Annotated in this window: 52 protein-coding genes (1 of these 52 running past the window's edge); 25 read left to right on the top strand and 27 right to left on the bottom strand. The window is 69.1% G+C overall.

Annotation, left to right across the window (positions count from 1 at the left end):
- Positions 1–101: 101 nt before the first annotated feature.
- The 4 genes from ACFXIV_RS36270 to ACFXIV_RS36255 all read right to left on the bottom strand — a co-directional run bounded on the left by ACFXIV_RS36270 (position 102) and on the right by ACFXIV_RS36255 (position 5,233).
- Positions 102–1,739, bottom strand: coding sequence for an acyl-CoA carboxylase subunit beta (locus ACFXIV_RS36270; RefSeq protein ID WP_379394913.1), 1,638 nt, complete (start codon positions 1,737–1,739; stop codon positions 102–104).
- 246 nt (positions 1,740–1,985) lie between these two features.
- Positions 1,986–3,164 (bottom strand): beta-propeller fold lactonase family protein, encoded by a 1,179-nt coding sequence (locus ACFXIV_RS36265; RefSeq protein ID WP_379394911.1) that lies wholly within the window; start codon positions 3,162–3,164, stop codon positions 1,986–1,988.
- A 174-nt stretch (positions 3,165–3,338) separates the two neighbouring features.
- Positions 3,339–4,679, bottom strand: a complete 1,341-nt coding sequence (gene lat, locus ACFXIV_RS36260; protein WP_379394909.1) for an L-lysine 6-transaminase — start codon at positions 4,677–4,679, stop codon at positions 3,339–3,341.
- 101 nt (positions 4,680–4,780) lie between these two features.
- A complete protein-coding gene (locus tag ACFXIV_RS36255) occupies positions 4,781–5,233 on the bottom strand; it encodes an Lrp/AsnC family transcriptional regulator (protein ID WP_040855781.1) in 453 nt (150 codons plus the stop codon).
- A 58-nt stretch (positions 5,234–5,291) separates the two neighbouring features.
- On the opposite strand from ACFXIV_RS36255, the gene ACFXIV_RS36250 reads away from it, so the two are divergent.
- On the top strand, positions 5,292–6,821 hold the full coding sequence (locus ACFXIV_RS36250) for an aldehyde dehydrogenase family protein (RefSeq protein WP_379394907.1): 1,530 nt from the start codon (positions 5,292–5,294) through the stop codon (positions 6,819–6,821).
- A 28-nt stretch (positions 6,822–6,849) separates the two neighbouring features.
- Here the strand turns inward: ACFXIV_RS36250 and ACFXIV_RS36245 are convergent, their stop codons facing one another.
- Positions 6,850–7,710: an SDR family oxidoreductase gene (locus ACFXIV_RS36245; RefSeq protein ID WP_379394905.1), complete on the bottom strand. Its 861-nt coding sequence runs from the start codon at positions 7,708–7,710 to the stop codon at positions 6,850–6,852.
- On the bottom strand, positions 7,707–8,666 hold the full coding sequence (locus ACFXIV_RS36240; protein WP_379394903.1) for a patatin-like phospholipase family protein: 960 nt from the start codon (positions 8,664–8,666) through the stop codon (positions 7,707–7,709). The genes ACFXIV_RS36245 and ACFXIV_RS36240 overlap by 4 nt, the downstream gene beginning before the upstream one ends.
- A 69-nt stretch (positions 8,667–8,735) precedes the next feature.
- Between ACFXIV_RS36240 and ACFXIV_RS36235 the strand changes: the two genes are divergently transcribed.
- Entirely contained in the window at positions 8,736–9,344 is a 609-nt protein-coding gene (locus ACFXIV_RS36235; protein ID WP_379394901.1) for a TetR/AcrR family transcriptional regulator, read from the top strand.
- 4 nt (positions 9,345–9,348) lie between these two features.
- Here the strand turns inward: ACFXIV_RS36235 and ACFXIV_RS36230 are convergent, their stop codons facing one another.
- Entirely contained in the window at positions 9,349–9,894 is a 546-nt protein-coding gene (locus ACFXIV_RS36230; RefSeq protein WP_379394899.1) for a histidine phosphatase family protein, read from the bottom strand.
- A gap of 109 nt (positions 9,895–10,003) precedes the next feature.
- Between ACFXIV_RS36230 and ACFXIV_RS36225 the strand changes: the two genes are divergently transcribed.
- The 3 genes from ACFXIV_RS36225 to ACFXIV_RS36215 all read left to right on the top strand — a co-directional run bounded on the left by ACFXIV_RS36225 (position 10,004) and on the right by ACFXIV_RS36215 (position 16,368).
- Positions 10,004–14,851, top strand: coding sequence for an ATP-dependent helicase (locus ACFXIV_RS36225; protein ID WP_379394897.1), 4,848 nt, complete (start codon positions 10,004–10,006; stop codon positions 14,849–14,851).
- A gap of 6 nt (positions 14,852–14,857) precedes the next feature.
- Positions 14,858–15,625 carry an Fpg/Nei family DNA glycosylase gene (locus ACFXIV_RS36220; RefSeq protein ID WP_379394895.1) on the top strand — a complete coding sequence of 256 codons (768 nt, stop codon included), beginning with the start codon at positions 14,858–14,860 and terminating at the stop codon, positions 15,623–15,625.
- A gap of 104 nt (positions 15,626–15,729) precedes the next feature.
- Complete coding sequence (locus ACFXIV_RS36215) at positions 15,730–16,368, top strand: NADPH-dependent F420 reductase (RefSeq protein WP_379394893.1); 639 nt, start codon at positions 15,730–15,732, stop codon at positions 16,366–16,368.
- On the opposite strand, the gene glpD is transcribed toward ACFXIV_RS36215, so the two are convergent.
- On the bottom strand, positions 16,350–18,086 hold the full coding sequence (gene glpD, locus ACFXIV_RS36210) for a glycerol-3-phosphate dehydrogenase (RefSeq protein ID WP_379394891.1): 1,737 nt from the start codon (positions 18,084–18,086) through the stop codon (positions 16,350–16,352). The two genes, ACFXIV_RS36215 and glpD, sit on opposite strands and share 19 nt — an antisense overlap.
- Positions 18,087–18,168: 82 nt before the next feature.
- Here glpD and glpK point away from each other — a divergent pair, with 82 nt between their 5' ends.
- Positions 18,169–19,665 carry a glycerol kinase GlpK gene (gene glpK / locus ACFXIV_RS36205; RefSeq protein WP_379394889.1) on the top strand — a complete coding sequence of 499 codons (1,497 nt, stop codon included), beginning with the start codon at positions 18,169–18,171 and terminating at the stop codon, positions 19,663–19,665.
- A 26-nt stretch (positions 19,666–19,691) separates the two neighbouring features.
- Here glpK and ACFXIV_RS36200 read toward each other — a convergent pair whose 3' ends face one another.
- The 4 genes from ACFXIV_RS36200 to ACFXIV_RS36185 all read right to left on the bottom strand — a co-directional run bounded on the left by ACFXIV_RS36200 (position 19,692) and on the right by ACFXIV_RS36185 (position 25,111).
- Positions 19,692–20,873 carry a PLP-dependent aminotransferase family protein gene (locus ACFXIV_RS36200; RefSeq protein WP_379394887.1) on the bottom strand — a complete coding sequence of 394 codons (1,182 nt, stop codon included), beginning with the start codon at positions 20,871–20,873 and terminating at the stop codon, positions 19,692–19,694.
- A 153-nt stretch (positions 20,874–21,026) separates the two neighbouring features.
- Entirely contained in the window at positions 21,027–22,211 is a 1,185-nt protein-coding gene (locus ACFXIV_RS36195; RefSeq protein WP_379394885.1) for a hypothetical protein, read from the bottom strand.
- A gap of 101 nt (positions 22,212–22,312) precedes the next feature.
- The gene (locus tag ACFXIV_RS36190; protein WP_379394883.1) at positions 22,313–23,509 is read right to left on the bottom strand and encodes a hypothetical protein; all 1,197 of its coding nucleotides are present in this window, start codon (positions 23,507–23,509) and stop codon (positions 22,313–22,315) included.
- A gap of 198 nt (positions 23,510–23,707) precedes the next feature.
- Complete coding sequence (locus tag ACFXIV_RS36185) at positions 23,708–25,111, bottom strand: NAD(P)H-quinone dehydrogenase (RefSeq protein ID WP_379394881.1); 1,404 nt, start codon at positions 25,109–25,111, stop codon at positions 23,708–23,710.
- 302 nt (positions 25,112–25,413) lie between these two features.
- On the opposite strand from ACFXIV_RS36185, the gene ACFXIV_RS36180 reads away from it, so the two are divergent.
- Together ACFXIV_RS36180 and ACFXIV_RS36175 are read left to right on the top strand one after the other, a co-directional pair.
- Complete coding sequence (locus tag ACFXIV_RS36180) at positions 25,414–25,893, top strand: gamma-glutamylcyclotransferase (protein WP_379394879.1); 480 nt, start codon at positions 25,414–25,416, stop codon at positions 25,891–25,893.
- A 118-nt stretch (positions 25,894–26,011) separates the two neighbouring features.
- A complete protein-coding gene (locus ACFXIV_RS36175; RefSeq protein WP_379394877.1) occupies positions 26,012–26,425 on the top strand; it encodes a PPOX class F420-dependent oxidoreductase in 414 nt (137 codons plus the stop codon).
- 106 nt (positions 26,426–26,531) lie between these two features.
- Here the strand turns inward: ACFXIV_RS36175 and ACFXIV_RS36170 are convergent, their stop codons facing one another.
- The 3 genes from ACFXIV_RS36170 to ACFXIV_RS36160 all read right to left on the bottom strand — a co-directional run bounded on the left by ACFXIV_RS36170 (position 26,532) and on the right by ACFXIV_RS36160 (position 29,945).
- Positions 26,532–27,701 (bottom strand): M20 family metallopeptidase, encoded by a 1,170-nt coding sequence (locus ACFXIV_RS36170; RefSeq protein ID WP_379394974.1) that lies wholly within the window; start codon positions 27,699–27,701, stop codon positions 26,532–26,534.
- Between the two features lie 86 nt (positions 27,702–27,787).
- Positions 27,788–28,975, bottom strand: coding sequence for a M20 family metallopeptidase (locus ACFXIV_RS36165; RefSeq protein WP_379394972.1), 1,188 nt, complete (start codon positions 28,973–28,975; stop codon positions 27,788–27,790).
- Between the two features lie 265 nt (positions 28,976–29,240).
- Positions 29,241–29,945: an enoyl-CoA hydratase/isomerase family protein gene (locus ACFXIV_RS36160; RefSeq protein ID WP_354830166.1), complete on the bottom strand. Its 705-nt coding sequence runs from the start codon at positions 29,943–29,945 to the stop codon at positions 29,241–29,243.
- Between the two features lie 149 nt (positions 29,946–30,094).
- On the opposite strand from ACFXIV_RS36160, the gene ACFXIV_RS36155 reads away from it, so the two are divergent.
- Positions 30,095–30,898 (top strand): purine-nucleoside phosphorylase, encoded by an 804-nt coding sequence (locus ACFXIV_RS36155; RefSeq protein ID WP_379394875.1) that lies wholly within the window; start codon positions 30,095–30,097, stop codon positions 30,896–30,898.
- A gap of 10 nt (positions 30,899–30,908) precedes the next feature.
- Positions 30,909–32,465, top strand: a complete 1,557-nt coding sequence (locus tag ACFXIV_RS36150; protein WP_379394873.1) for a phospho-sugar mutase — start codon at positions 30,909–30,911, stop codon at positions 32,463–32,465.
- A gap of 13 nt (positions 32,466–32,478) precedes the next feature.
- On the opposite strand, the gene upp is transcribed toward ACFXIV_RS36150, so the two are convergent.
- The gene (gene upp / locus ACFXIV_RS36145) at positions 32,479–33,102 is read right to left on the bottom strand and encodes a uracil phosphoribosyltransferase (protein WP_379394871.1); all 624 of its coding nucleotides are present in this window, start codon (positions 33,100–33,102) and stop codon (positions 32,479–32,481) included.
- A gap of 139 nt (positions 33,103–33,241) precedes the next feature.
- On the opposite strand from upp, the gene ACFXIV_RS36140 reads away from it, so the two are divergent.
- From ACFXIV_RS36140 to ACFXIV_RS36120, 5 genes are all read left to right on the top strand, one after another.
- The gene (locus ACFXIV_RS36140; protein ID WP_379394869.1) at positions 33,242–33,559 is read left to right on the top strand and encodes a type VII secretion target; all 318 of its coding nucleotides are present in this window, start codon (positions 33,242–33,244) and stop codon (positions 33,557–33,559) included.
- Between the two features lie 94 nt (positions 33,560–33,653).
- A complete protein-coding gene (locus ACFXIV_RS36135; RefSeq protein WP_379394867.1) occupies positions 33,654–34,814 on the top strand; it encodes an NlpC/P60 family protein in 1,161 nt (386 codons plus the stop codon).
- Between the two features lie 61 nt (positions 34,815–34,875).
- Positions 34,876–35,217: a hypothetical protein gene (locus ACFXIV_RS36130; RefSeq protein ID WP_379394865.1), complete on the top strand. Its 342-nt coding sequence runs from the start codon at positions 34,876–34,878 to the stop codon at positions 35,215–35,217.
- Positions 35,218–35,225: 8 nt separating this feature from the next.
- Positions 35,226–35,549 carry a YbaB/EbfC family nucleoid-associated protein gene (locus ACFXIV_RS36125; protein ID WP_379394863.1) on the top strand — a complete coding sequence of 108 codons (324 nt, stop codon included), beginning with the start codon at positions 35,226–35,228 and terminating at the stop codon, positions 35,547–35,549.
- A 33-nt stretch (positions 35,550–35,582) separates the two neighbouring features.
- Positions 35,583–36,833 (top strand): primosomal protein, encoded by a 1,251-nt coding sequence (locus tag ACFXIV_RS36120; RefSeq protein ID WP_379394861.1) that lies wholly within the window; start codon positions 35,583–35,585, stop codon positions 36,831–36,833.
- 59 nt (positions 36,834–36,892) lie between these two features.
- On the opposite strand, the gene ACFXIV_RS36115 is transcribed toward ACFXIV_RS36120, so the two are convergent.
- From ACFXIV_RS36115 to ACFXIV_RS36100, 4 genes are all read right to left on the bottom strand, one after another.
- Entirely contained in the window at positions 36,893–37,984 is a 1,092-nt protein-coding gene (locus ACFXIV_RS36115) for an adenosine deaminase (RefSeq protein WP_379394859.1), read from the bottom strand.
- Between the two features lie 130 nt (positions 37,985–38,114).
- Positions 38,115–38,468: an excalibur calcium-binding domain-containing protein gene (locus tag ACFXIV_RS36110; RefSeq protein ID WP_379394857.1), complete on the bottom strand. Its 354-nt coding sequence runs from the start codon at positions 38,466–38,468 to the stop codon at positions 38,115–38,117.
- 19 nt (positions 38,469–38,487) lie between these two features.
- Positions 38,488–39,774, bottom strand: coding sequence for a thymidine phosphorylase (locus ACFXIV_RS36105; protein WP_379394970.1), 1,287 nt, complete (start codon positions 39,772–39,774; stop codon positions 38,488–38,490).
- Positions 39,775–39,871: 97 nt separating this feature from the next.
- Positions 39,872–40,273: a cytidine deaminase gene (locus ACFXIV_RS36100; RefSeq protein ID WP_379394855.1), complete on the bottom strand. Its 402-nt coding sequence runs from the start codon at positions 40,271–40,273 to the stop codon at positions 39,872–39,874.
- A 301-nt stretch (positions 40,274–40,574) separates the two neighbouring features.
- Between ACFXIV_RS36100 and sdhC the strand changes: the two genes are divergently transcribed.
- From sdhC to ACFXIV_RS36075, 5 genes are all read left to right on the top strand, one after another.
- Entirely contained in the window at positions 40,575–40,967 is a 393-nt protein-coding gene (gene sdhC, locus ACFXIV_RS36095; protein ID WP_379381914.1) for a succinate dehydrogenase, cytochrome b556 subunit, read from the top strand.
- Positions 40,968–40,975: 8 nt separating this feature from the next.
- Entirely contained in the window at positions 40,976–41,407 is a 432-nt protein-coding gene (locus ACFXIV_RS36090) for a succinate dehydrogenase hydrophobic membrane anchor subunit (protein WP_379381912.1), read from the top strand.
- A 16-nt stretch (positions 41,408–41,423) separates the two neighbouring features.
- Positions 41,424–43,193: a succinate dehydrogenase flavoprotein subunit gene (gene sdhA / locus ACFXIV_RS36085; protein WP_354830187.1), complete on the top strand. Its 1,770-nt coding sequence runs from the start codon at positions 41,424–41,426 to the stop codon at positions 43,191–43,193.
- Positions 43,193–43,960, top strand: a complete 768-nt coding sequence (locus ACFXIV_RS36080; RefSeq protein WP_379394853.1) for a succinate dehydrogenase iron-sulfur subunit — start codon at positions 43,193–43,195, stop codon at positions 43,958–43,960. Before sdhA ends, ACFXIV_RS36080 begins: the two co-directional genes overlap by 1 nt.
- Positions 43,961–44,166: 206 nt before the next feature.
- Positions 44,167–44,652 (top strand): hypothetical protein, encoded by a 486-nt coding sequence (locus ACFXIV_RS36075; RefSeq protein ID WP_379394851.1) that lies wholly within the window; start codon positions 44,167–44,169, stop codon positions 44,650–44,652.
- 111 nt (positions 44,653–44,763) lie between these two features.
- On the opposite strand, the gene ACFXIV_RS36070 is transcribed toward ACFXIV_RS36075, so the two are convergent.
- Entirely contained in the window at positions 44,764–45,387 is a 624-nt protein-coding gene (locus tag ACFXIV_RS36070; protein WP_379394849.1) for a PadR family transcriptional regulator, read from the bottom strand.
- 127 nt (positions 45,388–45,514) lie between these two features.
- On the opposite strand from ACFXIV_RS36070, the gene ACFXIV_RS36065 reads away from it, so the two are divergent.
- Together ACFXIV_RS36065 and ACFXIV_RS36060 are read left to right on the top strand one after the other, a co-directional pair.
- Positions 45,515–45,997: a hypothetical protein gene (locus ACFXIV_RS36065; protein WP_379394847.1), complete on the top strand. Its 483-nt coding sequence runs from the start codon at positions 45,515–45,517 to the stop codon at positions 45,995–45,997.
- Positions 45,998–46,199: 202 nt separating this feature from the next.
- Positions 46,200–47,090: a phenylalanine 4-monooxygenase gene (locus tag ACFXIV_RS36060; RefSeq protein WP_379394845.1), complete on the top strand. Its 891-nt coding sequence runs from the start codon at positions 46,200–46,202 to the stop codon at positions 47,088–47,090.
- Here ACFXIV_RS36060 and ACFXIV_RS36055 read toward each other — a convergent pair.
- Together ACFXIV_RS36055 and ACFXIV_RS36050 are read right to left on the bottom strand one after the other, a co-directional pair.
- Entirely contained in the window at positions 47,087–47,704 is a 618-nt protein-coding gene (locus ACFXIV_RS36055) for a TetR family transcriptional regulator (protein ID WP_379394843.1), read from the bottom strand. The genes ACFXIV_RS36060 and ACFXIV_RS36055 overlap by 4 nt on opposite strands.
- The gene (locus tag ACFXIV_RS36050) at positions 47,694–49,208 is read right to left on the bottom strand and encodes an MFS transporter (protein ID WP_379394841.1); all 1,515 of its coding nucleotides are present in this window, start codon (positions 49,206–49,208) and stop codon (positions 47,694–47,696) included. Before ACFXIV_RS36050 ends, ACFXIV_RS36055 begins: the two co-directional genes overlap by 11 nt.
- A gap of 240 nt (positions 49,209–49,448) precedes the next feature.
- Here ACFXIV_RS36050 and ACFXIV_RS36045 point away from each other — a divergent pair, with 240 nt between their 5' ends.
- Together ACFXIV_RS36045 and ACFXIV_RS36040 are read left to right on the top strand one after the other, a co-directional pair.
- Positions 49,449–50,120 carry a SnoaL-like polyketide cyclase gene (locus ACFXIV_RS36045; RefSeq protein WP_379394839.1) on the top strand — a complete coding sequence of 224 codons (672 nt, stop codon included), beginning with the start codon at positions 49,449–49,451 and terminating at the stop codon, positions 50,118–50,120.
- Positions 50,121–50,204: 84 nt separating this feature from the next.
- Positions 50,205–51,542, top strand: coding sequence for a D-alanyl-D-alanine carboxypeptidase family protein (locus ACFXIV_RS36040; protein WP_379394837.1), 1,338 nt, complete (start codon positions 50,205–50,207; stop codon positions 51,540–51,542).
- A 4-nt stretch (positions 51,543–51,546) separates the two neighbouring features.
- Here the strand turns inward: ACFXIV_RS36040 and yhjD are convergent, their stop codons facing one another.
- From yhjD to ACFXIV_RS36025, 3 genes are read right to left on the bottom strand one after another with little or no spacing between them, the layout of a single operon-like run.
- Positions 51,547–52,560 (bottom strand): inner membrane protein YhjD, encoded by a 1,014-nt coding sequence (gene yhjD / locus ACFXIV_RS36035; protein ID WP_379394835.1) that lies wholly within the window; start codon positions 52,558–52,560, stop codon positions 51,547–51,549.
- A 38-nt stretch (positions 52,561–52,598) separates the two neighbouring features.
- Positions 52,599–53,624, bottom strand: a complete 1,026-nt coding sequence (gene trpS / locus ACFXIV_RS36030) for a tryptophan--tRNA ligase (protein ID WP_379394833.1) — start codon at positions 53,622–53,624, stop codon at positions 52,599–52,601.
- A gap of 21 nt (positions 53,625–53,645) precedes the next feature.
- Positions 53,646–54,590, bottom strand: coding sequence for an oxygenase MpaB family protein (locus ACFXIV_RS36025; RefSeq protein WP_379394831.1), 945 nt, complete (start codon positions 54,588–54,590; stop codon positions 53,646–53,648).
- A 113-nt stretch (positions 54,591–54,703) separates the two neighbouring features.
- Between ACFXIV_RS36025 and ACFXIV_RS36020 the strand changes: the two genes are divergently transcribed.
- The gene (locus ACFXIV_RS36020) at positions 54,704–55,342 is read left to right on the top strand and encodes a TetR/AcrR family transcriptional regulator (protein ID WP_379394829.1); all 639 of its coding nucleotides are present in this window, start codon (positions 54,704–54,706) and stop codon (positions 55,340–55,342) included.
- A gap of 51 nt (positions 55,343–55,393) precedes the next feature.
- On the opposite strand, the gene ACFXIV_RS36015 is transcribed toward ACFXIV_RS36020, so the two are convergent.
- Positions 55,394–56,010: the 3' portion of a PQQ-binding-like beta-propeller repeat protein gene (locus ACFXIV_RS36015; protein ID WP_379394827.1), read on the bottom strand. The gene runs 517 nt beyond the window's last position; 617 of the gene's 1,134 nt are visible here — the last part of the coding sequence; the start codon falls outside the window, past its right edge — the gene reads right to left on this strand; the stop codon is at positions 55,394–55,396.

The raw sequence follows: 56,010 nt of genomic DNA, 5'->3' as shown, positions 1-56,010 counted from the left end.
GGCCATTCCTGAACATCTTCGCTCGGATGAGGCGATCGTGCGCGGTACGAGACCTTTGTCCCATTCGACAGTGTGCGCCCCACACCGCGCATATCGCACTATCAGAGCGGAATGTTGCCGTGCTTCTTCGGCGGCAGGGACACCATCTTGCGTTCCAGCAGCCGCAGCGCCGACACGATCTGGCCGCGGGTGTGCGAGGGCGGGATGACCGCGTCGACGTAGCCGCGCTCGGCCGCCACGTACGGGTTCACCAGGGTGTCCTCGTACTCGTTCTGCAGCTCCAGGCGCAGTGCGTCGACGTCGTTGCCCTCGGCGGCCGCGGTCTGCAGCTGCTTGCGGTAGACGAAACCGACGGCGCCCGAGGCGCCCATGACGGCGATCTGCGCGGTCGGCCATGCCAGGTTCACGTCGGCGCCCATGTGCTTGGAACCCATGACGTCGTAGGCGCCGCCGTAGGCCTTGCGGGTGATGATTGTGATCTTGCCCACAGTGGCCTCACCGTAGGCATAGAGCAGCTTGGCGCCGCGCCGGATGATGCCGTTGTACTCCTGGCCGGTGCCGGGCAGGAAGCCGGGCACGTCGACCAGGGTGATGATCGGGACGTTGAAGGCGTCGCAGGTGCGCACGAAGCGCGCGGCCTTCTCCGAGGCGTCGATGTCGAGGCAGCCCGCGAACTGGGAGGGCTGGTTGGCGACGAAACCGACACTGCGGCCGTCGATCCGGGCGAAGCCGACGATCACGTTCATCGCACGCTCGGCCTGGACCTCGAGGAACTCCTCGTCGTCCACCAGGCGCTTGATGACCTCGTGCATGTCGTAGGGCTGGTTCGGCGAGTCCGGGACGATGGTGTCCAGCTCGAGGTCGGCCTCGGTGAGGTTCTCCTCGATGGCGCCCGCGGCGGCGGTGGCCGGGAAGCGCGGGGCCTCGGCGCGGTTGTTGCTGGGCAGGTAGCTCAGCAGGTCGCGGACGTAGTCCAGGGCGTCCTGCTCGCCGGAGGCGACGTAGTGCGCCACACCGGACTTCACCATGTGGGTGTGGGCGCCGCCCAGCTCCTCCATGGTGACCTCTTCACCGGTGACGGTCTTGATGACGTCGGGACCGGTGACGAACATCTGCGAGGTCTGGTCGACCATGACCACGAAGTCGGTCAGCGCGGGCGAGTAGACGTGACCGCCGGCGGCCGGGCCCATGATCAGCGAGATCTGCGGGATGACACCCGAGGCCTGGATGTTGCGGTGGAAGATCTCACCGTAGAGACCCAGGGAGACGACGCCTTCCTGGATGCGCGCGCCGGCGCCCTCGTTGATGCCGACCAGCGGGCGGCCGGTCTTGAGCGCCAGGTCCATGACCTTGACGATCTTCTCGCCGTAGACCTCACCGAGGGAACCGCCGAAGACGGTGACGTCCTGGGAGAAGATGCAGACGTCGCGGCCGTCGATGGTGCCGTAGCCGGTGACCACGCCGTCGCCCAGCGGACGCTGGTTCTCCAGGCCGAAGTTCACGCTGCGGTGGCGGGCCAGGGCGTCGAGTTCGACGAACGAGCCCTCGTCCAGCAGGGCGAGGATGCGCTCGCGCGCGGTCATCTTGCCCTTGGCGTGGACCTTGTCGACCGCGGCCTCACCCATCGGGTGCTTGGCCTCTTCCAGCCGATTGCGCAGATCAGCCAGTTTGCCGGCGGTGGTGTGGATATCAGGGGCGCCCGCCGACCCCGGCGAAGGCTGCTGCTGGACACTCGTCATGACGGGGAGTGTAACCAGTACCAGACCCCCTTCGTAATCCAGACGGGGCTACTCGCGAGTACGGTTATTGGCTACCCGCCAGTAGAAAGCCGCAGGTAGAGCACGCGATTCGATCACCGCACCGGCGCGACTCGAACGCTGTTCAATAGCAAATTCCCCCAGTCATCCCGGCCCGGTTTTGGCCGGGTCCACACACCGCGGGCCGGCGGGATTCCGGCCCGCGCGCGCCCCGGAAAGCCGAGGGGCTCAACGCATGACGCCGGTGTGGCCGGTCGAGTATCTGCCCGGCTGGGGCCAGATGGTGAGACCGTGCGGGCCGCGGCCGACGGGGATGCGCGCCAGCAGTTTCCACTCGACGATGTCGATGGCGTAGACCTCGCTGTTGTTGCGGCCGGAGACCCAGAAGACGCGGCCGTCGGCGGAGAGATTTCCCATATCCGGACTGCCGCCGCCGGGGATCCGCCACTTGCTCGCCAGCTGTCCGGTCGCGAAGTCCAGGACCGAGATGCTGCCCTCCTTACGGTTGGTGATGAGCATCTGCTTGGAGTCGCGGGTGACGTAGAGACCGTGGGTGCCCGCGCCGGTTTCGATGAAGCCGGTGTTGTCGAAGGTCTTGGCGTCGAAGACGTAGATGCCGTTGGCCATCATGTCGGCCACGTAGAAGGTACGGCCGTCGGGTGCGAGCTTGACGTCCTGCGGCATGCCGGAGCGGCCGCCGGGCAGGTCGATCATGCGCAGCAGGCGCAGGCCCGCGATGTCGACCACGGCCAGGCGCCCGCCGAATTCGCAGCTGACCAGGGCGGTGCGGCCGTCGGCGGTGAAGTCCATGTGGTTGACGCCCGGGCAGTCGGGGACCGCGATGTCGTGCAGCTTCTCCCAGCTGTGCGGGTCGTAGAAGTCCAGGGAGCGGTCGGCCTCGGCGACGACGAGGGCGTACTTGCCGTCCGGGGTGAAGTACATGTTGTACGGATCGCGGACCGGGATGGGGTCGCCTGCCTCGCCGGTGCGGGGATCGATGGGCAGCAGGCTGCCGCTGCCGATGGGGAGATCGTTGTTGGCGTAGAGCATCTGCATGTCGTAGGAGGGGACGACGTGCTGGGGTTCGCGGCCACCGGCCGGAAGGGTGTCGATGACCTGGAAGGTGTCCGGGTCGATGACGGTGATGGTGTCGGATTCGCTGTTGGGGACGTAGACACGGGTGGGCTGATCGGCCACGGCGGGACCGAGTTCGCGGGTGGCCGCGTAGATGTCGTCGGGCGAGAGCGGCGGCGGCATGCCGGGTAGCAGGTCCGGCGCCACCGCCGCACCGGGCGGGGTGGCCGGCGGCGCGGAAGGGCGCGGCACGGTGACCGCACTACCACTCGAGCAACCGGCCAGCATTGCGATGGAGATGACCAGACCCAGACGTGCACGGCGCGCGATCACAGGGCGCACCGTGCCAGGGCGGCATTGCGGTGAGCTGACATGTCGTCGAATATTAGGCGGCGACATGGAGGTTCGCGGCGCGATCACGGAGTGTCGCTCCGCGCCACGCGTTTCGGGCAAAAGCGACTATTCAGCAAACGCGGGCAACTCGGACCCAACCGGTCGGGTTGCGGCTCAGGCCAATACGCGTCCGAGGCCGTCCACGGCCTCGTCCAGCTCCGCCTCGGTTACCGTCAGCGGCGGCCGGAAACGAATGCCACGCTCGCCGGTGCCGAGGATCAGGATGTGCTCCTGCTCGCGCAGCCGGTTCACCACCTCGTTGCGCAGCTCCGGGGTCGCCAGGGTGATGGCGCACATCAGGCCGCGGCCGCGCGGATCGGTGACTTCCGCATGGGCCGTGGACAATTCGGTCAGCCGGGTGAGCAGGTACGGCCCCAGCTCCCGGGCTCGGCCCACCAGATCCTCGTGCTCCATCACCTCGAAAACCCGCCGGGCCCTGACCATGTCGGCCAGATTGCCGCCCCAGGTGGAGTTCAGGCGCGAGCTGACATGGAAGACATTGTCGGGCACCTCGTCCACCCGGCCGCCCGCCATGATGCCGCAGACCTGGGTCTTCTTGCCGAAGGCCACGACATCCGGCTCGAGGCCGAGCTGCTGGTAGGCCCACACGCTGCCGGTCATGCCGACGCCGGTCTGCACCTCGTCGAGGATGAACAGCGCGTCGTGCTCGTGGCACAGCTGCTGCATCGCACGCAGGAACTCCGGGCGCAGATGCCGGTCGCCGCCCTCTCCCTGAATCGGCTCGGCAATGAAACACGCTATGTCGTAGGGGTTTTCGGCGAAGGCGCGGCGGGCCTGGTCGAGCGCGTGTCGCTCGGCGGCCTCGACGTCGGGATGATCGGGTCCGACATACGGGGTGTCGATGCGGGGCCAGTCGAACTTGGGGAAGCGCGCGGTCTTGACCGGGTCGGTGTTGGTGAGCGAGAGCGTGTAGCCGGTGCGGCCGTGGAAGGCTCCGGTCAGGTGCAGCACCTTGGTGCCGAGTTCGCCTGGGCGCCCGTGTATTTCGTTGTGGCGCGACTTCCAGTCGAAGGCGGTCTTGAGGGCGTTCTCGACGGCGGGGCCGCCGCCGTCGATGAAGAACAGGTGCGGCAGTCGCGGATCACCGAGCACGCGCACGAAAGTGTCCACGAAGCGCGCCATTTCGACGGTGTAGACGTCGGAGTTGCTGGGCTTGTTGAGCGCGGCCGTGCTGAGGCCGGCCAGAAAGGGCTTGTCACCCAGCAGGGCGGGGTGGTTCATGCCCAGCGTCGAGGACGCGAAGAAGCCGAACATGTCGAGGTACGCGGTGCCGTCGCGGGCGTCCACGAGCCGGCGGCCCCTGGACTCGCGCAGGTCCAGTACCAGGTCGAAGCCGTCGGCGAGAATGCTCCCGGCGAGGATCTCATGCACCCGGGCGGGGGTGACAAGGGTGGTTTCGGCGGCCGCCCCGAGCCGATCGAGTTCGAGGGTCACGCCACCCAGCGTAAATGAACTTTTACGGCTATGCCCGTAAGTTCCGGAATAATTACGCCCGTGACCGGCGCGAAACCTGAAGGTCTGCGGCGGCCGCGACCTTACTTGTCATAGAATGTCTGCAAAATGATGGTGCTTCTCGTCCGGACGTTGGCCGTCGCTCGGATCTCCTGCAGCAGCTGCTCCAAGTGCCTGGGCGAGGCCACCCGCACCATGAGCATGTAGCTCTCATCGCCGGCGACCGAGTGACACGCTTCGATACCCGGAATGTGCTGGAGCAGTGCGGGTGCGTCATCAGGTTGAGACGGGTCGAGAGGAGTTATCGCGACGAAAGCCGACAGCATCTGGCCCAGCGCCTCGGGATCGACATTCGCCGTGTAGCCGCGAATCACGCCCCGCGCCTCGAGCCGCCGCACCCGCGACTGCACCGCGGACACCGAAAGGTTGGCCTTCTCCGCCAGATTGGACAGGGTGGCGCGACCATCGGCAATCAGCTCACGGATCAGCAGTCGATCGATGTCGTCGAGTACAAGTTTCGCCGGTGTATCCGCCATCAGCGAAGGCTAACGCAGCGAACCGAACTCGGTGCCGGAACCCAACCTGGAGCATGTAATGAGTCACGCACTGTCAGACGGGGTGACCCGTGAGCTCCGTGAGCAAACGGAGAAGTTGCTGCAACGCCTCGGTGTCGAAACACCCCAACCGGGTGAACTCTCGGCCCGCACCCCGATCACCGGCGACGAGCTGATCACCCTGCGCGCGAGCGATTCCGCCTCGGTCGACGCCGCCATCGCCCGCGCCGAGACCGCCTTCCACAGCTGGCGCACGGTACCGGCGCCGCAGCGGGCCGCGGTGGTGCGGCGGCTGGCGGCGCTGCTCACCGCGCACCGGGACGAGCTGGGCGAACTGGTCACCGTGGAGGCGGGCAAGATCGGCGCGGAGGCGCGCGGCGAGGTCCAGGAGATGATCGATATCTGCGAGTTCGCCATCGGGCTGTCGCGGCAGCTGTACGGGCGGACCATGCCGTCGGAGCGGCCCGGGCACCGGCTCATGGAGACGTGGCACCCACTCGGGGTGGTCGGGGTCATCTCGGCGTTCAACTTCCCGGTCGCGGTGTGGGCCTGGAATACCGCGGTCGCGCTGGTGTGCGGGGACACCGTGGTGTGGAAGCCGTCGGAGGCGACGCCGCTGACCGCGCTGGCCTGTCACACTCTGCTGCGCCGCGCGGCGCGGGAGGTGGGCGTGGATCCCGAAGTGCACCAGCTGATCCAGGGCCCGGCGGCGATCGGCGAGCAGCTCGTGGACGATCCGCGGGTGGCGCTGGTGAGCGCGACGGGGTCGGTGCGGATGGGGCGGCAGGTCGCGCCGCGGGTGGCGGCGCGGTTCGGTCGCTGTCTGCTGGAGCTGGGCGGCAACAACGCGGCGATCGTCACCCCCTCGGCGGATCTCGACCTGGCCACGCGGGGAATCGTTTTCGCGGCGGCGGGCACCGCGGGCCAGCGGTGCACGACGCTGCGGCGGCTGATCGTGCACGTGGATGTGGCCGGGCCGCTGCTGGATCGGATCTCGGCGGCGTATCGCCAACTGCGCGTGGGTAACCCGCTCGAGGAGGGCGTTCTCGTCGGGCCGCTCATCACCGAGCGGGCCTACGACGGCATGCGGGCGGCGCTGGAGCGCGCGCTGGCCGACGGTGGTGAATTGATCTGCGGTGGTGAGCGTATCGAGGGGCCGGGCGAGAACGCCTTCTACGTCCGGCCGGCGCTGGTGCGCATGCCCGCGCAGACCGAGGTGGTCCGGGAGGAGACCTTCGCGCCGATCCTGTACGCGCTCACCTACCACCGCCTGGACACCGCCATCGAGCTGCACAACGGTGTGCCGCAGGGACTTTCGTCGTCGATCTTCACCCGGGACCAGCGCGAGGCGGAACGGTTCCTGGCCGCCGACGGGTCGGATTGCGGTATCGCCAATGTCAATATCGGCACCTCGGGGGCCGAGATCGGCGGCGCGTTCGGCGGTGAGAAGCAGACGGGCGGTGGCCGGGAGTCCGGGTCGGACTCCTGGAAGGCGTACATGCGCCGGGCCACCAACACCGTCAACTACTCTGCCGAATTGCCTCTGGCGCAAGGCATTCGGTTCGAGTAGCACCCCTCGGCCTTCCCGCCGGACCCGCCTATGCCTCGGGCCTGTCTTCTTCGGCGGCGATCGCGCGCACCTGTTCCTCGTATCGGGCGCGCACCTGCTCGTCGGCCGGGTGCAGCGCCCGGTCGCCGTTGAAGAGCCTGCGCACCAGGCGGACCGCGGGCTCGGGCGCGGCGGCCAGCGCGACGTCGATGGGGCCCAGGTAGTTCGGGACGGCGACCTCGGCGCGGCGGGTGCGCACGGTGCCGAGCACGGCCTCGGCCACGTCCTCCGGGTCGACGGTCGGCATGCCACCGCCCAGCGCCAGGCCCGAGGACAGGCGGGTGCGCACGGCGGACGGCATGACGCAGCTGACGCTGACGCCGTGCGGCGCGAACTCCAGGCGCGTGGCGGCCGACAGGCCCACGGCGGCGAACTTGCTGGCGTTGTAAACGGCCAGGCCCGGGATCGGGATCTTGCCGGCCAGCGAGGCAACGTTCACCACGTGGCCGTGGCCGCGCTCGATCATGCCGGGGACGACGGCGCGCATGCCGTGGATGAGGCCCCAGACATTGACGTCCATGGTGGTGTGGCCCACCGCGTCCGGTTCGTCGAGGAAGGCGCCCGCGGGCATCACGCCCGCATTGTTGACCAGGATGTCGACCGGACCGAAGTCGGCGACGACCTTGTCCCACCGGGTCCGGTCGCGCACATCGAGCTCGAAAGCCCTGGCGTCCAGGGCGGCCGCGGCCGCCTGCGCGGCGGCGGTGTCCACATCGGCGATGGCGACCTGTGCACCCTTGCTCGCGAAGAGCTCGGCCGTGCACCGGCCGATGCCGCGGCCCGCACCGGTGATCAGCACCCGGGCGCCGGTCAATTCGATGGCGGGATAGCCGTTTCCGAAGATGCTCATCTGAACTCTCCCTGTTCGACCTGGCGGCGGGTGCTGCCCAGGCTGTGTTCGAAGGTGTCGAGACGGCGGCGGCCGTCCATGAAGTTGGGGCCCATGACCGCGAGATCCCCGGCCGTGGCGTCGATGCGCAGTACCCGCACGCCACTGGCGTGCAGCAGGGCGATCTCGGCATCGAGCTTCTGGCTCATGCGGTTTCGCAGTTGACGCTCCAGGAAGTGGCCCGGGCCGGTGACCGGCAGGCGGCCGGTGGAGGCCATCGGGGCGATCACCACGACCTCGTCGAGGCCGGCCGGGATGAGCAGGTCGGCGGACGCGGTGGAGGCCGCGCCGCCGTCGATGAACCGGCGGCCCGCGATCGGGACGGCCGGGAACCAGCCGGGCACCGCCCACGAAGCACGCAGGGCCGCACCGAGATTCGCGTCGGGGGCGGACGGGGAGCCGAAGGCCACCCGCTCGCCGCTGGCATTGTCCATGGCCACCAGCCAGGTCGCCGGGTGCTGGACCCAGTCCCGGCCGGGGTTCAGCCGCTCGGCCAGTCGCTGGAGCCAGGCCGCGTCGCCGCCCCCCTGCGGCAGCAGCCCACTGCCCGCGGTGAGCAGGGCGTGACCGTTTCCGGGACGGGCCAGCAGTTCCCGGACCGCGCGGCCGGGCGCGCCCAGGCGCGGACGCGGCAACGGCGGGAATCGTCCGGGCTCCGAGCGCATGTGGTCGGTGAGGATCGGGTTGGTGGCGGTGCCGCGCTGCATGGCGACCAGGTCGTCGACCCCGATGCCGCTGCCCAGCATGGTCAGCGCCTCCGCGCCAGCGGAGGTGCCGATCATGACGTCGGCGGTGCGCGGGTCCCAGTCGAGCACATCCTGTACCGCGGCCAGCGCGGCGACGATCCAGGCCATGCCGACCGTGCCGCCGCACCCGATGGCCAGGCCACGTCGCTGTGACCCGTTCCTGTTACTCATGGTTTCGCAGACTAGCAGTTTTCACATACCGTCGGTATCCCAAATCCTGGAGTACATAGAATCGTGGCCATGGCACGACTGACCAGGACCGAGAGCCAGGCGCGCACCCGCGCGGACCTGCTCGCCACCGCGCGCGAGATGTTCCTGACCGACGGGTATGCCAAGACCAGCCTGGAACGGGTCGCCGAGGAGGCCGGGTACTCCAAGGGCGCGGTCTACTCGAACTTCCGGACCAAATCCGCGCTCTGCCTCGAGGTGCTGGCGCTCATTCACGAGACCAAGTTCACCGAGCTGAGCGACCTGCTCGCCGGCGAGGACGACCTGGAGGCGCGGATGGCACGCTTCCAGAGCTGGGCCGAGCGCACACTCGGCGATGTCGGCTGGACCTTGCTGGAATTCGAGTTCGCCATCGTGGCCCGCGACGACGCGGATCTGCAGGCCGCGCTGGTCTCCAGCCTGAGCATGATGCGCGGCGCGGTCGCGGTTCAGCTGCAGGCGCTGGCCGACTCCATGTACCTGACCCTGCCCATGTCGGCGGAGGACGCCGCGACCACGCTGCTGAGTCTCGGCCTGGGCCTTGGCATTCAACGCGCCGTGGACCCCGGGATCTCGGCCCGCCTGATCACCGACGCCGTGCGGGCCATGCTGGCCGCCGCGCAGCGCATTCCGCAGCGCTAGCCGGTCACGAGCGGAAGTGGAGCGTCCATTCGCCCCGATAGTGCAGCCGGGTGACGCTGACGGGCGGAACATCGATGCGCCAGAAGGACTTTGCGGGCGCGTCGAGGGTGACCAGCAGCGCGGCGCGGATCACCGCGGGATGTGTGACGGCAACGGTGGGTTCGCCGTCGAGGGCGATATCGGCGAGCCATTCGCCGGTGCGCTCGATGACGTCGACCACCGCCTCGCCGCCGTGACCGCGGAAGCCCGGGTCGGTGAGCCAGAGATAGAGGTCTTCCTTGGGCACGGACATGAGTTCGCCACCGCGCCAGGCCCCGGCGTCGAGATCGCGTAGTCGATCGTCCTCGTCACCCGTGAGTCCCATGAGGGTGGCGGTTTCGATGGTGCGGCGCTCGGGGGCGGTGATCACCCGGGCGGCGGTCAGGCGGCCGCAGGCGGAGACCGCGCGGCGGCCCGCTTCCGTGAGGGGTTCGTCGACCGGGAATCGTGCTCTGCGCATCGCCTCGGTCATACCGTGACTGACCAGGTCGAGTCGGAGCACCTTCTGCACGGTCCGAAGCCTACGCGCGGGATCTGGAGGCGTATCGCGATGCCGCGTATGACGGGGTTGCCCCGACAGGTTGGCGGAGTCTGTCGGTGCGCGGGTGCAGACTGGGGCAATGCATCGGTTCTCACCCGCTACCAGAGAGTGGTTCGACGGTGCGTTCCCCGCGCCGACGGCCGCGCAACTCGGGGCGTGGGAATCGATCGCGGCCGGGCAGCACACGCTGGTGATCGCGCCCACCGGGTCGGGCAAGACGCTGTCGGCGTTCCTGTGGGCCATCGACCAGCTGGCCACCCGGGAACCGGCCGAGGGGCCGCGCAAGACATCGGTGCTCTATATCTCTCCGCTCAAGGCGCTGGCCGTGGATGTGGAGCGGAATCTGCGGGCGCCGCTGGTCGGGATCACGCAGACGGCCAAGCGTTTGGGTGTGGCAGCACCGGAGATTCGCGTGGGGGTGCGTTCCGGTGACACCAGCGCCGCGGATCGGCGCACCATGCAGCGCACCCCGCCGGACATTCTGATCACCACGCCGGAATCGCTGTTCCTCCTACTGACCTCGGCGGCGCGGGAGACGCTGAGCGGGGTGCACACCGTGATCGTGGACGAGGTGCACGCCATCGCGGGCTCGAAACGCGGTGCGCACCTGGCGCTTTCACTGGCGCGACTGGACCTGCTCACCGCACGTCCGGCACAGCGGATCGGGCTGTCGGCGACGGTGCGGCCGCCGGAGGAGGTGGGGCGGTTCCTGGTGGGGAGCGCGCCCATCACGATTGTCGCCCCGCCCGCGCCCAAGACCTTCGACCTGTCGGTGCGGGTGCCGGTGCCCGATATGACCGAACCCGATGCGGGCGCGGAGGATTCGGATCAGCCTGGCTCGATCTGGCCGCACGTGGACGAGGCCATCGTGGATCTGGTGCTCGAGCACCGGTCGTCGATCGTGTTCGCGAATTCGCGGCGGCTGTCGGAGCGGCTCACGGCGCGCCTGAACGAGGCGTACGCGGCGCGCATCGGCGAGACGGTGGACACCGAGCACGCGCCGCCCGCCCAACTGGGCGCGTCCACGGAGGTGATCCACGGCGCCACAACGCTTCTCGCGCGCGCCCATCACGGGTCGGTGAGCAAGGAGCAGCGGGCGCTCATCGAAGACGACCTCAAGAGTGGACGGCTACGCTGCGTGGTCGCCACCAGCAGCCTCGAACTCGGCATCGACATGGGTGCGGTCGAGTTGGTGGTGCAGGTGGAGGCGCCGCCCTCGGTGGCCTCCGGGTTGCAGCGGGTGGGCCGGGCCGGGCACCAGGTGGGTGAGATCTCGCGGGGCGTGATCTTCCCCAAGCACCGCACCGATGTCATCCACTGCGCGGTCGCGTCCCTGCGCATGACCGCCGGGCAGATCGAGCAACTCCAGGCCCCCGCCCACCCGCTCGACATCCTCGCCCAGCAGACCGTGGCGGCCTGTGCCCTGGAGCCGATCGACGCCGACGCCTGGTTCGACACCGTCCGCGGCACGGGAAGCTATGCGGCGCTGCCCCGTTCGGCCTACGAGTCGGTCCTGGACCTGCTGGCGGGACGCTACCCCTCCGACGAGTTCGCCGAACTCCGGCCGCGCATCGTCTGGGACCGCGACGCGGGCACCCTCACCGGCCGCCCCGGCGCGCAACGGCTGGCGGTGACCTCGGGCGGAGCGATTCCGGACCGCGGCCTGTTCCCGGTCTTCATGGTCGGCGAAAAAGCGTCCCGCGTCGGCGAACTGGACGAGGAGATGGTCTACGAGTCGCGGGTGGGTGATGTCTTCGCCCTGGGTGCGACGAGCTGGCGGATCGAGGAGATCACCTTCGATCGAGTGCTGGTGACACCCGCCTTCGGGCTCCCCGGGCGGCTTCCCTTCTGGCACGGCGATTCCCTGGGCCGCCCCGCCGAATTGGGCGCGGCGCTGGGTGAATTCGTGCGCCTCGCCGGACAGGCCGTCGAACAGCACCGTGCGGCCGGCCGAGGCACGGCCGAGCCCCCGGCGGCCGGACAGAAGGCAGCCGGGAAATCCAAGGGGCGGGCCCCCGTCGAATTGGCACAGGCCCTGGCCGAATTCGCCGCGGGTCACGATCCCGAAGCCAAGGCGGCGGACTCCCCGAAAGCCGCTGCTTCGAAAGCACGCGCCTCGAAAACCACCGGGCGCAAGCCCACACCGGAATCCGAACTCGAGCGGGTCTCCCGGACCGCGGGCCTGGACGAGAACGCGACCGGGAATCTGGTGGCGCTGCTCGCCGAACAGCGGGAGGCCACCGGGCAGCTGCCGACGGACAAGACGCTGGTGGTGGAGCGGTTCCGGGACGAGCTGGGCGACTGGCGGGTGGTGTTGCACTCGCCGTACGGGCTGCCCGTGCACGCGCCGTGGGCGCTGGCGGTCGCGGCCCGGCTGCGGGAGCGGTTCGGGGTGGATGCCGCGCCGACCCCGTCGGACGACGGGATCGTGGTGCGCCTGCCGGACACCACCGACGATCCGCCGGGGGCCGAGCTGTTCGTGTTCGAGACCGACGAGATCGACGATCTGGTGACCGAACAGGTCGGCGGGTCAGCGCTTTTCGCGTCGCGGTTCCGGGAGTGCGCGGCGCGGGCGCTGCTGCTGCCGCGCCGGGATCCGGGCAAACGCGCGCCGCTGTGGCAGCAGCGGCAGCGGGCGGCGCAGCTGCTGGACGTGGCGCGCAAGTTCCCCGAGTTCCCGATCCTGCTGGAGACCGTGCGGGAGTGCCTCCAGGACGTCTACGACCTGCCCTCGCTGCGGGACCTGCTGGGCCGGGTGGCGCGGCGGCAGATCCGGCTGGTCGAGGTGGAGACGGCCGCGCCGTCGCCGTTCGCGAATTCCCTGCTGTTCGACTACATCGGGCAGTTCATGTACGAGGGCGACAGCCCGCTGGCGGAGCGGCGGGCGGCGGCGCTGTCGCTGGATTCCAGCCTGCTGGCGGAGCTGCTGGGCCGGGTCGAGCTGCGGGAGTTGCTGGATGCCGGGGTGTTGGAGCAGACCGAGCGGGAATTGCAGCGGCTCACGCCCGAGCGGCAGGCGCGGGATCTGGAGGGGCTGGCCGATCTGCTGCGGCTGCTGGGCCCGCTGACGGCCGCGGAGGCGGCCGAGCGGTGCGTGGCGGAGCCGCGCGAGTGGTTCGCGGAGCTGGTGAAATCGCGCCGGGCGCTGGAGGTTTCCTTCGCGGGGTCGCAGTGGTGGGTGGCCATCGAGGACGCCTCGCGGCTGCGGGACGCGCTCGGCGTGCCGCTGCCCATCGGGGTCCCGGCGGCCTTCATCGAGCCGGTCGCCGATCCGCTGGGCGACCTGATCGGCCGCTACGCGCGCACGCACGGGCCGTTCACCCTGACGCAGGCGGCGCATCGTTTCGGGCTGGGCCCGGCCGTGGCGGCCACCGCGCTGCACCGCCTCGGGCTCGAGAAGCGGGTGGTGGAGGGCGAATTCACGCCCGGTGCGGCGGGCGCGGAGTGGTGTGACAGCGAGGTGCTGCGCCGCCTGCGCCGGCGCTCGCTGGCCGCCGCCCGCAAGGAGGTGGAACCGGTGGCGACCGCCGCGCTGGGCCGCTTCCTGCCGTCCTGGCAGCATGTCGGCTCCGGGGAGCTGCGCGGCGTGGACGGTGTCGCGGCCGTGGTGGAACAGCTTGCGGGCGTGCCGATTCCGGCCTCGGCGTGGGAATCGCTGATCCTGCCGCTGCGGGTGCGCGACTACTCCCCCGCCATGCTGGACGAGCTCATGGCCACCGGCGAGGTGATCTGGTCGGGGCACGGGTCGATCACCGCCAAGGACGGCTGGATCGCCCTGCATCCGGCCGAACAGGCGGGACTGACGCTGCCGCCGCCCGATGACATCGATCTCACCGACCGGCACATCGGGCTGCTGACGACCCTGGGGGCCACCGTGATCGGCGGCACCGTCGATGCGGCCGCACGGGTCGCGGGGGCGGAGGGCGAGGAGCCGGTCGGCACCACGCTGCCGAAGGGCGAATACCAGGTGGTCGCTGGCAATACCGGGGGCGCGTACTTCTTCCGGCAGCTGGTGGACAGCGCCGGTTCCGACGACGAGGCCACCGTGACGACCGCACTGTGGGATCTGGTGTGGGCCGGGCACATCGGCGGCGACACCTTCGCGCCCGTGCGCGCCCTGCTGGCGGGCACCACCCGCACCACCACCGCGCACCGGACGCCGCGCCGCGCCCCGCGCGGGCGAATGTACCTGCCGCGCACCGGAATGCCCGCCCGCACCGCCTCGCCACAGGTATCGGGCCGCTGGTCGCTGCTGCCGGAACGGGTGGCCGACACCACGATTCGCGCCCACGCCACCGCCGATGTACTGCTGGAGCGGTACGGCGTGCTGACCCGCGGCTCGGTGCAGAGCGAAGGCGTGCCGGGCGGGTTCGCGCTCATGTACCGGGTGCTCACCGAGTTCGAGGATCGCGGCCGCTGCCGTCGCGGATACTTCGTGGATTCGCTGGGCGGCGCGCAGTTCTCGACCACCGACGTGGTGGACCGCCTGCGCTCCTTCGACACCGATCGCACCCGCGCGGCGGGCGACGGATTCTCACCCGAGCCGGTCGGGATCGCGGTGGCCTTGGCGGCCTGCGATCCGGCGAATACGTACGGCGCGGCGCTCCCCTGGCCCAAGGCGGCGGCCGAGGGCGCGGGACACCGTCCCGGTCGCAAGGCGGGGGCGCTGGTGGTCCTGGTCGACGGCGAACTCGCGCTGTATCTGGAGCGCGGCGGCAAGACCCTGCTCACTTTCACCGAGGACCCGGCGGTGCGCACCGCCGCGGCCACCGCCCTGGCCGCCCTGGTCCACGACCGCCGGGTGGATTCCCTGGTCATCGACCGGGTGAACGGGGAATCGGTGCACGGCAACACCTTCGCCGGCTTCCTCACCGAGGCCGGTTTCGCGACGACCCCGAAGGGCTTCCGGCTACGGAGCCGCCCGTGAGCGCGCATGCCTGAGGGCGACGCGGTCTTTCTCACCGCCAACCGGCTCCGAAAAGCCCTGGCGGGCAAGGTGCTGACCCGCAGCGACTTCCGGGTGCCCAGATACGCGACGCTCGACCTGAGGGGCCGGGAGATCGAGAGCGTCGGGACCTACGGCAAGCACCTGTTCGTCCGCACCCCGGACCTGAGCATCCACACCCATCTCAAGATGGACGGGCTGTGGCGGGTCTATGCACCCGGACAACGGTGGACCAGACCGGGTTTCACCGCGCGCCTGATCCTGGCCACCGCGGACGCCGAAGCCGTCGGCTTCTCCCTCGGCCTGGTCGAAGTCCTGCGCCGCCCCGACGAACACACCGCGACCGACCATCTCGGCCCCGACCTGCTGGGCCCGGACTGGGATCCCGCCGAGGCGGTCCGCCGCCTGTCCGGCGACCCCGGCCGGCCCATCGGCCTGGCCCTGCTCGATCAGACCAACCTCGCCGGGATCGGCAATATCTACCGCAGCGAAATCTGTTTCCTCCGCCGCGTGCATCCCGCCACCCCGGTCGGCGAGATCGAGGACCTGGCCGCCCTGGTCGACGAGGCCCACCGTGTCCTGGTCGAGGCCGCCAACGAACCACCTTGGCGCGCACAGGCATACGGCCGCCAGCACCGCCCCTGCCCCCGCTGCGGCACGGCCCTGGTCGTCCATCTGCTCGGCGACGACACGAACGCGACCCGCGCCGAACGCGGCATCTACTTCTGCCCCCGCTGCCAGCCGCCCCACCGCTGACCGCTCTCGGCGGCAGGCCGTGGCGCGAAATTCACGCGACAGTCACAATTCGTCGCTGCCGAAATGCGTTCCCGGGCCCGGTTTCCGGGCCTAGGGTTGCGGGCATGAAAATCGCAATCCTGGGCACCGGGGCGGTCGGGCGGACGTTGTCGGCGCGGTTGGTGGAACTGGGACATGACGTGGTGATCGGGACCCGGGATGTCCAGGCCACGGAGGCGCGGGAGGAGGAGCCGTTTCCGGCGCCGCTGGCCACGGCGGCAGCGGCCGCGGCCGGGGCGGAAATGATCATCAACGCGACGGCGGGGCAGGCCAGTGTGGCCGCGCTGTCAGGCGCGGGGGCGGCGCATCTGGCGGGAAAGGTGGTGGTGGACATTTCGAATCCGCTGGACTTCTCGCTGGGATTTCCGCCGTTTCTCGCGATCTGCAACACCGATTCGGTCGGCGAGCAGGTGCAGCGGGCGTTTCCCGAGGCGCGAGTGGTGAAGACGCTCAATACCGTCACCGCCGAGGTGATGGTGCATCCGGAGCGGGTGGCGGGCGGCGACCACACGATCTTCGTCTCGGGTGACGACGCCGAGGCCAAGGAGACCGTGAGCGGCCTGCTACGCGAGTTCGGCTGGCGCGACATCATCGACCTGGGCGATATCACCACCGCCCGCGGCACCGAGATGATGCTCCCGCTGTGGGTGCGGCTCATGGGTGCACTGGGCACCACGGAGTTCAATTACAAGTTGGTGCGCTGAGCGTCCGCCACTTCCCGGCGCGCCTCCGGGGCCACCAGGCGCAGCGCGTCGGCGGAGGCGTCGTCGGGCTGGGTCTGGGAGTCGATCTCGGCCCGGACCCGGGCGGTGTAGATCGCCACCTCCCGCTCGATATCGGCCTCCGACCAGCCCAGCACCGGGGCCACCAGCCGCGCCACCTCGTCGGCGGAATCGACACCGCGGTGGGCGTATTCGATGGAGATGCGGGTGCGCCGGGCCATGATGTCGTCCAGGTGCAGGGCGGCCTCGGCGGCGGCCGCGTAGACGGCCTCCACCCGCAGGTAGCCGGGTGAGTCCGTGATCGGTTGCAGCAGATCGGGTTTGCCGTCGGCGAGGCCGAGCACCTCGTCGATGAGGGAGCCGTAGCGGTTGAGCAGATGCTGGATCCGGTACGGGTGGACGCCGTACTTCTCGGCCAGGTGCGGGGTCTGGTTCATCAGCGCGTGATAGCCGTCCGCGCCCAGCAGCGGCACCTTCTCGGTGATGGTGGGTGGCACCCGCTGCGGAATGTACTGTGCCGCTTCGTCGACCGCGTCGTAGGCCATGACCCGGTAGGTGGTGTACTTGCCGCCGGCGATCGCGACCAGGCCGGGGGCGATGCGGGCCACCGCGTGTTCGCGGGACAGCTTGGAGGTCTGGTCGCTCTCCCCCGCCAGCAGCGGCCGCAGGCCGGCGTAGACGCCCGTGATATCGGCGGGGGTGAGCGGCGTGACCAGCACCTTGTTGACGCGTTCGAGCAGGTAGTCGATGTCGGACCTGGTGGCGGCCGGGTGCGCGAGGTCGAGGTTCCAGTCGGTGTCGGTGGTGCCGATGATCCAGTGGTCGGTGTTCCAGGCGATGACGAAGAGCACGGACTTCTCGGTGCGCAGGATGAGCGAGGTATCGCTGGCGATGCGGTCGCGCGGCACCACGATGTGCACGCCCTTGGACGCGCGCACATGGAATCGGCCGCGTTGCTGTGCGAGCGCCTGGAGTTCGTCGGTCCACACGCCGGTGGCATTGATGACGACATTGCCGCGCACCTCGGTGGTGCGGCCGTCCTCGGTGTCACGCACCTTGATGCCGACCACCCGGTCCGCCTCCTTGAGGAAGCCGACCACCTGCGTGGAGGTGCGGATGACCGCGCCGTAGTGGGCGGCGGTGCGGGCCACGGTCATGGTGTGGCGGGCGTCGTCGACGACGGTGTCGTAGTAGTTCACCCCGCCGGTGAGGGCGTCGCGCTTCAGGCCGGGGGCCTGCCGCAGCGCGGCCGAGCGGGTCAGATGGTGCTGTCCGGGAACGGATTTCGCGCCGCCCATGGTGTCGTAGAGCACCAGGCCGGCGGTCACGTAGGGACGCTCCCAGCCGAGGTGGGTGAGCGGATAGAGGAATTTCAGCGGCTTCACCAGGTGCGGCGCCAGCGTGGACAGCGCCAGCTCCCGCTCCCTGAGCGCCTCACGGACCAGCCCGAATTCCATCATCTCCAGGTAGCGCAGACCGCCGTGGAACATCTTGGAGGAGCGACTGGAGGTACCGGAGGCCAGGTCGCGGGCCTCGACCAGGGCGACCTCCAGGCCCCGGGTGGCGGCGTCCAGCGCGATTCCGGCGCCGACCACGCCGCCGCCGATGACGATGACGTCGAAGGTGTCCTTGCCGAGCCGCCCCCAGGCAGCCTCACGCTGCTCGGGGCCGAGGAACTGCGATCGCGATTGATTCGTCATGCGAGTCTCCTCCGGGCTAATTTTCGGCTACCCAGCGCTACCGTAGCCCACAGTAGTAGGTCCGGTCGGTTAGCCTCGATCAATGCGTCGCTATGTGGCCGCCATCGATCAGGGCACGACGTCGAGTCGGTGCATCGTCTTCGATCATCAGGGCCGAATCGCCGGAGTCGCTCAGCGGGAACACGAACAGATCTTCCCGCGACCCGGATGGGTCGAACACGATCCCGAATCCATTTGGCGCAACACCGAATCGGTGATCGCCGAGGCATTGCGGAGTTGCGGCATCGGCGCCGCGGACGTGGTGGCCGCCGGCGTCACCAATCAGCGTGAGACCACCGTGGTCTGGGAACGCGCCACCGGCAAGCCCATCCACAACGCCATCGTCTGGCAGGACACCCGCACAGCCGACCTCACCGCGGAACTCGCCGGCGACCAGGGCCCCAACCGCTACGCCGACCGCACCGGCCTGCCGCTGTCCACCTATTTCGCCGGGCCGAAACTGCGCTGGATCCTCGACGCCGTGCCGGGCGCGCGGCTGCGCGCCGAGTCCGGGGAACTGTGCTTCGGCACCATGGACAGCTGGATCCTGTGGAACCTGACCGGCCTGCACATCACCGACGTCACCAATGCCTCGCGCACCATGCTGATGGATCTGCGCACGCTGCAATGGGATCCGCAGATCTGCGCCGAATTCGGCGTGCCCATGGCCATGCTGCCCGAAATCCGCAGCAGCTCCGAGGTTTACGCGCCCATCACCGTCGGCGCCCTCACCGGCGTCCCGGTGGCCGGCATTCTCGGCGACCAGCAGGCCGCCACCTTCGGCCAGGCCTGCCTGTCCCCCGGCGACACCAAGAACACCTACGGCACCGGCAATTTCATGCTCATGAACACCGGTACCACCCCGGTCTTCAGCGAGCACGGGCTGCTCACCACCGTCTGCTATCGGCTGGGCGATCAGCCCGCGGTCTATGCACTGGAGGGCTCGATCGCGGTCACCGGCTCGCTGGTGCAGTGGCTGCGCGACAATCTGGGCATCATCTCCGCCGCCGAGGAGATCGAACCGCTGGCCCGCACGGTCGCCGACAATGGCGGCGCGTATGTGGTTCCCGCCTTCTCCGGTCTGTTCGCCCCGCGCTGGCGGCCCGACGCGCGCGGCGTGGTGGCCGGCCTGACCCGCTTCGTCACCAAGGGTCACCTGGCCCGAGCCGTGTTGGAGGCCACCGCTTTCCAGACCCGTGAGGTCATCGACGCCATGCGCGCCGATGCCGACGCGCAGCGCCTGGATGTCGAGAAGGTCACCCTCAAGGTGGACGGCGGCATGGTGGTCAACGAACTGCTCATGCAGTTCCAGTCCGACATCCTCGACGCCACCGTGGTCCGGCCGGTCGTCACCGAGACCACCGCCCTGGGCGCCGCCTACGCGGCCGGTCTCGCGGTGGGCTACTGGTCCTCCACCGACGACATCCGCGCCAACTGGGCCGAGGACAAACGCTGGACCCCGGCCATGCCGGCCGCCGACCGCGACCACCTCATGGGCGAGTGGAACAAGGCGGTGGAACGCACCTACGACTGGGTGTGAGCACTACGCCCGACCGGGTGTGAGCACTACGCCGACGCGTGCGCCTTGGCCAGCCGGTCGACGGCTTCCGCGAGCGTCGCCTCGTCGGAGGTGGTGAAGCACAGCCGCATCGAGTGGGTGTAGTCCGTGGAGACGGCGAAGGCATTGCCGGGGACGTAGGCGACGCCCGCGTCGAGCGCCCGGGACAGCAGGGCGGTGGTGTCGGTGCCGTCGGTGAAGTCGACCCACACGAACATGCCGCCGGCGGCGTCGGTGCTGGAGACGCGGTCGCCGAAGCGGCCGCGCACGGCGTCGACGAGCGCCTTGGCGCGGGTGCCGTAGACCTGGCGGACCGAATCCACGTGGCCGGCAAGCCATTCGGTGTCGGCGAGCAGGTCCGCGGTGATCTGCTGGGTCAGCGCCGAACCGCACAGGTCCGCGCCCTGCTTGAGCAGCTCCACGGCGCGGCACACCGGGGCGGGGGCGATCATCCAGCCCGCGCGCAGCGTGGGGGCGAGGATCTTCGAGGCGCTGGAGAGGCGGATCACGTTGGGCGAGTAGGTCGCCACCGGCGCGGGCGAGGGCCGGTCGAACCAGAGCTCGCCGTACGGGTCGTCCTCGATGATCCAGAAGCCGTACTGCTCGGCCAGATTCGCCAGCTCGCGGCGGCGCTCGGGGCTCAGAGTGACCCCGCCCGGATTGTGGAAGTTGCTGACCGTGTGGACCACGGCCGGGCGCTCCCCCGCCGCCAGCAGCTCGCGCAGGGCGTCCAGGCGCATGCCCTCGGAGTCCAGGGGCACGGCCACGATGCGCGCCCCGGCGGCCCGGAAGACCTGCAGCGCACCGACATACGCGGGATCCTCCACCACGACCAGCGCGCCCGGGTCCAGCAGCACCTCCGACAGCAGCGACAGCGCCTGCTGCGAGCCGTGGGTCACGAAGATCTCCTCGACCGGGACCGCGCGGCCCAGCCGGCCGGACTCGCGGGCGGCCAGCACCTCGCGCAGCGGGCCCCAGCCCGGGGACTCGGTGTACTGGAGCCGGGAGCGGTCGGACAGCGCCGCGTCGGCGGCTACCGCGATGCGGTCGCGGGGCATGAGTTCGGCGTCCGGCAAACCTCCGGCCAAGCTGATGATGTCCGCGCGCGAGGTGAGCTTGAGCAGGTCACGAATCGCCGAGCTCTGCAGGCCGTCGAGACGCCGCGCGAGGGGCGGGAAGGTCGCGGACATGGAAACACCTCCGAAGGCGATGCCGGGGTATGCGAAATTCCACCATGTCACACGGCTACCAGGATATGAAATCCCATTCCCGAATCATGGGACGATAGGTCCACTTCGGCGCCGGTGGACCGGCCCCGGCTTCCACCAGACGCCCAGGTCCGGCTACTCGATCGACATGATCAGGTGTTTACCGTCACGCACCGTGGTCATGATGTGCTCGGTGTAGACATCGGTGGTGCCGTCCGCGTGATGCTCGGTGATGTCCACGTCGTAGGACTCCGGGCCGGCCTCGACGATCTTCAGGCAGTAGGTGGTGCCCGGCTTGAGCAGATCGATGCCCTTGTGCTGGATGACGTCGGCCGGCTGGACCGTCGTCGCCTCCGGCACCACGAATGTGCGCGCCTTCGCGCCGTTGCGGTCCACGTAGAAGGCGTGCTCGAAGCCGAGAATCGCGTCGACACCGCTGCCGGTGCCGCCCGCGCCGTTGCCGATGGTCAGCTTGCCGTCCTGCTTGGCCGGGCAGCTCAGCGCGGCGTCGGTCGCGGTGGGCGCGGCCGCGCCGGTGGTGGTGGCCCCGCCGGCCGCCGTGTCGTCCTTGCCGCGGGTGACCGCGAAGACCGCGGCGCCGGCCACCGCCAGCACCAGCACCGCCGCGCCCGCGATCAGGCCGATCCGGCGCCACGGCGGGCCCTCGGACTCCGGCTTGCGCTCCGGCACAGGGGTTTTCGGCGCCAGCGCCTTGACGATCGGATCGTCCGCCCAGGACAGCGATTCCCCTTGGGCCGCAGCCGATTCCGATGGCGGCGCGGGCGGGAAGCCGCTGGGCGCGGAGCGCCACCAGGAATCCGCGGGCCCGTCCGGCTCGGAGGTCTCGTCACCGCCCGCCGAATTCCGTTCGGCGGCCGACGGATCAGCGGCGCGGGGCGTCGCCGCGTCCGCGGCTGCCGATTGCGACCCGCCAGGCGGGATTCTCACGGTCTGTTCGACATCGGCGGTACTCGCCTGCCCGGCGCCGTCCACGGCCGGATACTGGCCCGTGGACATTCCGGTGACGGGCGGGTACTGACCGGTGACCGGCTGCCACGCGTCGGGCGCGCGAAACTGCGGCGGCGCGCCCGCGGGCCGCCAGGACAGATCGGGACTCTGCGGAGCGGGCGCGGGACTCCAGCCCGGGGCGGCGGCGGTGGGCGCGGGACCGAAGTCGTTCAGCGACGGCCCGAAATCATTGAGTGACGGCCCGAAATCATTGAGCGAGGGCCCGAACCCGGAATCCGGCGGACCGGCCGATTCCGGCTGCCGGCCCTCGGATACCTGACGGTCGGCGGATTCGTCCTTGCCCGAAGCCATCACCCGTCCTTTCGCCACAGACACGTGGGGCGGTCGCTCCCGACCGCCCCACGCGACAACACTGCTCCCGCCGGCACCTTATCCGGTCCCTGACTGACCTGTCAGTACTGAACCGAGCCGCCCACCTGTGCGGTCACCCCGGCGACGTCGACCGATTGCGACGGCCGATCACCCTCGGGGAGCTTACCAATCTGGCCCGCGGCCTCCAGGACGGTAGCGCCGCCCGGCAGCAGGCGGATGAAGTTCTCCGCATCGGCCTTGGCCGCATTGGCCGCGGCCGTGTCGAGCACGAACTCCATCTTCTGGTCGTTGTCGGGACCATTGCCCGCGAACGCGGTCACCTTGATCTGGTTCACCTTGGTGAAGTCCAGCGACATGCCGGCCTCACCGATGCCGCCCGGCGTGGTGTAGCCGATGGTGCCGACGTAACCGTCCAGGTTGCTGAAGTGGTGGGTATTGGCGGCCCAGCCCGGCAGCACCGCGCCGCCGTCGAGGTTGACGCCGAGCTCGGTGTGCGGACCGGTCATCTCGACCACCGGCGCGGCCGGGGCGGTGTCGACCGCGGGCGACTGCCAGTGCGGCTGCTGCTGCGGGGTGACGGTCGGCTGGCCGGTCATGGTGTCCACGGCCGGATCCTGGTTCGGGGTGGTGACGGCCGGCTGCGCGTTCTGGTCGTTCGGCTTCACCGGCTGGGCGCCCTGCTGACCCGGCTGCTGGCCCGGCTGGGTCTGCTGGCCCGGCTGGTTCGGCTGCGGGGTGGTGACCGCGGGCTGGGCCTGGGTCGACTGACCCGGCACCGGCAGCGGCGCCACGCGCGGCACGGTCACACCCGGCTGCGAGGGCCGCAGCGACTTGGGCTGCGCGGGCTGCGGGTCGGTGCCGGCCGGCTGCACGTTCGGATCGCTCTTGGGCGCGTTGGCGTCCGGCTTCGGGGTGGTGCCGTCCGGCTGGGTGGCGCCCTGCGGCTGACCCGAATCCGGCTTGGCCGCACCGTTGTCCGGTGCCGGGGTGTTCGGCGTGGTCGGGGTGGTGACGCCCGGCTGGCTCTGCTGCGGCTTGGTGGTGCCCGGCTGCACGTTCTCCGGCTTGGGCGCGGGCACGACCTGTGCCTTCGTGTCCGGGGCCGGCGACTCGGTGGGCGGCTGGGTGCCGTCGGGCTGCTGCTGATCCGCCGGGACCGCGCCCGGGTCGGCGGGGGCGGCATTGGCGGGCGCGGACAGCAGCGACACCACCGCGGCCGCACCGGCCAGCGTCAGGGAGGTGCTCGCCTTGATCCGACTCGGCTTGCGGTGCTTCACGTTTCGCTCAATTCCTTCGTCCCTCGGCGGCACGATCGCTCCGGGCATCGAGGAGCCTCGCATCGGAGGGGAATTGAGAACCCCCCGTTACGTAACGCTCGCGACCGCCCTGCCGATCGCTTCCGCCGCGAACTTAATCACAAGGGAGACAAGGCAGCAAGACGGGCGGGTAACAAAGGGGTCCGAAACGTGTTGCGGCTAGTCCAGATCGTCGTGCCGCATGAGCTGACGCGCGGCCTCGGTGACCGATCCGGTGAGCGACGGATACACCGAAAACGTCTGCGCCAGATCGTTCACCGTGAGGTTGTTCTGCACGGCCAGCGCGATCGGCAAGATCAGTTCCGAGGCGATAGGGGCCACGACGACACCACCGATCACCACGCCGGTGGCCGGGCGGCAGAAGATCTTCACGAAACCCCGTCGCAGGCCCGACATCTTGGCGCGCGGGTTGGTGTTCAGGGGCAGCATGACCGTGCGGGCCGGAACCTCGCCATTGTCGATGGCGGTCTGCGAGACGCCGACGGTCGCGATCTCCGGGCGCGTGAACACGGCGGAGGCAACGGTCTTCAGGCGAATCGGCTGCACGCCCTCACCCAGCGCGTGGTACATGGCGATGCGGCCCTGCATGGCGGCCACCGAGGCCAGCGGCAGCAGGCCGGTGCAGTCGCCGGCCGCGTAGACGCCGGGCGCGGTGGTCCGCGAAACCCGGTCCACCCGCAGGTATCCGCCCTTGTCCAGCTCGATCCCGAGCCGTGCCAGGCCCAGCCCGTTGGTGTTCGGAATGGAACCGACGGTCATCAGCGCGTGGGTGCCGCTGATATTGCGGCCGTCGGACAGCTTCACCACGATGCCCTCGGCGGTGCGCTCCACCGCGTCGGCGCGGGCGTGCTTGACCAGCTCCACACCGCGCTCGGCCAGCGCATCCTCCAGCACCAGGGCGGCGTCGGCATCCTCGCCGGGCAGCACGCGGTCGCGGCTCGAGACGAGTTTCACCTGCACGCCCATCTCGGTATATGCGGAGACGAATTCGGCGCCGGTCACACCGGACCCGACGACCACCAGGGTCTCGGGCAGCTCCTTGAGGTCGTAGAGCTGACGCCAGTTCAGGATTCGCTCACCGTCCGGTTCCGCGCCGGGCAGCACGCGCGGGCTGGCGCCGGTGGCGATGAGCACCACCTCGGCCTCGATCACCCGCTCCTGGCCATCGGCGAGGGTGGCCTTGACCAGGTGGGTGGCCAGACCCGGGGCCTGGTCGATGAGCTCGCCGTAGCCGGACAGCACGGTCACGCCGGCGGTCTGCAGCTTGGCGCGGATATCGGAGGACTGGGCCTGCGCGAGCGCCTTGACGCGGGAGTTCACCTCGGCCAGGCGCACCTGCGCCTGCGAGGGATGCACGGTGATGCCCAGGTCACGGGCGCGGCGCAGATCGGTGCGCACGCCAGTGGAGGCGATGAAGGTCTTGGACGGCACGCAATCCCACAGCACGCACGCGCCGCCGATGCCGTCACTGTCGATCAGCGTGACCGGCGCCCCGTGCTGTGCCGCCACCAGCGCCGCTTCATATCCGGCGGGGCCGCCACCGATGATCGCAATGCGGGTCATTGTTCCTCCGCTTTCAGGTCGGCGCCCGGGATCTCCGGTGCCGGTCTCTAACGTTATCCCCGCAGCTACCTACAGCTTTAACCGCATCTCCGGACAATTTTCGCACTGTGGCGCATTCCATTCGGGGAGGCGGCGTGTCATGACGGGGGCGCGCGAACTCGCCGTCACCCCAGGCAGAACCGGCTCCGAGCGGGGCGGACGAGTCCTTTTGGCGACTCCTTGGCAATCGATCGGGCCCGTGCGAACCGCCTTGTGATCGGGATCGGGGATGGTCTTGCGGGTTTGTTCGATAGGCTTCTACCGTGCCGATTTACGCCGCCTACGGGTCCAACATGGATCCCGAGCAGATGCTCAAGCGCTGTCCGCACTCCCCCGTGTATGGAACCGGCTGGCTGGAGGGGTGGCGCCTCACCTTCGCCGGGGACGACATCGGCTGGGAGGGACCGCTGGCGACGGTGGTCGAAGAGGCCGGGCAACGGGTCTTCGTGGTGCTCTACGACGTTCCCAGTGAGGACGAGCTGAGCCTCGACCGCTGGGAGGGCTCGGACTTCGGCATCCACAAGAAGATCCGCCTGCGCGTCACCACGAACGCGGGGACCGGCAACGAGCCGGTGCTGGCCTGGCTCTACGTCCTGGATGCCTACGAGGGCGGGCTACCCTCCGCGCGCTACCTGGGCGTCATCGCCGATGCCGCCGAGAAGGCCGGTGCGCCAAACGATTACACACACGCGCTACGCACCCGCAACAGCAAGAACGTCGGCCCCGGCACCTTCGGGCTGTAGCACGCGCGGCGCATCGGACTCGGTGCGGACGGACCAGCGAGGCCGGGCCGGAAGATTCGGCGCGGCGCCGCTGTTACGGGAACCGGAAACGATCTTCGAACCGTCGAAAGAGAAGCCGATGCCCGCCACCCCCGCGCCCGCCCCGATCGCCGAATTCCTGTCCCGCCCCAACCCGGCGATCTTCGCCTCGAATCGCCCGGACGGCCAGCCGGTTTCGGTCGCCACCTGGTATCTGTACGAGAACGGCCGAATCCTGGTGAACCTGGCCGACTTCCGCAAGCGCCTGGACTACCTGCGCGAGGATCCCCGCATCAGCCTCACCGTCCTAGACGGCGACAACTGGTACAGCCACGTGAGCATCCAGGGCCGCATCGTCTCCCTGGAGAACGACCCCGACTCCTCGGTCATCGACCGCATCGCCCAGCACTACATCGGCAGCGACTATGCCGTCCGCGACCAGAAGCGCGTCTCCGCCTGGATCGAGATCGACCGCTGGCACGCATGGGGCGACATCGCCAACAAGGCGAAGTAGTTCCCGCCAACAAGGCCAAGTAGTTCCCGCCGGCAAGGCGAAGTGGTTGCCCGAAACGTGAAGCCGGGCCGCACTGTTCAGTGCGGCCCGGCCTCGTTGTCGTTGGTCAGCGGGCGTTCAGCACGATGTTGGTGAAGACCCGGACTCCGGCGGCGAGGGCGCGCTCGTCGAGGTCGAAGGTGGGCTGGTGCAGGTCGAGTTGCTCGCCCTGACCGGACCAGACGCCGAGGCGGGCCATGGCGCCGGGCACCTCCTCCAGATACCAGGAGAAGTCCTCGCCGCCGCCGGACTGCGGGGTGTCGGCGAGGGCGTCGGGGTCGAGACCGCGGATGGCGTCCTCGAACATGCGCACGGCCTGCTCGTCGTTGACCACCGGCGGCACGCCGCGCTTGTAGTTGAGCTGGTAGCGGACGCCGGTGGGGGCCAGCAGGCCCTCGACGATCTCGCGGACCATGGGCTCGAGCAGCGACCAGGTGGCGTGATCGCCGGTGCGGACGGTGCCGGTGAGCATGCCGGTCTGCGGAATCGCATTGGGCGCCTTGCCCGCCGACACCGCGCCCCACACCATGACCGTGCTGGTGCGCGGGTCGATGCGGCGGGAGAGCAGGCCGGGCAGGCCGGTGATGACCGTGCCGATGGCGTAGACCAGGTCGCTGGTCAGGTGCGGGCGGGAGGTGTGGCCGCCGGGCGAGTCCAGCACCAGCTCCACGGTGTCGGCGGCCGAGGTGATCGGACCGACCCGGATGCCGACCCGGCCCACCTCCAGCCGCGGGTCGCAGTGCAGCGCGAACATGCGCGAGACGTCCTCCATGGCGCCGGCGGCGACCATGTCGACGGCGCCGCCGGGCATGACCTCCTCGGCGTGCTGGAACACCAGCCGCACGCCGACCGGCAGGTCCTCGATCTCGGACAGCGCCAGCGCGGTGCCGAGCAGAATCGCGGTGTGCGCGTCGTGCCCGCAGGCGTGTGAGACGCCCGGCACGCTGGAGGCGAACGGCAGCCCGGTGTACTCCTGCAGCGGCAACGCGTCCATGTCGGCGCGCAGGCCGATACGCGGGCCGTCGGGGCCGATGTCACAGATCAGGCCGGTGCCGCTCGGTAGCTTGCGCGGCTCGAGCCCGGCCTTGACCAGCCATGACTCCACGAATTCGGTGGTACCGAACTCGGTCCGGGACAGCTCCGGGTTGGCGTGGATATGGCGACGCCACGTCGTGAGGTCGTCCGTGTGCTCCGCGAGCCACGACTCCACTACCTCGTGCCCGGTCGCCGATTCCATCGCGGCGCCGGCCGGCGTCTGCGTGTTGTTCACGCACGACGCCGCCAGTGGTCCGTTGACGCGCGCCGCGGACCGGCCGGTTGTGCTCACCGAATGTCCTCCTGTCGCTGAAACTGCCGTTGTATGACTCGTTCCGACAACCTGTCCCTGTGCAATTTGTCACCTGCGATGTGTATCGCGGTGCGAGCCAGTGCCGTTGCCCCGTCCAGGACGGCGCGATCGGCCGACGCGTTCACGGCGGCAGCCGCGAACGCGGGCTGGTGGGTCACCGCACCGCCTGCATCGATGCCGATGACCGGGTGGATACCGGCGATGACATTGGTGACATTGCCCATATCGGTGCTGCCCAGCGGCCGTGCCGCCTCGAATTCCGGGGCGATCGGCTCGCGGCCGAGTGCGGTGATCTGCTCGCGATAGGCGCACAGTAGTGCGCTATCGGGAGTGAGCTCGGTGTATGTCGGCGCAAGCTTCCGGATTTCATGTGTGCACCCGGTCGCCAGGGCACCTGCCTCGAAACATGCTGATGCTCGTTGCATCAGATCATCGAGGGTCGCGGAGTCGACCGCACGTAGGTAGTACAGCAGCTCCGCGTGTCCGGGCACGATATTCGGGGCGACGCCGCCCGATCCGACTATACCGTGGAGTTGTTGTCCGGGCAGGAGATGTTGCCGTAGCAAACCTAGAGCAACTTGCGCGACGGTAACGGCATCGAGGGCATTTCGCCCGTACTGCGGCGCGGCGCTGGCATGCGATTCCCGGCCGTGGAAAACCACCGACAAATCGGCGAGGGCCAGCGAATGCGCACCGGCGATATCCTCCGGGCCCGGGTGCACCATCATGACCATGGCGACATCGTCGAAGACGCCGCGCTCGAGCATGAGCACCTTGCCACCGCCGGACTCCTCGGCGGGCGTGCCCAGTACCTTCACCGTGATGCCGCAGGCGTCCGCGACCGCGGCCAGGCCCAGCGCCGCGCCGACCCCGGCGGCGGCGATGATGTTGTGGCCGCAGGCGTGGCCGATTTCGGGGAGGGCGTCATATTCGGCACAAATGCCGACGACCAGGTCTCCGCTGCCGTATTCGGCGGTGAATGCGGTCGGCAGTTCCGCCACGCCGGATTCGATGCGAAATCCGCGTTCCCGCAACGGCTCGATTGTCTTTGCGACGCTGCGGAATTCCTCGAAGGCCAGCTCGGGTTCCGCATGAATGTCGTGGGAGAGTGCGATCAGCTGATCGCGGTACCCGGCGACGGCCGCATCGGCCGCGGCGAGCAGGGCCGGATCCGCCGATGCCACGGCAGCATTCGAGGACGGCACGGACGAGTCGTGCCGACCGATCGGTACGCAGGATCTCCGGTCATCGCCGTTGCGCGATGGTGACATTCCAACAGTCTCGCACTGCCGCGCAACTCTGTCGCAGCAGGTAAGCCGGAAAATCTCCGGCAGAGTGCGGGACGCGCAGAAATCATCGCGGCACGCTCAGCAATCAGGGGTTCGAGGGCAAGCCCTCGAACCCCTGCAAAGCAGAAGGAACGGACCCTTACGGGTTGAAGGCCAGGTTCTCCGGGGTCGTCTCCACGGCCAGCCCGGCCAGCGCCTGCTGGTGTAGCGCGCGTTTGATGACCGGCAGGTTCGGCTTGCGGTTGCCCTTGAGCATGTCGGCCCGCGCGACCGCGGTGGCGAGCAACACATCCGCATCCGCCTTGGCGTCCACGATGCCGGCGGCGATGGCGTCATCGGCGCCGTAGCGGCGGCCGGTGGTCATGGCCTCCACCGCGACCTGATTGACCAGGCGATTGGTCAGCAGCGCGTTCATGGCGACGGTGAACGGCATGCCCAGGTGCACCTCGGGCAGGCACCAGAAGCCGCGGTCGGCGCGCATGACCCGGAAGTCGCAGGAGGTGGCGAGCATGGCGCCGGCGCCGAAGGCGTGGCCGTTCACCGCGGCGACCGTGGGCAGGCCGAAGGCCAGCAGGCGGCTGTAGAGCGAGTGCACGCGGTCGAGGTACCAGCAGTTCTTGTCGAAGTTGCCGAACAGCCAGTCGGTGTCGAGGCCGTTGGAGAAGAACTTGCCGTCGGCGGTGACCACCAGGGCGGCCGGGCCCTCGGACGCCTCGACCTCGTCGAGCAGCGCGTGGACCTCGGTGATCCAGTCGGGGTGGAAGCGGTTCTCGTTGTCGATGGCCTGTCCCTCGGTCCCGAGGTACAGCACGAACACATCCCCATCACGCTTCAAATACGGCATGCGTGCAGCGTAGCGGGGGCGCGACGCGATACCTACCGACGGGTAGCGATTACCGGCAGGACACGAACGAGAAGGACAAAGGGGATGAAAACGGCAGGTCGCGGGCACACCCGGGGCGTGCGAGATCACCTGGTACTAGGGTGGGCGACATGCTAGCCGAGAAGGCCATGGGCGGGGTTTCCGAACTAGCCGCCGAAGCCATTGCGCAACGAACGGGAGTGCAGCAGCACCGGATTGCCGTGGTGCTGGGGTCCGGCTGGCAGGAAGCTGCCGCCGAGATCGGCGAACCGGCCGCCTCCATTCCGATGGCCGAGGTGCCGGGATTCGGATCGCCCACCGCCCAGGGGCATCAGGGCACCATTCATTCCGTCACGGTCGGTGACGCGCCGGTGCTGCTACTCATGGGGCGCCAGCATCTCTACGAGGGCCACGCGCCCGGCCAGGTCGTGCACAATGTGCGCACCGCACTGGCCGCGGGCGCGCAGACCGTGCTGCTCACCAATGCGGCGGGCGGGATTCGCGACGGGCTGTCGGTCGGCGAGGCGGTGCTCATCTCCGACCACATCAACCTGACCGGGCGCACCCCCATCGAGGGCGCGAATTTCGTCGACCTGGTCGACGCCTGGGATCCCGAATTGCGGGCGCTGGCAAAGGAAATCGAGCCCGGCCTGACCGAGGGCGTGTACGCGGGCCTGACCGGGCCGCAGTACGAGACCCCCGCCGAGATCCGCATGCTGCGCACCATGGGCGCCGACCTCGTCGGCATGTCCACCGTGCTGGAGGCCATCGCCTGCCGCGAGGGCGGGGCCAAGGTGCTCGGCATCTCGCTGGTCACCAACCTGGCCGCCGGGGTCACCGGCGCGCACCTCTCGCACGCCGAGGTGCTGGCCGAAGGCCACGCCGCCGCACCGCGATTGGGCAAGCTGCTGCGCGGCGTGCTGGAACGCCTCTAGGCGCGCGGGGATGCTGCGCTTCGGAACCGCCGGGCTGCGCGGTCCGCTCCAGGACGGCCCGGACGGCATGAACGTGGACACCGTCTCGCGGGCCTCCGCCGGGATCGCCGCCTGGCTGCGCGACCGCTGCCTGGGCGGCGGACTGGTGATCGTGGGCCGCGACGCCCGGCACGGCTCCGCCGAATTCGCCGCCGCGACGGCGGAAGTCTTTGCGGCGGCTGGTTTCTCGGTGCTGACCCTCCCCCGCCCGCTGCCGACACCGGTGGTGGCCTTCGCGGTCCGCGAACTGAAAGCCGTTGCCGGAGTGCAGATAACCGCCTCCCACAACCCCGCCACCGACAATGGCTACAAGGTCTACCTCGACGGCGGCTCCCAGCTCATCCCACCCGCCGACGCCGAGATCGAGCGCTGCATCGACGCCGTCACCGGGCACATCCCCCGCACCGATCCCGGACCGGCCGCCCCGGACCCGAGCATTCTCGGACTGCCTGCAGGCACTCCCGCGGAAGAGCTGGGCGAGGAGATCGTCCGCCGCTATCTGGCCCGAGTCACCCTGCTGCCCAGCCTGATCGGCGGCGAGTCCGCGACCCGGCGACGCAGTGAGATTCGAATTGCGCTGACCGCCATGCACGGGGTCGGCGGGGAGTTGGCGGTGGCCGCGCTCCGGGGTGCGGGGTTCGGCGACGTGCTGGTGGTCACCGAGCAGTTCGCGCCGGATCCGGATTTTCCGACGGTGGCGTTTCCGAATCCCGAGGAGCCGGGGGCGGCGGATCTGCTGCTGGGGCTGGCCGATCGGCTGGACGCGGACATCGCCATCGCGCTCGATCCGGATGCGGATCGGTGCGCACTCGGGGTGCGGGGGCCGCACGGGTGGCGGATGCTGCGCGGCGACGAAACCGGGGTGCTGCTGGGCGATTTCGTGCTGCGGACGGCCGCGCCGGACTCCCTGGTGGCCACGACCATCGTGTCGTCGCGGCTGTTGAGCAAGCTGGCTCCGGCGCGCGGGGCGCGGTACGCGGAGACGCTGACCGGGTTCAAATGGCTGGCCCGGGCGGGTGCGGGCCTGGTGTACGCGTACGAGGAGGCGATCGGCCACTGCGTGGACCCGGCCGCGGTCCGCGACAAGGACGGTATCTCCGCGGCGGTCGTCGCGGCGGATCTGGTGGCACAGGTGAAGGCGGAGGGGCGGACGCTGTTCGACGTCCTCGACGACTTCGCGGTCGAATTCGGTGTGCACGCAGGGGATCAGGTGTCGCTGCGACTGCCGGATGTGAGCGAGGCTGCGGCCGTGGTGGCCCGGCTGCGTGAGATCCCACCGACCGAGATCGCCGGGGAAGCGGTGAGCTGCACCGATATGGCGCGGCTGCGCGGGCAGATGCGTACCGACGCACTGGTTTTCGAGGGCCCGACGCTACGCGTGGTGGTCCGGCCGTCAGGTACCGAGCCGAAGCTCAAGTGCTATCTGGAGACGTTCGTGCCCGTGACCGATCGGGACGGGCTCGCAGAAGCCAAGGCCGCTGCGGCGCAGCGGCTCTCCGAGATCCGGATGTTCTGCGAGAAGCTCTGAGCCCGGGAGTGGTTCAGCGCGGGCCGAATTGGCGGTCGCCGGCGTCGCCGAGACCGGGGACGATGTAGGCGTCGGAGTTGAGTCCGCGGTCCACCGAGGCGGTGACCAGGCTCACGGGGTGACCCGATTTCTCCAGGGCGGCAATGCCTTCCGGTGCGGCGACCACGCACAGCACGGTGATGTCGCGAGCATTGCGGGTGGCCAGCAGGTCCAGGGTGTAGACCATGGAGCCGCCGGTGGCGAGCATGGGGTCGAGCACCATGACCGGGGTGCCGGACAGGTCGTCGGGTAGCGACTCCATGTACGGGGTCGGCTGATGCGTCTCCTCGTCGCGGGCCAGGCCGACGAACCCGATCCGGGCGTCCGGAATCAGGTTCTCCGCGGTCTCCACCATGCCCAGCCCCGCGCGCAGCACCGGAACCAGCAATGGCGGAGCATTCAGCCGCGTCCCCTCCGCGGCGGCCACCGGCGTGGCGATCGGGAATCGCTCCACCGGGGCGTCCCGCAGGGCCTCATAGACCAGAATCCCGGTCAGGTCCCGGAGCGCGGCCCGGAATGTCGGATTGGTCGTCCGGGCATCTCGCATGGTGGTCAGCAAGGCGGCAGCGAGCGGATGGTCCACGACGAGTGTGCGCATACGAAAACCATAGGTCAGCACCGCCGTCCGCGATCCCCGCCCACCGGAATTCTTCCGCCCCGGGAACCGCCCGGCCCCGCCCCGCGTCCAACCCCGTGCAGCAGACATCCATCCCGCGACCGGCATGAAGGGGGCATTCATGCACCGCCTCTCGATCCATCCCGACGGCCTCACCGCCTATGCGACGACCACCACCGTCCTCGCCGCAGACCTCGCGGCCGCCGCCGCGCATGCCGCCACCGCCGCCCCCGAACTACTCGTGCCCGCCTTCGGCCTCATCGGCACCGACTTTCTCACCGCCTACGCCGCGACGCACGGCACCCACGTGACCACTCTCGACGAGGTCTCGACGGCCCTCGCCGCCACGAGCGCCACCATCGCCACCGCCACGGCCGCCTACACCGACCACGACAGCGCGTACGCCGCGACGCTGGGCACCGTCGGCGCGGAGCCGTGACAGCCGCACCCGAGATCCGCTGGGCGGCAAGGCGATGCGGCGGCGTGGATCGAAAGATGGTGCAGTGCGGGAGGACTCGGGCGGGAGTGGGCGGATGAGCGGGGAGCCGGCGGCCGGGGCGCTGGCGGAGCCGATCGTCGAGTTGCTGCGCAGCTTCGGGTCCGGATCCGGCGGGGCCGCCGAGGTGCTGCGGGAGACGTCGGCTGCTGTGGAGCAGGTTCACGCCGAGAGCCGGGCGAGTGTCGACCGGATGTCCGACGCGTGGCGGGGGCGGGCCGGTGATGCGGCCGTGGACGAGGCGCTGCGGGTGCAGACCTCGGCCGCCATGGCGTCGGAGCGGGGGCGGGCCATGGCGGCGATCGTGGAACGGGCGGATGCGGAGGTCGCCGCCGGGCGGCGGGAGGTGGAGGAGATTCTGCGATCGTTCACGGTGGAGGTCGAGGCGATGGGTGCGGCCGGGTTCACCGTGGGTGGGGTCGCGGCCCTGGTGGAGTCGGCCATCGATCACATCGGGCAGGCCATGCGGGTGGTCGAGCGGGTGCGGGCCGAACTGGATTCGGAGACTGCGCTCATGGCGGAGTTGGCGCTACCTGTCCCGGCGTCCGGCCAGGTGACACCCGGGTCGTCCGGACCGGGCGATGCGGTGGTCGTACCGGCGGCGAGCGTGCCGATGGACAGTGTGGCGCCGCAGGCCGGGACAAGCCTCGCGGCCGCCGGGGGCGTGGTCGCGGCGGCCGGGGACACGCTGCTCGGGTCCGGGCTCTCGCCGGGCGGCCTGCACACCAGCCCGGCGTCGGTGACGATGCCGAAGACGCCTGATCGCGGCCATGATTCGACGGTTACGCGGCCGCAAGGGGGTGGGGTACGGGTGACGCTGCCGGATGGGAGCACCGTCGAAGCGCCGAATCAGCAGGCGGCGGATGCGGTTCGGAATGCGTTGAGTGCGGTGGGGACGCCGTATGTGTGGGGTGGGGAGACGCCCGGGGCAGGGATGGACTGCAGCGGTCTGACCCAGTGGGCCTATGCGCAGGCGGGTGTCTCGCTGCCGCGGCTGGCGCAGGAGCAGGGGTACGGGCACCAGCGGGTCGGTCCAGGGGACTTGATGCCCGGCGATCTTGCGGTCTGGGACGGCCACGTCGCGATGGTGATCGGGAACGGGCAATTGGTGGAGGCGGGCGATCCGGTTCAGGTCGGGCCGATCCGGACCGAGAACAGCGGGATGCGATTCCTCGGTTTCTACCGGCCCACCGCCTAGGTACTACCGGCCCACAGCTGTGGCATTCGGGCCACGAACAGGCGTTTCGAAGGGAGACAGGATGACGCGACCACAGGTTCCGGTGGTGACAGTCGCCGCGGCCACCAATCGATCCGGCACGGTGACGGTGCGCGCCACCGATCAGGGCATGCCGGTGGAGATCCGGTTCGAGCGCGCTGAATACCGGTACGGCGCACCGGCTCTCGCCGCCGAGATGCTGCGGCTCACCCAGCGCTCGGCGATCGTGGCCCGGGCGCGGCGGCGCGAACAGCTGGCCGAGGCCGGCGTCCCGGAGGCGATGCTGGACCGGCTGGGCCTGCCCACCCGGCAGGCCGCGGTGGACGAGCTGGACCGGCTCGACGACACCGATACCGGACAGACCAGTTGGCTGCGGAACCGATGAGCGCCGAAATGGATGCACTGGTCAAGGGCGTCAACGACAAGCTGGAAGCACTCGAGGCCACGCTGCACGGGCTGTCCCGGATCCGTGGCCGCTGCACGTCCGAGGACGGTTCGGTGACCGCCGAGGTCGATGGCGACGGCGCGCTGACCGGGCTGTGGCTGGCCGAGTCGGTGACCTCGCGCGCTCCCGCCGAGGTATCGCGGCTGATCCTCTGGACGTGTCAGCGGGCGGCCGCCGAGGCGACCGCGCGGCGCTCCCGAATCATTGCAGGATTGAACGACTCACTGTCCGGCGGAGACGCCTCCAGAAATGTTGGGGGGCGGCCCGGATAGTGCCTGACGCGGCGACTGGATAGGCTTCCGGTCATGGCTTCTGGAGACATCGTCCCGATCGCGCTCGGCCTGACCAAAGGCGATCTTGTCACCCTCTGGGCACCCCGCTGGCGAGACGGTGACGATGAGTGGCAGGCGTTCCTCGGTCACGAGGAAGACCTGTACGGATTCGAGTCCGTCGCGGAGCTGGCCGCGTTCATTCGCACCAACTCTGACAACGATCTGGTGGATCATCCGGCCTGGAAGATCATCGCCGGATTGTCGGCGGCCGAACTGGAGCCGGAGGAGCAGTACGTCTTCGATCTGGTCGGCGTGCCCGAGCTGGCCGCCGACGACCCGGACCCGGAGGTGGTCTCGGAGCTCGAGGAGACCCTCGAGATGGTCCGCAATATCGGCGACGTGTGCGAACTCGACACCGTCACCAAGTTCTTCGGCTCGCACCCGGTGCTGGGCGCACTGGCCGGCGGCGTCGGCGCCTTCGCCGGGCGCGAGGGCGAGGAACTGTGGGACCAGATCGGCGCGGCCATCGCCAAGGATTGGGAAGCGGTCATCGACGCCATCGACTCGGTGGTGACGATTCCGGAGGTGGACGCCGACGCGGTCTCGGTCGCCGAGGCGGAACTGCTTGCGGCGCAGGAGAACATCGTCGACGCCGAGGACGCGGCCGAGAGCGATGACGACGAGATCGAGGCAGTCGACCTGGACGAGGACGACGAAGACGAGGAGGACGAGGAGCTCTCGTTCTGGCACGAGGTCGGCATCGACCCGGTCAAGATCGTCACCTCCGACGGCACCGTCTTCACCCTGCGCTGTTACGTCGACGACGAGCCCATCTTCCTGGGCAAGGACGGCAACATCACGGTCTTCGGTTCCGAGCGCGCCCTGGCCCGCTACCTGGCCGACGACCACGACCACGACCTGGCCCGGGTGAGCACCTACGGCGAGGTGCAGACCGCCGCCGTGGACGGCTCCCTCGATGTCGAGGTCGACGAGGAGAACGTCTACGTCCTGCCCGGCCTGGCCGAGGATCTGGCGGCCGGCCCCAAGTCCGTGGACACCGACCAGCTCGACCTGGCCGTCGAATTGTTCACCGACGCAGCCGATTACGCCGAGGACGACTCGGTCGAATCGGCCCTGGCCGTGTCCACCCCGCTGGGCTGGTACGTCTCCTACCTGCTCAACCCCGACCCGACCCGGATGGCCCCCAACCCGCCGTTCGCGGCGGAAGCGGATGCCTGGAAGGTCCTGGAGTCGGCCTTCGAGGGGCGCCTGCAGAAGGGCTGATCGGAGACACGATTCGGGCCGCACCACCGGGTGCGGCCCGAATTACTTTGCAGGACAACCTATCCCAGCAACACCGCGTAGCCCGGCTTGATCACCTCGTCGATCAGGCGCAGGCGGTCCGGGAACGGGATGAACGCCGACTTCATGGCATTGATGGTGAAGCGTTCCAGATCGCTCCAGCCATAGCCGAAGGTCTCCGACAGCTTGAGCATCTCCTTGCTCATGGTCGTGTCGCTCATCAACCGGTTGTCGGTATTGACCGTCACGCGGAAGCGCAGGCGGGCCAGCAGATCGAAGGGGTGCTTGTCGAGCGAGGGCACCGCGCCGGTCTGCACATTGGAGGACGGACACAGTTCGAGCGGGATTCGCATGTCCCGCACATAGTTCGCGACCACGCCGAGTCTGGGACCGTCGGCCGAATCGGTGATGTCGTCGGTGATGCGCACACCGTGGCCGAGGCGCTCACAGCCGCAGAACGCGACGGCCTCGTGAATGGACGGCAGCCCGAAGGCCTCGCCCGCGTGAATCGTGAAGTGCGCCAGGTTGGCCCGCATGTAATCGAAGGCGTCCAGGTGGCGGCTGGGCGGATAGCCCGCCTCCGCGCCCGCGATGTCGAACCCGCCGACGCCGCGGTCGCGCCAGCGCACGGTGAGCTCGGCGATCTCGCGGGAGCGGGCCGCGTGCCGCATGGCGGTGAGCAGGCAGACCACGGTGATCGGGGTGCCGGCGGCCGCGGCCAGGGCCTCGCCCTCGCGGAATCCGGCGATGGTGTGCTCGACCACCTCGTCGAGGGTGAGCCCGGCCTCGAGGTGCTGCTCGGGCGCGAACCGCACCTCGGCGTAGACGACGCCGTCGGCGGCGAGATCCTCGGCGCATTCGCGGGCCACCCGGCGCAGGCCCTCGGGGGTCTGCATGACGGCGACGGTGTGCGCGAAAGTTTCCAGATAGCGCTCGAGCGAGCCGCTGTCGGCCGCGTCCCGGAACCAGTCCGCCAGCGCGGCGGCATCGCCTGCCGGTAACTGGTCATAGCCGCAGGCGCGAGCCAGCTCCAGCACGGTCGCGGGCCGCAGCCCGCCGTCGAGGTGATCGTGCAGGACCGCCTTCGGAGCCTGGCGGATCGAAGCGAGAGTGAGGGGCATCGGTCCAGTCATGTAGCAACGTTAGCCGCATTTCCGTGCTGCAGCAGGGCGGTTGACCGGACTCACCCCACGGTTCGGCATGTCGTTGCCGTCACGTTGCTGGCCAGTACGAATCCTTCACCTATCGGGCACCGGCGAGCACCTAGCGGGAGCAGGCGACGCCGGTCCCGTCCGGATCGAGCAGCACCGAATACCCGGGCTGGCCCAGGTAGATCGGGCCCCCGCCCTGCGCCCACACCTGTTCACAGCTGGTGTAGACGGGTGACGGTTTGGCCTTCTTCTCGGTCGAAGGCGGCGTGACATCGCCGCGCGAGAGCGAGTTCGGCTGATGGTCTCCGGAGGAATCGGAGGGAATATTGTCCGCGGGCGAGGCCTGCGCGACCGGCGTCGGCGACCACGCGGCGGGCAGCACCGCGCCCAGCGGCGCGACGAGGCCGAACACGCCCAGCGCGGCCGCCGCCGCGGCGTGGCCTCGGAAATCGGTTCTGTGCTTCACAATCCCAGGCTAGGCCGGGTCAGGCGGTGATGCGGCCCAGAATCAGCGGCTGCTGCTCCACCGGCTCGGTCGCGGAGATGGTGTACGCGCCCCGCAGGATCTCGAGCGCGACCGGGAACGCCTCCGGAGTATCGGTGTGCAGGGTCAGTAGCGGCTGCCCCGGAACAATGGAATCGCCTGGCTTGGCGTGCATTTCGATACCCGCCCCGGCCTGGACCGGGTCGCCCTGCCGCGCCCGGCCGGCGCCCAGCCGCCACGCGGCCAGCCCGACATCGAGGGCGTCGAGGCGGGTCAACGTGCCCCCGCCGTCGGCGCGCAGGGTTTCGGCGTGGCGGGCCTGCGGCAGCGGCGCGTCCGGGTCGCCGCCCTGGGCGCGGACGATGGCTCGCCACTGGTCCATGGCGCGGCCGTCGGCGAGGGCGTCGGCCGGGTCGATGTCGGTGATCCCGGCCTGCGTCAGCATCTCCCGTGCCAGGGCGAGGGTGAGGTCGACGACATCGGCGGGGCCGCCGCCCGCCAGCACGTCCAGGGATTCGCAGACCTCCAGGGCGTTTCCGGCGGTATGGCCGAGCGGGGTGTCCATGGCGGTGAGCAGCGCCACCGTCCGCACGCCCGCGTCGGTGCCGAGTTCGACCATGGCGGTGGCGAGTTCGCGCGCCTGGTCCAGCTGTTTCAGGAAGGCCCCGCGCCCGACCTTCACGTCCAGCACCAGCGCCCCGGTGCCCTCGGCGATCTTCTTGCTCATGATGGAGCTGGCGATCAGGGGGATGGATTCCACGGTCCCGGTCACATCACGCAGCGCGTAGAGCCGCTTGTCGGCGGGCGCGAGGTCGGCCCCGGCGGCGCACACCACGGCCCCGACTGCGGGATCCGACAGCAGTTTCCGCATGCGGTCCACCGGAATGTCGGCCTGCCAGCCGGGAATGGCCTCCAGCTTGTCGAGAGTGCCTCCGGTGTGGCCCAATCCGCGCCCGGACAGCTGCGGCACCGCGGCCCCGCATGCCGCGACCAGCGGTGACAGCGGCAGCGTGATCTTGTCCCCCACCCCGCCGGTGGAGTGCTTGTCGACGGTCGGGCGGCCCAGATCGGTGAAGTCCAAACGCTTCCCGGTGTCGATCATGGCCCGGGTCCAGCGCGCGGTCTCGCGCCGCGTCATGCCGCGCCACACGATGGCCATGGCCAGCGCCGACATCTGCTCGTCGGCCACCTCTCCGCGCGTGAACGCGTCCACCACCCAATCGATCTGCGCGTCGCTGAGTTCACCGCCGTCACGCTTGGCCCGAATCACGTCCACCGCCGAGTGCACACTCACACCCTCCACCCTGGCATGCGCCCGGCCCGATGTGCACGGATTCCCGCGCGCGCCACGGCGATCAGCGGTTATAGCTCGCGAGCACCGACGGTCAGAGTTGTCCGGCGGCCAGATCGCCGGGGCCGAAGGAGTCCGGCAGCAAGGTGTTCAGGGTGACAGGGCCGCCGTGGTGATCGACGAGCAACTCGCCGCCGCCGTGTTCGAGCAGGATCTGCCGGCAGCGTCCGCAGGGCATGAGCACGGCGCCTCGGGAGTCGCAGACCGAGACCGCCCGGAGTCGCCCGCCTCCGGTCGAAATCAAGTTACCGACCAGTACACACTCGGCACAGAGGCCCAAACCGTATGAGATATTTTCCACATTGCAGCCGCTCACCACGCGATCATCGGCGGTGAGAGCCGCGGCCCCGACGGGGAATCGAGAGTAAGGGGCATAAGCCTCTTGCATGACCTCAAAAGCCTTGCCACGCAGGGTCTTCCAGTCAATATCCGACATTTCGGACCATCCTCCCATGGACGTGGCAGCACCCGCGTGATAGGCGTTCCGCCTGGTCGCAAAAATCAGGAAAGGCAAACCTAACTCACAACAATTTGGCCCAACGAGCGGCACGCCGAATTAGTTCCCCTTCAAAGCTGGGTTTAGAGTTCACGACAGATCGGTTCAGGTACCCGAAGCGGGCCTGCAGCACTGCCACCGGACGTTTGATTCCGCTCGTGAGCAGGTGGTTTCGACAGTCCGAAGGCTCCGCGCCGGATTCTGACCGGGTCCATCAACGACGTTGGAGGCACCGCACTCTATGACCACGCTAGAAGCTCCGGCCAAGCCGAAGCGGACCCTGTACCGAGGCGACCCCGGCATGTGGTCCTGGGCTCTGCACCGCATCACCGGCGTGACGATCTTCTTCTTCCTGTTCGTCCACGTCCTCGATACCGCGTTGGTGCGAGTCAGCCCGGACACCTACGACCACACGATCGCGACCTACAAGAACCCGATCGTCGCGCTCATGGAGATGGCTCTCGTTGTCTGCGTGCTGTTCCACGCGTTCAACGGCATCCGCATCATCCTGGTCGACTTCTGGTCGCAGGGCCCGCGTTATCAGCGGCAGATGCTCTGGGTCGTGCTGGCGATCTGGATCGTCGTCGCCGGCGCCGGCGTCGGCCGCGAGTTCTTCTACCTGCTGACGAATTGAGAGCCGACATGACCGCACCCATTCTCGGCAAGTCCTACGACCGCCCCGCCTCCCTCGACGCTCCGCGCGCCCCCCGTCGCGTCGGCGGCAACAACTTCGAGAAGTACGCCTGGCTGTTCATGCGTGCCTCCGGCCTGCTGCTGGTCGTGCTGGTCATCGGCCACATGACGATCATGCTGATGCTCGACGGCGGTGTGCACCGCCTGAACTTCGCGTTCGTCGCCGGCCGCTGGGCCTCGCCGTTCTGGCAGATCTGGGACCTCACCATGCTGTGGCTGGCCCAGCTACACGGCGGCAACGGCCTGCGCACCGTCATCGACGACTACGCGCGCAAGGACTCGACCCGCTTCTGGCTGAAGACGCTGCTGGTCGTGTCCATGATCCTGGTCATGGTCACCGGCACCTACGTGATCTTCACCTTCGACCCCAACATCAGTTAAGGACAGGCCACCTCGAATGAGTGAATCCCGACCGATTCAGGAACACCGCTACGACGTCGTGATCGTCGGTGCCGGTGGCGCTGGAATGCGTGCGGCGATCGAGGCCGGTCCTCGGGTCCGCACCGCCGTGCTGACCAAGCTCTACCCGACCCGCTCGCACACCGGTGCGGCGCAGGGTGGCATGTGCGCCGCGCTCGCCAATGTCGAAGAGGACAACTGGGAGTGGCACACCTTCGACACCGTCAAGGGTGGTGACTACCTGGTCGACCAGGACGCCGCGGAGATCATGGCCAAGGAGGCCATCGACGCCGTGCTCGACCTGGAGAAGATGGGTCTGCCGTTCAACCGCACGCCCGAGGGCAAGATCGACCAGCGTCGCTTCGGCGGCCACACCCGTGACCACGGCAAGGCGCCGGTGCGCCGCGCGTGCTACGCCGCCGACCGCACGGGCCACATGATCCTGCAGACGCTCTACCAGAACTGCGTCAAGCACGACGTGCAGTTCTTCAACGAGTTCTACGTGCTGGACCTGATTCTCACCGACACCGACCGTGGCCCCGTCGCCACCGGTGTGGTCGCCTACGAGCTGGCCACCGGTGAGCTGCACGTGTTCCACGCCAAGGCGATCATCTTCGCCACCGGTGGTTCGGGCCGCATGTACAAGACCACCTCCAATGCCCACACCCTCACCGGTGACGGCATGGCGATCGTGTTCCGCAAGGGACTCCCGCTGGAGGACATGGAGTTCCACCAGTTCCACCCGACAGGCCTCGCGGGCCTGGGCATCCTGATCTCGGAGGCCGTGCGTGGTGAGGGCGGCATTCTCCGCAATGCCTCCGGTGAGCGCTTCATGGAGCGCTACGCGCCGACCATCAAGGACCTGGCGCCGCGTGACATCGTCGCGCGCTCCATGGTGCTCGAGGTCCGCGAGGGCCGCGGCGCCGGCCCGAACAAGGACTACGTGCTCATCGACGTGACCCACCTCGGTGAGGACGTGCTCGAGGAGAAGCTCCCCGACATCACCGAGTTCGCCCGCACCTACCTGGGTGTGGACCCGGTCAAGGAGCCGGTGCCGGTCATGCCGACCTGTCACTACGTGATGGGTGGCATCCCGACCCGCATCCGCGGCGAGGTGCTGCGCAACAACACCGACATCGTTCCCGGCCTGTACGCCGCGGGCGAGTGCGCGTGTGTGTCCGTGCACGGCGCGAATCGTCTGGGCACCAACTCGCTGCTGGACATCAACGTGTTCGGCCGGCGCGCGGGCATCGCCGCCGCCGAGTACGCCGCGCGTGCCGAGTTCGTGGACATGCCGGAGAACCCGGCGCAGATGGTGCAGGACTGGCTGGCCGGCCTGCTCAGCGACCACGGCAACGAGCGCGTCGCCGACATCCGCACCGAGCTGCAGAACTCCATGGACGACAAGGCCGGTGTGTACCGCACCGAGGAGAGCCTCAAGTCCATGCTCGAGGAGATCCAGGTCTTCAAGGAGCGCTACTCGCGGATCACCGTGCAGGACAAGGGCCGTCGCTACAACAGCGATCTGCTCGAGGCCGTCGAGCTGGGCTTCCTGCTGGAGCTGGCCGAGGTGACCGTGGCGGGTGCGGTGAACCGCAAGGAGTCCCGCGGCGGCCACGCGCGCGAGGACTACCCGGACCGCGACGACGTCAACTTCATGCGGCACACCATGGCCTACAAGACCAGCCCGGAGCTCATCTCCGATATCCGCCTGGACTACAAGCCGGTGGTGCAGACCCGCTACGAGCCGATGGAGCGTAAGTACTGATGACTGCTGTCGCTGAAACGCCGCAGAAGCCGGCTCCGGTGCCGGACGGGTCGACCATGATCACGGTCAAGATCGCCCGCTTCAACCCGGAGGACGGGAAGGGCCAGCACTGGGACGAATTCAAGGTTCCGGTGCTGCCGACCGACCGGTTCCTGAACGTGCTGATCTACATCAAGTCCTACCTGGACGGCACGCTCACCTTCCGCCGCTCCTGCGCGCACGGCGTGTGTGGCTCGGATGCCATGCGGATCAACGGCGTCAACCGCCTGGCGTGCAAGATCCTCATGAAGGACATGCTGCCCAAGAGCGGCAAGGAGCTGACGGTCACCGTCGAGCCGATCCGCGGCCTGCCCGTGGAGAAGGACCTCGTGGTGGACATGGAGCCGTTCTTCGACGCCTTCAAGGCCGTCAAGCCGTACCTGATCACCCATGGCAACGAGCCGACGTTCGAGCGCATCCAGTCGCAGCACGACCGCGCCCGCTTCGACGACACCACCAAGTGCATCCTGTGCGCCTGCTGCACCACCTCCTGCCCCGTGTACTGGAGCGACGGCAGCTACTTCGGCCCGGCCGCGATCGTGAACGCGCACCGCTTCATCTTCGACAGCCGTGACGAGGGCGCCCGCGAGCGCCTCGACATCCTCAACGATGTCGAGGGTGTGTGGCGCTGCCGCACCACCTTCAATTGCACCGACGCCTGCCCCCGTGGCATCGAGGTCACGAAGGCGATCCAGGAGGTCAAGCGCGCCCTCCTGTTCACGCGGTGAGGATTACCCACTCCCGGGCCACTCAGGGGTGAATCCCTGAAACCCCAGAGTCCGGGGCGAAACTCGAAGGCCGCCCGCATCTTCGGATGCGGGCGGCCTTTCCTGTGAGACGAAGGACACGGGAACCGCGGCGGCGGGTCCGGGCGTTCCCACTTCGAAGGCACCAAGTCCGGTCGCGGCCGGGCGCGCACGTAGAGGAACGTCCTGTGATCTGCTTCTTCGACCCGGCTCACGGCCCGGCCGCCATGCAAGTGACGTGGCAGCCGCAGTGGGGGGTAGCCCGTACCGTCGAGGTCTGCCAATTCTGTGGGCAGCGTATCCAGACCACGCAGCCGCCGTTCTATCAGCCTGTGCAGCAGGGCTATCCGCAGCCGGGGTATCCGCCGCAGCCCGGCTATCCGCCGCCCGGTTACCCCGCGCAGCCGGGATATCCGCCGCAACCCGGGTATCCGCCCCAGCCGGGGTACGCCCCGCAGCCGGGGTACGCTCCCCCGCCGCCGCGCCAGGGCCACAGCACCGGCGCCATGATCGGGGCGGGTGCGGCCGGTCTGGTGGGCGGCATGCTGATCGGCGAGATGATGTCCGACGATGACGAGCGCGACGAAGAGCGCGCCTACGAACGCGGATTCGACGACGCCGGCCGTGGCGACTACAACGGCGACGACTACAACAACGACGACGGCTTCTTCTGATCCATCGGCCGCAGCCGCCCGAAATGTCGAGGCCGCCCGCATCTTTCGGATGCGGGCGGCCTTGTCCTATTGCGGGCCACCGCCGTTCGCGTGCGGTGCCGCGCTGTTCGCCTACACCGTGGTCTGATCCTGGAAGCGCGCCAGGGATTCCCACGACCAGGTCAGGCTGCCATCGGCGAGGTCGGCGAGAACGCCTTCCAGCCAGTGCGATTCGGCGGCGATGAGAGCGCGCTGGTATTCGTCCTCGAGCATGGTGATGCGCGGCAGCCCGAACTGCCCGGCCTGCGCCATGCCCGCGTCGATCGCCTCCAGGTCGGCACGCCGGGCGGCGGCCCGCTTCTCGAGTTCGGCGCGCGCGGCGGCGGGGGTGAGCAGCATCAGAAACGACAGTGCCGCAGGGAATTCCGGGAATTCGTTGCGCGGCGTGCTGACCATCTCGTTGATCCAGGCGATGCACGAGGTCCGGCCCGCGTCGGTGATCTCGTAGACGGTGCGCTCCGGGTACTGCTGATCGCGCCCCGTCTCGCGCACGGCCACCAGGCCGGCCTCCTGCAGGCGCGCGATCGTCTTGTAGAGCTGCGCGCGCTGCCCCACGTTCACGACCTTGTCCTTGCCCCACTCCTTGATGCGGCGCTGGATGGCGTAGGGGTGCATCGGCTCCAGGTGCAGGATGCCGAGCACCGCCATGGCCAGGGGCGACCGCTTGAACTGCGGGGCCTGCGTCGATGCTGTCATGCAGTCCATCTTACTAGGTGCCCAAAAACTAGTTTCGAAGAACTAGTTGCAAGAGAACTAGTTTATATGCCACTATTGAGGAGCAGGCGAACCCGACCAGCACCACCACCTCCGAAAGGACACGGCCATGAACGCCATCGACACCACCAACACCGGCGCCGACACCGTCAAGATCCACACCGACCACGCCACCACCAAGCACCTGGGCGACTGGACCCACTCCTCCTCGTTCGAGGTGAAGGCCCGCTACGGCAGCGTCGTCATCGACCTGCGCTCGCCCTGGATCGAGGGCGAACAGGAGATCGTGGTGCACGCCGACCTCGACCACGCCCTGGTCAAGCTGCTGGTCCCCGAGGACGCGGTCATCGACCAGACCGAGCTGGCCTGGACCGGTCGCGGCCGGGTCAAGGACATGGCCCGCCCGCAGGACGCCGCCGGCCGCGTCATCCGGCTCACCGGTTCCAGCACCAAGAGCGAGTTCCGCATCCACCGCGGCGGCATCGCGGTGCTGTCGGCCCTGTTCAGCCGCGAGTTCTTCGAGGACGCCAAGCAGGCGCACCGCGAGGGCCGCACCCCGACCCTGCTCGACCCGGCCAACGCGCCGCGCTGATCACCGCCTCCCGCCGGGCCCGGCTGCAAACGGGCCCGGCGGGAGACCGGCCGAGCCGCCGCGCTCGATACGGGTACTAATGCCTACCTGACAGCGGCTCGCCACTCGTCGTTCATCGACACCGAGGCCGCCCAGCTGGTCAATCTGACCAGCTGGGCGGTCTTTCGTTGTCTAGATCACATGCCGGTGCTTGCATCGAAGTATGTTCACCGAGGCTCAGCTGTACTCGCCGGTCACGAAGGAGGCCGACGGCGATGTGACAGTGCACTTGAGCGACGAGCATCCGGGTGTGCACGACCCCGTGTACCGAGCCCGCCGCAATGCGATCGCCGCCATGGCGCTGGAGTTCCGGCCCGGGGCACAGGTGCCGCACATCGACTACACCGCGGAGGAGCAGCAGGTCTGGCGGATCGTCTCCGCCGAACTGGCGCGCAAGCGGGAAGGCTACGCGTGCGCGGAGGTGATCACGGCCGCCGAGCGCCTCGGGTTGCCCTCGGACCATATTCCGCAACTCGACGAGGTGACCGCGAAGCTGGTGCCGCTCACCGGATTCCGGTACGCACCGGCCGCCGGATTGGTGCCGCTGCGGGAGTTCTTCGGCTCGTTCGCCGACCGGATCTTCCACTCCACCCAGTACATTCGCCACCACTCCGCGCCGCTCTACACGCCGGAGCCGGACGCCGTGCACGAAATCCTCGGGCACGCCAATCAATTGGCCAGCCCGCGCTTCGCGGCCGTGTACGAGACGGTCGGCGCGGCGGTGGCCCGGCTGGAGACCCAGCGGGCGCTGAAGTTCCTGGCCGACGTGTTCTGGTTCTCGATGGAGTTCGGGGTGCTGCGCGAGCACGGCGAAGTGCGTTGTTACGGCGCGGGACTGCTGTCCTCGTTCGGGGAGATCGAGGAGTTCCGCCAGGCCGAGCTGCGGCCGCTGGACATTCACGCCATGGGGACCATCACGTACGACATCACCCACTATCAGCCGATTCTGTACTGCGCCGAATCCGTCGGCGAGATCGAGGATGTGATCGGCGGGTTCTTCGAGACCATGACCGATGAGACGGTGGAGCGGCTCACGGCAGTGAAACCGGCCTAGAGCGGCATACCCGCCTCGAGGAAGTCGATGACGCGCATGATCTGTTCCGGGGTGAACGGCGCGTCGCCGATGAACGCGATCATCGCTCCACTGAGCGCACCGGCGAAGGCCCGCACCTCGAAATCCCCTGCGGTACGGCCGGTTCGCCGCGCGATGATCTCGGCGATCAGTTCGATGCTGCGCTCGAACTCCCGGGCCACCGCTCCCCGGAGCTCCGGAATCGAGTAGAGCAATTCCACCCGCTGCTGCTCGAAGGCGAATTCCTCGGGCGACAGGGACGCGAAGGAATCGAGGGTGGCCTGCTTGAACGCGGCCAGCATGGACAGTTCCTTCGGCTGCTTCTCGATGGCCGCGATCATGATCGGGTCCAGATCGTCGGCCAGCGCCACCTGCTCCTTGGAGGGGAAGTATCGGAAGAAGGTGCTGGGCGAGATGTCGGCGGCCGCGGCGATCTGCTCGACCGTGGTCTCGTTGTAGCCCTGCTCGCGGAACAGGCGGAAGGCCTCGGTGCGAATGGTCCGGCGGGTGCGTTCCTTCTTGCGTTCACGCAGGCCGCCCCCGGCCGCGGTCTTCACCGGGGCCGGAGGCGTCGCGGAGGCAGTCTCAGCCGACATGGACCGATTGTCCCGCATCGAGATCGGTGGTCACGACCGGATCCTTGCGGCGGATCACGAAGGCGGCCAGCACCGCGGCGACCGCGCAGATGGCGGTGCACACCCACAGCATGGCGCTCATGCCGTCGACGAAGGCGCTCTGCACGTGGGCCAGCAGGGCCGGGTCGCCGAGCTTGCGGGCCACGCCGACCCCGGCGTTCACGCCGTCGGAGATGGGTGCGCGGTCGAGATCGCCCAGGCTGGAGCGGTACTGGGTGGACAGCACGGTACCGAGGATGGCGACGCCGATGGTGCCGCCCGCCTGCCGCAGCGCCTGCAGCAGCGCGGATCCGGAACCGGCCCGCTCAGGGGTGAGGTCGTCGGTGGCCGCGCCCATGGCCGCGGGCATCACGAAGCCCATCCCGAGGCCGAGCAGCACCAGCGCTGCGGCCGCGAAGCCGTATCCGCTGTCCACGGTGATGAGCGCGCCCATGCCGAGACCGGCTGCGAGCAAGGCGAATCCGGCCACCAGCACGGTGCGGACACCGACCTTCGGCAGCAGCTTGTCCACCACCCGGGAGCCGGCGGCCAGGCCCGCGATGAGCGGCAGCAGGCGCAGGCCGCTGCCGAGCGTATCGGCTCCCAGCACCGCCTGGAAGTACTGCGGCATGGTGAAGAACAGGCCGAACATCGCGAAGTTCACCAGCACCATGAACACTGTGCCCCAACGGAATCCGGGCTCGCCGAAGAGTCCGAGGTCGACCAGTGGGTGCGCGGTGCGACGCTGCCACAGCAGGAATGCTCCGCCCAGGACGACGCCCGCGGCGATGGCGGTCCAGGCCACGGCGTCGCCCCAGCCCTCCTGACCGCAGCGGATGAAACCGTAGGTGATGCCGAGCATTCCGGCCGCGGACAGCAGCGCGCCGGGCAGATCGATGCGGAAAGTGCTCTCGCTCTTGGATTCCGGGACCAGCAGGCCGACGGCGGTCGCGCCGATGATCACCAGCGGCACATTGAGCAGGAAGGCCGAGCCCCACCAGTAGTGCTGCAGCAGCCAGCCGCCCACGATCGGGCCCAGGGGCAGGCCGATGGCGGTCGAGGTGATCCAGATGGTGATGGCCCGCTGCCGTTCGCGCTGCTCGGGGAAGAGGGTGGGCAGCACCGCCATGGACAGCGGCATCATGATCGCCGCGGCCAGGCCGAGGACCACGCGGCCGGCGACGAGCTGGCCGGAGGACGTGGCGAAGGCGCACGCCACCGAGGCCACGCCGAACAGCAGCAGCGCGGCGAGCAGGAACTTCTTGCGCCCGTATCGGTCGCCGAGGGCTCCCGCCGGGAGCATGAAGGCGGCCAGGGCCAGGGTGTAGGCGCTGCTGAACCACTGCAGCGCGGAGGTATCGGCGTGCAGGTCGACCGCGAGGGTGGGCAGGGCGACGGTGAGCACGGTGACGTCGAGGCCGATGGTCAGCATGGCGACCGCCAGGGCTCCCAGCGCCAGCCAGCGGCGCACTCCCTGAGCCTTCATGACAGCTCCAATCATTTGGGATCTTCTCGATAATGAGAGAGTCTCTCATTTCATAGAGACTGTCAATTCTTGTCGTGTCATGAGTCGGGGCGGGCCGGGATGGGGTGGATCACCATTTCGCTGTCTGGTACTGGAGTCCCAAATGCTTGTCGCGACATGAAGTCCCCGTGCTGTTACCGTCATGCGGTCCGTTTCTGAGATCGATGACCCCCCAACGGGTCTGGACACGTGAGGCACGAAATGACCGACCAAGCAACCGAATCCGTCGAGACCCCGCTGCACCTGCAGGGCCGTGACGCCGTCATCGCCGCTGCGGCGCCGGAGGATTGGCGTGAAGGCGCGCCCGATTACCACCTGAGCAAGGAAGTCATTCCGGTCGAGCGCACCACCCAGCACGCGCCGGATTCGCTGGAGCACATCGTCGAAGAGCTGGTGAAGGTCTTCGAGATGGAGGTCTCGCACAAGAAGGACCCGGCCACCTGGGTCTCGCTGGTGGCCGAGCACTACCGCGGCCGCGTCAACGGCGGAAACTGGCAGGACGCAGCAGAATTCGCGAGTATCGGGTCCTACAACATCCTGATCGGCGAGAACCCCTTCTACGACGCCGCGGGCGAGACCTTCGAGACCTCGCACAAGATCTTCCACACCGCGTTCCCGGGCGGCTTCTTCTGGGAGGTGCTCGAGGTGCTGTCCGGCCCGCCGACCGTCACCTTCAAGTGGCGCCACTGGGGTCGTTACAAGGGCGAGTACAAGGGCCACCAGCCCACCGGCGAACTCATCGAGATGACCGGCGTCACCATCGCCAAGGTCTCCGAGGACCTGCGCATCCTCGAGCTCGAGCACTTCTACGACAACAACAAGTTGCTCGGCCCCCTGGCTCACGGCTGCCCGGTCACCCACACCGCCAACTAGCCGCTCTCCCAGGCCGACACGGTCGCGGCCGCGCCGCGGCACATCACGCGCCGGTGTGACCGGTCGGCTATAGAGTCGGGCGCGATGAGTATCCGCAGGTATTCGCGCCGAACCGTGCACCCGGCCGCTGGTCGGCGGCGCGCCCCCCTTGTCACCGTGGCCCTGGCGGCCGGTCTCACCGTGTTCGCCGGGGTCGCCTTCGGGCCACTACCAGGTGCGGCGCAGGCCCAACCGTCCGCCACGACAACGCCGTTCACCACGCCCAATACCGACGGCTGCCCGAACAAGACGGCTCCGCCGCCGCCCATCGACACCTCCGAGGCGCCCGAGCCGGGGCAGACGGCGCCGGCGGCGCTGCCGATTCCGAATCCGCCGATCGGGGGTAAGCAGCTCGGCGGGTGCGGCGTCATCCTGCCGTCGGGGGCGGGGCCGCTGCCGGAGGGGATCTCGGCCACCGCCTGGGAGGTGGCGGATCTGGATACCGGGCGGGTCATCGCGGCCAAGGATCCGCACGGGCGCTACCGGCCCGCCTCCACCATCAAGGTGCTGCTGGCGTCGGTGGCGATCCCGGCGCTGGACCTGGACAAGACGGTGATCGGCACCCAGGATGACGCCAATGCCGACGGCACCCGGGTCGGGATCGGACCGGGTGGGCGCTACACCAACAAGCAGCTGTTCCAGGCGCTGATCATGGCGTCGGGCAATGATGCGGCGCATGCCATCTCGACCCAGCTGGGCGGGGACGACGCCACCGTCGCCAAGATGAACACGCTCGCGAAACAGTTGCAGGCGTTGGACACCCGGGCCGCCACGCCCTCGGGTCTGGACGGGCCGGGCATGAGCATCTCGGCCTACGACCTGGCGCTGCTGTTCCGGCACGCGATGACGCTGCCGCTGTTCGCGGAGCTGATCCACACCGAGCAGGTGGACTTCCCCGGCTACCCGGCCGACCCGAAAAACCCTGACGACAAGGATCATCCGGGCTTCCCGGTCGGCAATGACAACCATCTGCTCTTCGAGTACGACGGCGCGATCGGCGGCAAGACCGGCTACACCGACGACGCCCGGCAGACCTTCGTCGCGGCGGCGCAGCGCAACGGCCACCGCTACGTGGTGACGCTGCTCAAGGCGGACGTGCGGCCCTTCCGGCCGTGGGAGCAGGCGGCCAAACTGCTCGACTACGCCTTCGCGCTGCCGGCCGGCGCGACCGTGGGCAGCATGCCCGACGGCAGCTCCGGAGGCGCGAATCCCTCGGTGGCACTGGCGAGTCCGCCCGCCCGGACCGATGCCGAGCCCGCCTCGGCCGCGGATTCCGGTTCCAGCTCCGACCACCACGATCTGCGGATCGCCCTGATGGCCGTCGGCGTGATCCTGGTCCTGGTGCTGCTGTTGAGCGCGCGCCGGATGAGCCGCCGCCGCTGAGCGGTCAACGGCGGCGCAGCGTCGAAAGCAGCGTCGCCGCAAGGGCTCCCGCGCCGAACCAGGCCGCACCCGCTCCGGCGGAGAGTCCGCCCGCGGTCATCCGGGGGCGGATGATCGCCGGGGCGGGTGGCGGGATCTCGGCGGGCACCTCGTTGTCCGCGGCCGTGGCGGCCCAGGCGGTGGCGAAGAGGATGATCCGCGCGGTGAAGTAGCTGAAGACCATCAGGCCGATGATCGGCCCGAAGACCGCCCCGGCCGGGCCGTTGACCACCGATCGCAGAATGACCGAGGCCAGCTGCTTGAACGCCTCGAAGATGACCGCCGCGATCATGGCCGCGCGGGCGGCACTGCGGAAGGTGACCGGGTGCAGCGGGAGGCGCGCGATGATCCAGACGAACACGGCCCAGTTCGCCACCACCGCCAGCAGCAGCGACGCCACGGTGAGCAGGACCTTCGCCCAGGCCGACTCGTGCACGTGCAGGCGGTCGAGCAGGTGGGTGATCAGGCCGCCGGAGGCCAGCACGGACAGGCCGAGGGAGACGAGGATGGCGAGGAACAGCCCGATCAGCGCCAGCAGGTCGGAGACCTTGGCGAGGAACCAGTTTCGCTTCTTACTGGGCTGATCCCACTGCTCGCTGAGCGCCGCCCGCAGGTTGCCGATCCAGCCCAGCCCGGCGTACGCGCCGGTCACCAGACCGATGGAGCCCACGCCCGTCCGCGACTCCACGGCCCGGTGGACCAGGTCGTTGATCTGGCTGCCCGCGTCGCCCGGAATGTTCTCGACGATCTTGTTCTGAATATCGGTGAGCCACTGCGGATTCCGCGACAGCACGAAGCCGGCCACCGCGAAACCCACCATCAGCAGCGGAAACAGCGAAAGCACCGTGAAATAGGTGATGCCCGCGGCGTAGTAGTCGCCACGCTGACGCTGATAGCGCTCGCCCGCGCGGACCACGTGATCCAGCCAGGGACGACGCTGGATCTGCCGCGCTATCCACGCCGTCACGTTCCCGAACACACCGCCACCTCCGCACACCCGGACGCGCGGCGGCCGGATCAGCGGGCCGGGAAGCCCACCCGGTCGTACACCTGCGCGAGAGTCTTCCCGGCGACCTCCCGCGCCCGCTCGGCCCCCGCGGCGAGGATGCGGTCGAGTTCACCCTGGTCGGACATGTATTCTTGCACCTTCGCGCGCAGCGGCGTGACGAACTCGATGAGCGCGTCGGCGGTGTCCGATTTCAGGTCGCCGTAGCCCTTGCCGGCGTACTCCTGCTCGAGCGTGACGATCGGAGTGTCGGTCAGCGAGCTGAGGATGACCAGCAGATTGCTGACGCCCGCCTTGGCCTCCGGGTCGTAGCGGATCTCACGCTCGGTGTCGGTGACCGCGGAGCGGATCTTCTTCGCCGAGACCTTGGGATCGTCGAGCAGGTTGAGCAGGCCCGCGTCGCTGTTGGCCGACTTGCTCATCTTCGCGGTCGGATCCTGCAGGTCGTAGATCTTGGCGGTGCCGGTCACGATGTGCGGCTCGGGCACCACGAAGGTCTTCTTGTAGCGAGTGTTGAAGCGCTGCGCCAGGTTTCGGGTCAGCTCCAGGTGCTGGCGCTGATCCTCGCCGACCGGCACCAGCTGGGCGCGGTAGAGCAGGATGTCGGCGGCCATCAGCACCGGGTAGGTGAACAGACCGACGGTGGCATTGTCCGCGCCCTGCTTGACCGACTTGTCCTTGAACTGGGTCATCCGGCTCGCCTCGCCGAACCCCGTGATGCAGTTCAGCACCCACGCCAGCTCGGCATGCTCGGGCACCTGGGACTGCACGAACAGCGTGGACTTCTTGGGGTCCAGCCCCAGCGCCAGCAGCTGCGCGGCCGAGATCTTGACCCGCATACGCAGCTGCTTCGGGTCCTGCGGCACCGTGATGGCGTGCAGGTCCGGAATGAAGTAGAAGGCGTCGTAGTCGTCCTGCAACCGCACCCAATACTGCAGCGCGCCAAGGTAGTTGCCGAGGTGGAAGGAATCGCTGGTGGGCTGGATTCCGGACAGGACCCGCTGCTTACGCTCAGCGGCGGCTTCAGGACTCGACATGCCCTGATCTTCGCATGTCGGCTAGGCCGTATTTCGGGCCACCCAATTGCGCGGATCGACCCCCGGCATGCTGGGCCGGCCGGAGCCGATCAGGCGCTGTTCGCGGCGGGTGGCGAGCTTGTAGAGGGGGTAGCTGGGGCCGGTCATCGGGGCGGTCAGGGGGTTGCCGACCAGAGGTGGGGAGAGGTGGGCGGTGCGGACAGCTCGGGCCAGGCCGTGGAAGGCGATGTGTTCGCGGAGGCCCCAGTCGAGGTCGTACATGTCGCGGACGCGTTCGGGGAGGCTGCCCTGGACCAGGAGGGAGAAGCCGGTGAGGGCCTGCTGGATGGGGCCCGGCAGGGGGTGGGCGACGCGCTGGCCCATGAGGTAGGAGCCGACCAGTTTGGCCTCCTCGGTGAGGTGGGGCTCGTCGGAGGCCAGGTAGCCGTCGAAGTAGTCGCGGAATTCGCGGTAGGTGTAGGGGGCGGCGCTGCGGGGCATGCCGAACAGTTCGCCCCAGCGCACGTAGTCCTGGTACAGCCCTTCGCGTTCGGTCGGGGTGAGGCGGCGGACCAGCAGATCGTGCATGACCTCGGCGGAATCGAAGGTGAAGGCCATGGTCATGAACATCAGATGCGGGTCGGCCGCGGAGTAGTGGGTGCCGGCCGGGTTGGCGTCGCCCGCGTCCTCCGGCAGCACGCCGTCGACCGGGGCGTGCCGTTTACGGGTGAAAGCCCGTGCGCGATCGGCTTCTTCGCGGGTGCCCAGGGAGACGGCCTCGAACAGGCGGCCGGTGAGGGCGAGCCGGGTGTAGGGCGTGGTCCGATGCTGGGTGTTCTCGGCGGTTCCGACATAGAGCAGCGGATGCACCGCGCCGATCACCAGCGCTCGCTGGCCGTAGGTGAGTCCGACCGCGCGCTTGCGCATGACCCTGCGGATCATCGAGTCGTCGGAGAAGTAGCCGCTCTGAGCCGCGCGTGCAGGCATCGTTGCCTCCCGGTGGGTGTGATGCGGTCCATCACATCTGGCAATAGAGTCCCCCAGATTCCAGATTCTGGCAAGATCTTCTGCCAGAATCGCGGCCGTGCCAGAATCGGTTCGTGACCGGGCAACGGACCTACGGCGGCATCTCCGCGGACGAACGCCGCACCCAGCGCCGCACCGCACTGCTCGACGCCGCCCTCGACATCCTCGGCACCCACGGCATCGACAAGCTCACCGTCTCCGCCCTCTGCACCGGCGCGGGACTCAACGAGCGCTACTACTACGAGAACTTCGACAACCGCGACGCCGTGCTGTCGGCACTGTTCGACACCATCGCCGAGGAGCTGGCCGGCGCCCTGCTCGCCGCACTGCACACCGCCCCCGACGACCCGCGCGCCAAGGCGCACGCCGCCATCACCGCGGGCATCCACGTCCTCACCGACGATCCACGCAAGGCCCGGGTCGCCCTGGTCGTCAGCTCCGCCACCCCCGAATTACGCACCCGCACAACGCACACCATCAAAGCGTTCGCGAATATCGTGGCGGCCGAGGGCATCGACTTCTACGGCCTCACCGAAGGCGACCCCCTGCCCGTGATCGGTTTCCGCGCCACCTACCTGGTCGGCGGCCTGGTCCAGACCCTCACGGCCTGGCTCCAGGGCGACCTCCCCATGACCCGCGACGAACTCGTCGACGCCACCACCGACGTTTTCGTGCTGCTGGGCGAGGATCTGGCTCGGCAGATCCGTCGCTGAGCCGCGCGCTCCCCCAGCCGCCGGAATCGTAGCCCCGCAGGGGAATCCGAGTCAGCGCACGATGGCGATCACGGCGGATGCGCCCGGCTCGTCCTCGGTGGATTCGACGTAGCAGTGGGCGTCGCCGACTGCGAAGGACACCTGCGATCCGGCCTTGTCCGGAATCGATTGCGTCCAGCGGATGGCACTGGTGTGCGCGTCGACCGCGCGGAGGGTGCGGTCGGCCAGCAGGTAGAAGGCCCCCGCGCTCGGGTATCCGCCGACATCGGCCGCGGCGCCCTGATCGGCGATGGAGATACTCCACAGCTTGGCCGCCTCGCCGCCGGGAGTCATGGCATGCAGCCGCTCGCCGTCACACAGGTAGTAGGCGTCGCCGGACCCGAAGACGACGCCGGCCGTGTAGGGCAGGGCGGGCGTGGTCCACAGCGCCGCACCGGTTTTCGGGTCCAGGCCGGAGACGATGTGGGCGCCGTCGGTGGCCAGCACGGCGCCCTGGACCAGGCCGGTGGCGATGGTGCTGGCCGCGACCGCCGAGTCGCCCGCGCGGGACCAGGCGGTCGCACCGGTCCCGAGGTCGAGGGCGACGAGATCGCCGCCGGTGCCGGGACTCTGGTTGTAGAGGAGCGAACCGCTGTCGGGCACCGACAGCGCCTCGGCGTCGCAGGGCA

This window comes from Nocardia sp. NPDC059236 (assembly GCF_042754085.1).
In the GTDB taxonomy this organism is placed as follows: domain Bacteria; phylum Actinomycetota; class Actinomycetes; order Mycobacteriales; family Mycobacteriaceae; genus Nocardia.
This window is presented reverse-complemented; position numbering and strand designations above follow the sequence as displayed.

Bases quoted from the DNA above. Each gene is read 5' to 3' on its own strand.
- ACFXIV_RS36240 (WP_379394903.1), bottom strand. From the start codon at position 8,666: ATGAGTAACAGGAACGGGTCACAGCGACGTGGCCTGGCCATCGGGTGC.
- ACFXIV_RS36235 (WP_379394901.1), top strand. From the start codon at position 8,736: ATGGCACGACTGACCAGGACCGAGAGCCAGGCGCGCACCCGCGCGGAC.
- ACFXIV_RS36025 (WP_379394831.1), bottom strand. From the start codon at position 54,590: ATGCCTGCACGCGCGGCTCAGAGCGGCTACTTCTCCGACGACTCGATG.
- ACFXIV_RS36055 (WP_379394843.1), bottom strand. From the start codon at position 47,704: ATGTCGGCTGAGACTGCCTCCGCGACGCCTCCGGCCCCGGTGAAGACC.
- ACFXIV_RS36250 (WP_379394907.1), top strand. From the start codon at position 5,292: ATGAGTCACGCACTGTCAGACGGGGTGACCCGTGAGCTCCGTGAGCAA.
- ACFXIV_RS36245 (WP_379394905.1), bottom strand. From the start codon at position 7,710: ATGAGCATCTTCGGAAACGGCTATCCCGCCATCGAATTGACCGGCGCC.
- ACFXIV_RS36090 (WP_379381912.1), top strand. From the start codon at position 40,976: ATGACCGCACCCATTCTCGGCAAGTCCTACGACCGCCCCGCCTCCCTC.
- ACFXIV_RS36070 (WP_379394849.1), bottom strand. From the start codon at position 45,387: ATGACAGCATCGACGCAGGCCCCGCAGTTCAAGCGGTCGCCCCTGGCC.
- ACFXIV_RS36270 (WP_379394913.1), bottom strand. From the start codon at position 1,739: ATGACGAGTGTCCAGCAGCAGCCTTCGCCGGGGTCGGCGGGCGCCCCT.
- ACFXIV_RS36200 (WP_379394887.1), bottom strand. From the start codon at position 20,873: ATGTCCGCGACCTTCCCGCCCCTCGCGCGGCGTCTCGACGGCCTGCAG.
- ACFXIV_RS36120 (WP_379394861.1), top strand. From the start codon at position 35,583: ATGGCTTCTGGAGACATCGTCCCGATCGCGCTCGGCCTGACCAAAGGC.
- ACFXIV_RS36195 (WP_379394885.1), bottom strand. From the start codon at position 22,211: ATGGCTTCGGGCAAGGACGAATCCGCCGACCGTCAGGTATCCGAGGGC.
- ACFXIV_RS36100 (WP_379394855.1), bottom strand. From the start codon at position 40,273: ATGTCGGATATTGACTGGAAGACCCTGCGTGGCAAGGCTTTTGAGGTC.
- ACFXIV_RS36135 (WP_379394867.1), top strand. From the start codon at position 33,654: ATGAGCGGGGAGCCGGCGGCCGGGGCGCTGGCGGAGCCGATCGTCGAG.
- ACFXIV_RS36125 (WP_379394863.1), top strand. From the start codon at position 35,226: ATGGATGCACTGGTCAAGGGCGTCAACGACAAGCTGGAAGCACTCGAG.
- sdhA (WP_354830187.1), top strand. From the start codon at position 41,424: ATGAGTGAATCCCGACCGATTCAGGAACACCGCTACGACGTCGTGATC.
- ACFXIV_RS36115 (WP_379394859.1), bottom strand. From the start codon at position 37,984: ATGACTGGACCGATGCCCCTCACTCTCGCTTCGATCCGCCAGGCTCCG.
- ACFXIV_RS36130 (WP_379394865.1), top strand. From the start codon at position 34,876: ATGACGCGACCACAGGTTCCGGTGGTGACAGTCGCCGCGGCCACCAAT.
- ACFXIV_RS36045 (WP_379394839.1), top strand. From the start codon at position 49,449: ATGACCGACCAAGCAACCGAATCCGTCGAGACCCCGCTGCACCTGCAG.
- ACFXIV_RS36050 (WP_379394841.1), bottom strand. From the start codon at position 49,208: ATGAAGGCTCAGGGAGTGCGCCGCTGGCTGGCGCTGGGAGCCCTGGCG.
- ACFXIV_RS36060 (WP_379394845.1), top strand. From the start codon at position 46,200: ATGTTCACCGAGGCTCAGCTGTACTCGCCGGTCACGAAGGAGGCCGAC.
- ACFXIV_RS36255 (WP_040855781.1), bottom strand. From the start codon at position 5,233: ATGGCGGATACACCGGCGAAACTTGTACTCGACGACATCGATCGACTG.
- ACFXIV_RS36080 (WP_379394853.1), top strand. From the start codon at position 43,193: ATGACTGCTGTCGCTGAAACGCCGCAGAAGCCGGCTCCGGTGCCGGAC.
- ACFXIV_RS36175 (WP_379394877.1), top strand. From the start codon at position 26,012: ATGCCCGCCACCCCCGCGCCCGCCCCGATCGCCGAATTCCTGTCCCGC.
- glpD (WP_379394891.1), bottom strand. From the start codon at position 18,086: ATGACGAATCAATCGCGATCGCAGTTCCTCGGCCCCGAGCAGCGTGAG.
- glpK (WP_379394889.1), top strand. From the start codon at position 18,169: ATGCGTCGCTATGTGGCCGCCATCGATCAGGGCACGACGTCGAGTCGG.
- ACFXIV_RS36150 (WP_379394873.1), top strand. From the start codon at position 30,909: ATGCTGCGCTTCGGAACCGCCGGGCTGCGCGGTCCGCTCCAGGACGGC.
- ACFXIV_RS36225 (WP_379394897.1), top strand. From the start codon at position 10,004: ATGCATCGGTTCTCACCCGCTACCAGAGAGTGGTTCGACGGTGCGTTC.
- ACFXIV_RS36140 (WP_379394869.1), top strand. From the start codon at position 33,242: ATGCACCGCCTCTCGATCCATCCCGACGGCCTCACCGCCTATGCGACG.
- sdhC (WP_379381914.1), top strand. From the start codon at position 40,575: ATGACCACGCTAGAAGCTCCGGCCAAGCCGAAGCGGACCCTGTACCGA.
- ACFXIV_RS36155 (WP_379394875.1), top strand. From the start codon at position 30,095: ATGCTAGCCGAGAAGGCCATGGGCGGGGTTTCCGAACTAGCCGCCGAA.
- ACFXIV_RS36065 (WP_379394847.1), top strand. From the start codon at position 45,515: ATGAACGCCATCGACACCACCAACACCGGCGCCGACACCGTCAAGATC.
- ACFXIV_RS36220 (WP_379394895.1), top strand. From the start codon at position 14,858: ATGCCTGAGGGCGACGCGGTCTTTCTCACCGCCAACCGGCTCCGAAAA.
- ACFXIV_RS36185 (WP_379394881.1), bottom strand. From the start codon at position 25,111: ATGACCCGCATTGCGATCATCGGTGGCGGCCCCGCCGGATATGAAGCG.
- ACFXIV_RS36040 (WP_379394837.1), top strand. From the start codon at position 50,205: ATGAGTATCCGCAGGTATTCGCGCCGAACCGTGCACCCGGCCGCTGGT.
- ACFXIV_RS36160 (WP_354830166.1), bottom strand. From the start codon at position 29,945: ATGCCGTATTTGAAGCGTGATGGGGATGTGTTCGTGCTGTACCTCGGG.
- ACFXIV_RS36215 (WP_379394893.1), top strand. From the start codon at position 15,730: ATGAAAATCGCAATCCTGGGCACCGGGGCGGTCGGGCGGACGTTGTCG.
- ACFXIV_RS36170 (WP_379394974.1), bottom strand. From the start codon at position 27,701: ATGGAATCGGCGACCGGGCACGAGGTAGTGGAGTCGTGGCTCGCGGAG.
- trpS (WP_379394833.1), bottom strand. From the start codon at position 53,624: ATGTCGAGTCCTGAAGCCGCCGCTGAGCGTAAGCAGCGGGTCCTGTCC.
- upp (WP_379394871.1), bottom strand. From the start codon at position 33,102: ATGCGCACACTCGTCGTGGACCATCCGCTCGCTGCCGCCTTGCTGACC.